At 59.8% G+C, this 47,495-nt stretch carries 46 protein-coding genes; 36 read left to right on the plus strand and 10 right to left on the minus strand.

Features of this window, described 5'->3' with window-relative positions; translation table 11 throughout:
- Positions 1-504 precede the first annotated feature (504 nt).
- From Q0J60_RS03500 to Q0J60_RS03540, 9 genes are all read left to right on the plus strand, one after another.
- On the plus strand, positions 505-1,848 hold the full coding sequence (locus Q0J60_RS03500; RefSeq protein ID WP_273121402.1) for a cytosine permease: 1,344 nt from the start codon (positions 505-507) through the stop codon (positions 1,846-1,848).
- A 241-nt stretch (positions 1,849-2,089) separates the two neighbouring features.
- The gene (locus tag Q0J60_RS03505) at positions 2,090-3,205 is read left to right on the plus strand and encodes a DUF917 domain-containing protein (RefSeq protein WP_294438854.1); all 1,116 of its coding nucleotides are present in this window, start codon (positions 2,090-2,092) and stop codon (positions 3,203-3,205) included.
- Positions 3,206-3,207: 2 nt separating this feature from the next.
- On the plus strand, positions 3,208-4,302 hold the full coding sequence (locus Q0J60_RS03510) for a DUF917 domain-containing protein (protein ID WP_294438855.1): 1,095 nt from the start codon (positions 3,208-3,210) through the stop codon (positions 4,300-4,302).
- Between the two features lie 187 nt (positions 4,303-4,489).
- A complete protein-coding gene (locus tag Q0J60_RS03515) occupies positions 4,490-6,049 on the plus strand; it encodes a hydantoinase/oxoprolinase family protein (protein ID WP_294438856.1) in 1,560 nt (519 codons plus the stop codon).
- An 84-nt stretch (positions 6,050-6,133) separates the two neighbouring features.
- Positions 6,134-6,823: an L-threonylcarbamoyladenylate synthase gene (locus Q0J60_RS03520; RefSeq protein WP_294438857.1), complete on the plus strand. Its 690-nt coding sequence runs from the start codon at positions 6,134-6,136 to the stop codon at positions 6,821-6,823.
- Positions 6,796-7,140 carry a GIY-YIG nuclease family protein gene (locus tag Q0J60_RS03525; protein ID WP_273121415.1) on the plus strand — a complete coding sequence of 115 codons (345 nt, stop codon included), beginning with the start codon at positions 6,796-6,798 and terminating at the stop codon, positions 7,138-7,140. Before Q0J60_RS03520 ends, Q0J60_RS03525 begins: the two co-directional genes overlap by 28 nt.
- Before the next feature lie 323 nt (positions 7,141-7,463).
- Positions 7,464-8,120 (plus strand): prepilin peptidase, encoded by a 657-nt coding sequence (locus Q0J60_RS03530; RefSeq protein WP_294438860.1) that lies wholly within the window; start codon positions 7,464-7,466, stop codon positions 8,118-8,120.
- Entirely contained in the window at positions 8,113-8,460 is a 348-nt protein-coding gene (locus tag Q0J60_RS03535; protein ID WP_294438861.1) for a BrnT family toxin, read from the plus strand. Before Q0J60_RS03530 ends, Q0J60_RS03535 begins: the two co-directional genes overlap by 8 nt.
- A gap of 4 nt (positions 8,461-8,464) precedes the next feature.
- Positions 8,465-8,695: a type II toxin-antitoxin system BrnA family antitoxin gene (locus tag Q0J60_RS03540; protein ID WP_273121422.1), complete on the plus strand. Its 231-nt coding sequence runs from the start codon at positions 8,465-8,467 to the stop codon at positions 8,693-8,695.
- 201 nt (positions 8,696-8,896) lie between these two features.
- Here the strand turns inward: Q0J60_RS03540 and Q0J60_RS03545 are convergent, their stop codons facing one another.
- On the minus strand, positions 8,897-10,018 hold the full coding sequence (locus Q0J60_RS03545; RefSeq protein WP_294438862.1) for an aldo/keto reductase: 1,122 nt from the start codon (positions 10,016-10,018) through the stop codon (positions 8,897-8,899).
- Positions 10,019-10,316: 298 nt separating this feature from the next.
- Here Q0J60_RS03545 and Q0J60_RS03550 point away from each other — a divergent pair, with 298 nt between their 5' ends.
- Positions 10,317-11,087 carry an SDR family NAD(P)-dependent oxidoreductase gene (locus tag Q0J60_RS03550; RefSeq protein ID WP_294438863.1) on the plus strand — a complete coding sequence of 257 codons (771 nt, stop codon included), beginning with the start codon at positions 10,317-10,319 and terminating at the stop codon, positions 11,085-11,087.
- 255 nt (positions 11,088-11,342) lie between these two features.
- On the opposite strand, the gene Q0J60_RS03555 is transcribed toward Q0J60_RS03550, so the two are convergent.
- A complete protein-coding gene (locus Q0J60_RS03555; protein ID WP_294438864.1) occupies positions 11,343-13,253 on the minus strand; it encodes an FAD-dependent oxidoreductase in 1,911 nt (636 codons plus the stop codon).
- A 319-nt stretch (positions 13,254-13,572) separates the two neighbouring features.
- Here Q0J60_RS03555 and Q0J60_RS03560 point away from each other — a divergent pair, with 319 nt between their 5' ends.
- The 3 genes from Q0J60_RS03560 (at position 13,573) to Q0J60_RS03570 (ending at position 17,472) form a co-directional block, all read left to right on the plus strand.
- Complete coding sequence (locus Q0J60_RS03560; RefSeq protein WP_294438865.1) at positions 13,573-15,249, plus strand: LuxR C-terminal-related transcriptional regulator; 1,677 nt, start codon at positions 13,573-13,575, stop codon at positions 15,247-15,249.
- A 37-nt stretch (positions 15,250-15,286) separates the two neighbouring features.
- Positions 15,287-16,279 (plus strand): alpha/beta fold hydrolase, encoded by a 993-nt coding sequence (locus Q0J60_RS03565; RefSeq protein ID WP_294438866.1) that lies wholly within the window; start codon positions 15,287-15,289, stop codon positions 16,277-16,279.
- 308 nt (positions 16,280-16,587) lie between these two features.
- Positions 16,588-17,472 (plus strand): Fic family protein, encoded by an 885-nt coding sequence (locus Q0J60_RS03570; protein WP_294438867.1) that lies wholly within the window; start codon positions 16,588-16,590, stop codon positions 17,470-17,472.
- A 102-nt stretch (positions 17,473-17,574) separates the two neighbouring features.
- Here the strand turns inward: Q0J60_RS03570 and Q0J60_RS03575 are convergent, their stop codons facing one another.
- On the minus strand, positions 17,575-18,270 hold the full coding sequence (locus Q0J60_RS03575) for a ferric reductase-like transmembrane domain-containing protein (RefSeq protein WP_294438869.1): 696 nt from the start codon (positions 18,268-18,270) through the stop codon (positions 17,575-17,577).
- Positions 18,271-18,571: 301 nt separating this feature from the next.
- Here Q0J60_RS03575 and Q0J60_RS03580 point away from each other — a divergent pair, with 301 nt between their 5' ends.
- The 22 genes from Q0J60_RS03580 (at position 18,572) to Q0J60_RS03685 (ending at position 40,858) form a co-directional block, all read left to right on the plus strand.
- Positions 18,572-21,205 (plus strand): molybdopterin-dependent oxidoreductase, encoded by a 2,634-nt coding sequence (locus tag Q0J60_RS03580; protein WP_294438870.1) that lies wholly within the window; start codon positions 18,572-18,574, stop codon positions 21,203-21,205.
- An 18-nt stretch (positions 21,206-21,223) separates the two neighbouring features.
- Complete coding sequence (locus tag Q0J60_RS03585) at positions 21,224-21,859, plus strand: DMSO/selenate family reductase complex B subunit (protein WP_367178774.1); 636 nt, start codon at positions 21,224-21,226, stop codon at positions 21,857-21,859.
- A 260-nt stretch (positions 21,860-22,119) separates the two neighbouring features.
- Positions 22,120-22,842 carry a molecular chaperone gene (locus Q0J60_RS03590; protein ID WP_294438871.1) on the plus strand — a complete coding sequence of 241 codons (723 nt, stop codon included), beginning with the start codon at positions 22,120-22,122 and terminating at the stop codon, positions 22,840-22,842.
- An 80-nt stretch (positions 22,843-22,922) separates the two neighbouring features.
- A complete protein-coding gene (nrfD, locus tag Q0J60_RS03595; protein ID WP_294438872.1) occupies positions 22,923-23,798 on the plus strand; it encodes an NrfD/PsrC family molybdoenzyme membrane anchor subunit in 876 nt (291 codons plus the stop codon).
- 199 nt (positions 23,799-23,997) lie between these two features.
- The gene (locus Q0J60_RS03600; protein WP_294438873.1) at positions 23,998-24,444 is read left to right on the plus strand and encodes a GntR family transcriptional regulator; all 447 of its coding nucleotides are present in this window, start codon (positions 23,998-24,000) and stop codon (positions 24,442-24,444) included.
- Entirely contained in the window at positions 24,413-25,381 is a 969-nt protein-coding gene (locus Q0J60_RS03605; RefSeq protein WP_294438874.1) for a slipin family protein, read from the plus strand. Before Q0J60_RS03600 ends, Q0J60_RS03605 begins: the two co-directional genes overlap by 32 nt.
- 19 nt (positions 25,382-25,400) lie before the next feature.
- Positions 25,401-25,661 carry a hypothetical protein gene (locus Q0J60_RS03610; RefSeq protein WP_294438875.1) on the plus strand — a complete coding sequence of 87 codons (261 nt, stop codon included), beginning with the start codon at positions 25,401-25,403 and terminating at the stop codon, positions 25,659-25,661.
- 67 nt (positions 25,662-25,728) lie between these two features.
- The gene (gene glpK, locus Q0J60_RS03615) at positions 25,729-27,225 is read left to right on the plus strand and encodes a glycerol kinase GlpK (RefSeq protein ID WP_294438876.1); all 1,497 of its coding nucleotides are present in this window, start codon (positions 25,729-25,731) and stop codon (positions 27,223-27,225) included.
- Positions 27,226-27,315: 90 nt separating this feature from the next.
- Positions 27,316-27,801, plus strand: a complete 486-nt coding sequence (gene rpiB, locus Q0J60_RS03620; RefSeq protein WP_294438877.1) for a ribose 5-phosphate isomerase B — start codon at positions 27,316-27,318, stop codon at positions 27,799-27,801.
- A 190-nt stretch (positions 27,802-27,991) separates the two neighbouring features.
- Positions 27,992-29,245: a serine hydroxymethyltransferase gene (glyA, locus tag Q0J60_RS03625; RefSeq protein WP_294438878.1), complete on the plus strand. Its 1,254-nt coding sequence runs from the start codon at positions 27,992-27,994 to the stop codon at positions 29,243-29,245.
- Between the two features lie 237 nt (positions 29,246-29,482).
- Positions 29,483-30,124, plus strand: coding sequence for a uracil phosphoribosyltransferase (upp, locus tag Q0J60_RS03630; protein ID WP_294438879.1), 642 nt, complete (start codon positions 29,483-29,485; stop codon positions 30,122-30,124).
- A gap of 201 nt (positions 30,125-30,325) precedes the next feature.
- Positions 30,326-30,808, plus strand: coding sequence for a cytidine/deoxycytidylate deaminase family protein (locus tag Q0J60_RS03635; protein ID WP_294438880.1), 483 nt, complete (start codon positions 30,326-30,328; stop codon positions 30,806-30,808).
- Between the two features lie 338 nt (positions 30,809-31,146).
- On the plus strand, positions 31,147-31,440 hold the full coding sequence (locus tag Q0J60_RS03640; protein ID WP_294438882.1) for a hypothetical protein: 294 nt from the start codon (positions 31,147-31,149) through the stop codon (positions 31,438-31,440).
- Positions 31,441-31,467: 27 nt separating this feature from the next.
- A complete protein-coding gene (gene atpB / locus Q0J60_RS03645) occupies positions 31,468-32,262 on the plus strand; it encodes a F0F1 ATP synthase subunit A (RefSeq protein WP_294438883.1) in 795 nt (264 codons plus the stop codon).
- A gap of 176 nt (positions 32,263-32,438) precedes the next feature.
- A complete protein-coding gene (atpE, locus tag Q0J60_RS03650; RefSeq protein WP_123207904.1) occupies positions 32,439-32,657 on the plus strand; it encodes an ATP synthase F0 subunit C in 219 nt (72 codons plus the stop codon).
- A 15-nt stretch (positions 32,658-32,672) separates the two neighbouring features.
- Positions 32,673-33,317 carry a F0F1 ATP synthase subunit B gene (atpF, locus tag Q0J60_RS03655; protein WP_294438885.1) on the plus strand — a complete coding sequence of 215 codons (645 nt, stop codon included), beginning with the start codon at positions 32,673-32,675 and terminating at the stop codon, positions 33,315-33,317.
- Positions 33,307-33,885, plus strand: a complete 579-nt coding sequence (gene atpH / locus Q0J60_RS03660; RefSeq protein WP_294438886.1) for an ATP synthase F1 subunit delta — start codon at positions 33,307-33,309, stop codon at positions 33,883-33,885. Before atpF ends, atpH begins: the two co-directional genes overlap by 11 nt.
- A complete protein-coding gene (gene atpA, locus Q0J60_RS03665; RefSeq protein WP_294438887.1) occupies positions 33,879-35,444 on the plus strand; it encodes a F0F1 ATP synthase subunit alpha in 1,566 nt (521 codons plus the stop codon). The genes atpH and atpA overlap by 7 nt, the downstream gene beginning before the upstream one ends.
- Positions 35,445-35,456: 12 nt before the next feature.
- A complete protein-coding gene (gene atpG, locus Q0J60_RS03670; RefSeq protein ID WP_294438888.1) occupies positions 35,457-36,374 on the plus strand; it encodes an ATP synthase F1 subunit gamma in 918 nt (305 codons plus the stop codon).
- A gap of 15 nt (positions 36,375-36,389) precedes the next feature.
- Positions 36,390-37,832: a F0F1 ATP synthase subunit beta gene (gene atpD, locus Q0J60_RS03675; protein ID WP_367178775.1), complete on the plus strand. Its 1,443-nt coding sequence runs from the start codon at positions 36,390-36,392 to the stop codon at positions 37,830-37,832.
- Between the two features lies 1 nt (position 37,833).
- Positions 37,834-38,106, plus strand: a complete 273-nt coding sequence (atpC, locus tag Q0J60_RS03680; RefSeq protein ID WP_294438891.1) for an ATP synthase F1 subunit epsilon — start codon at positions 37,834-37,836, stop codon at positions 38,104-38,106.
- A gap of 526 nt (positions 38,107-38,632) precedes the next feature.
- Positions 38,633-40,858: an InlB B-repeat-containing protein gene (locus Q0J60_RS03685; RefSeq protein WP_294438892.1), complete on the plus strand. Its 2,226-nt coding sequence runs from the start codon at positions 38,633-38,635 to the stop codon at positions 40,856-40,858.
- Between the two features lie 43 nt (positions 40,859-40,901).
- Here Q0J60_RS03685 and Q0J60_RS03690 read toward each other — a convergent pair whose 3' ends face one another.
- Positions 40,902-41,519 carry a LuxR C-terminal-related transcriptional regulator gene (locus Q0J60_RS03690; RefSeq protein WP_294438893.1) on the minus strand — a complete coding sequence of 206 codons (618 nt, stop codon included), beginning with the start codon at positions 41,517-41,519 and terminating at the stop codon, positions 40,902-40,904.
- 229 nt (positions 41,520-41,748) lie between these two features.
- Here Q0J60_RS03690 and Q0J60_RS03695 point away from each other — a divergent pair, with 229 nt between their 5' ends.
- The gene (locus Q0J60_RS03695; RefSeq protein ID WP_294438894.1) at positions 41,749-42,654 is read left to right on the plus strand and encodes a hypothetical protein; all 906 of its coding nucleotides are present in this window, start codon (positions 41,749-41,751) and stop codon (positions 42,652-42,654) included.
- 31 nt (positions 42,655-42,685) lie between these two features.
- Here Q0J60_RS03695 and Q0J60_RS03700 read toward each other — a convergent pair whose 3' ends face one another.
- From Q0J60_RS03700 to arcC, 6 genes are all read right to left on the minus strand, one after another.
- Positions 42,686-43,405 (minus strand): aspartate/glutamate racemase family protein, encoded by a 720-nt coding sequence (locus Q0J60_RS03700; protein ID WP_294438895.1) that lies wholly within the window; start codon positions 43,403-43,405, stop codon positions 42,686-42,688.
- Between the two features lie 139 nt (positions 43,406-43,544).
- Positions 43,545-43,760, minus strand: coding sequence for a helix-turn-helix transcriptional regulator (locus Q0J60_RS03705; protein WP_294438896.1), 216 nt, complete (start codon positions 43,758-43,760; stop codon positions 43,545-43,547).
- Positions 43,761-43,856: 96 nt separating this feature from the next.
- Positions 43,857-44,393, minus strand: coding sequence for a DUF2975 domain-containing protein (locus tag Q0J60_RS03710; protein WP_294438897.1), 537 nt, complete (start codon positions 44,391-44,393; stop codon positions 43,857-43,859).
- A gap of 60 nt (positions 44,394-44,453) precedes the next feature.
- Complete coding sequence (locus Q0J60_RS03715; RefSeq protein ID WP_294438898.1) at positions 44,454-44,999, minus strand: hypothetical protein; 546 nt, start codon at positions 44,997-44,999, stop codon at positions 44,454-44,456.
- A gap of 169 nt (positions 45,000-45,168) precedes the next feature.
- Positions 45,169-46,413 (minus strand): helix-turn-helix domain-containing protein, encoded by a 1,245-nt coding sequence (locus Q0J60_RS03720; RefSeq protein ID WP_294438899.1) that lies wholly within the window; start codon positions 46,411-46,413, stop codon positions 45,169-45,171.
- Between the two features lie 302 nt (positions 46,414-46,715).
- Positions 46,716-47,495: carbamate kinase (gene arcC / locus Q0J60_RS03725; RefSeq protein ID WP_294438900.1), on the minus strand; the 780-nt coding region annotated here is incomplete at its 5' end.

Below are 47,495 nucleotides of genomic sequence, written 5' to 3' on the forward strand. Positions count from 1 at the left end.
ACCATCCGCAGGATGCGCTGCAGTTTGCGCTGGTGTACGCCGCCGCGCTGCCGTTCGACATCGTGCACGGCGTTGCCACCGTGGTGTTCCTGTTGGCGCTTTACGCCCCGTGGCATCGCAAGCTCGAACGCGTGAAGCGCAAATACGGAATCTCTGGCTGAGTTTGGCCCCGGCAATAGAATCGGCCTTCCATACATCCCATGCATCATTTGGCGTTAACCAACTTTTAATATACGCAAACATGCATATTTGCCTGGACATACACACTGGCGCTTCGCTGTGCTAAACTGCCTGCAATCGCATGGATGCCGGAACATTTCCAGCATGTTTGGGCGTGCATGCGATGCGTCGCGGGAAAAGGCGGCCCGCGGGTGTTTCGAAGTGAGAATGCGTGGAAAAGCAGGCATAGGCGAAAATGCCGGCGAATCCAGGATGACGACTTGCGGATGCTCCGAGCGGCCCTCATCTGCGATGGGTAGTGCAATCGACAAGAAGGGGACCATCATGTCATCCGAATCTGAGGTCATGAGCTTCGACGCCGAGAGCATGCACGTGGACGAATCCGAACGCCGCGGCCTATGGCCGCTTACGGTCATCTGGATCGGCAACGCGTTCAACGTTTCCACGCTCATGACGGGCGCCGCGCTGGGTGCCGCGCTCACGCTCGCGGACAGCTTCCTTGCCGCCGTCATCGGCTTCGGCATCATTTCCGCCTACATGGCGTTCATCGCAATGGAGTCTGCCGACGTGGGACTTCCCACCTCCGCCATGTCCACCGCCGCGCTAGGCAAATCCGGCGGTCGCTACCTGATCAGTCTCGTGGTGGGCATCGCGCTCATCGGTTGGTTCGGCGTTCAGGCGGCCGTGTGCGGCTCGTCGTTCTCGGTGGCCATGCTCGAGCTCACCGGCATGGATATCCCCGTGTGGATCCCTTCGGTGGTGCTGGGCGCGCTGATGCTCGTCTCCGCCGTGTACGGCTTCGACGGCGTGAAGTGGGTTAACTACATCGCGCTGCCGCTCCTGTTCGTCATCTGCATGTACGGCTTGATCGTGTCCATCGCGGGCGTTGGCATGGACAGCGTGTTCAACTACGTGCCCGTCGAGGGCATGGGCCTGGTTGCCGGCATCAACATCTCCGTCGGCCTGTTCGCGCTGGGCGGTGCCACCATCGGCGACTTCACGCGCTATGCCAAGAGCCGTCGCGATTCCGTCATCTCTTCCGTGGGCGGCGTGTGGCCCGCCAACGTCGTCGTGATGATGATGGGCGCCATCCTCGCCATCGTCGTCCCCGAGTCCGGCGGCGACATCACGCTCATCATGAGCGGTCTGGGCCTTGCCGTCATCGGCATGGTCGCGCTTATCGCCAGCACCTGGACGGTCAACGTGTCCAACGCGTATTCCGCCGGCTTGGCCTTCGCTGTTATGGTGAACAAGGGCGAGCGCGGCTACAAGATTTCCACCATCATCTCCGGTATCGTGGGCATCGTACTGGCGGCCGCCGGCATCATGGACTACTTCACGTTCTTCCTGACGCTGCTCTCCGCCATGATTCCCGCGCTGTCCGGCTCGATGATCGCCGACTACTGGTTCATCCGCAAGGCTCGCCCCGAGAACTTCAAGCCGCTCGACGGTGTGAGCGTTCCGGGCGTGGTGAGCTTCGTGGTGGGCGCGCTTATCGCCATGATCACCGGCGGCACCTTCGTGGGCACGCCGCTTGCCTTCTTGGACTTCCCGTTCTTCCTGGGTCCCGTGAACGGCATCGTGGTGTCCATGGTGCTCTACGTGCTCATCTACAAGGCCATGAAGCTTCCTGCCTTCGACGGTAAGATCATGGTTGTGAGGAAATAACAGAGCGCATGCGTCGTTGGGCCGCTACCGCGCTCTATTCGGTCAGAGTGGCGTATGATGTCCCTATCGACGCAATATACGGAAAACCGGGTGCGCGCGCGTTCCGCTTGGGGCGCCGCGCATCCTTGTGTTTGCGCGAAGCGTCTGGCCATTGGGTACATTGCGCATCCAACATGGCTGGTCGCGTGCTCAAGCCGACGTGATGCGCGTTCGGCACGATTGAAGGAAAGTGAGGGGAAGCGTGCGAAAGATCGGAATCGAAGATATCGACGATATCGCGCTCGGCTCGTCGCTGCTCGGATCGGGCGGTGGCGGAGACCCGTACATGGGTAGGCTCGAGGCTATCGCCGCCATCAAAGAGCACGGCCCGGTGACGCTGCTCGACGTGGACGAGGTGCCCGACGAGTGGACCGTTGCCCCCATCTGTGGCGTGGGCGCTCCGAGCGTCTCGCTGGAGAAGGGAACCAACGGCATCGAATATCCCAAGGTGCGCGCCATGATGGAGCGCATGCTGGGCAAGAAGCTGGATGCGTTTCTGCTGTCCGAGGCGGGCGGCATGAATTCCATGGTGCCCATCAGCGCTGCGGCGCGCGCGGGCATGCCGCTGATTAACGCCGACGGCATGGGGCGTGCGTTCCCCGGCATCCAGCAGGACACGTTCAGCCTGAACGGCGTGTCCACCAACCCCTTCGTCATCGCTGACGAAAAGGGCAACTGCACGGTGCTCTACACCATCAACAACGACTGGACCGAGGAAATCGGCCGCGAGATCACGTCCGCTTCCGGCGGCCAGGTAACTACGCTTGCCAGCCCCATGACCGGCAAGAAGATGAAAACCAGCGTCGTGGTGGGCACCGTCGACTACGCTCAGAAGCTGGGGCGCATCATTCGCACCGCCTCCAACCAGGACAACCCCGAGGAATACTTCCTGCGCGAGAGCGGCGCGTACCGTTTCTTCAAGGGCAAGATCGCCGATGTGCTGCGCGAGACGCGCGAGGGCTTCAACTTCGGCAAGGCCGTGCTCGAGGGCATCGGCGAGGACAAGGGTAGCCAGGCGGTCGTGGAGTTCCAGAACGAGAACATCTACGCCGAGGTCGACGGCGTAATCGCCGCCACCGTGCCCGACCTCATCTGCATGGTGGATTCCGCCACGTTCGTGCCCGTGACCACTGAGAACCTCAAGTACGGCAAGCGCGTGCTGGTGGTTGCGCTGCCGTGCGACCCTGCGTGGCGCACACCCGGCGGTTTGGAGCTTGCCGGTCCGCGCTGGTTCGGGCTGGATATGGATTACCGCCCGCTCGAGGAATGCTATGCGGACCACGTGGCGCGCAAGGCCGCCCAGAAGAAGGAGGCCTAATCATGCGTAAGATTGGCGTTCAAGAGATCGAAGACATCGCCCTGGGCGCGGCGCTTCTGGGCGCAGGCGGCGGCGGAGACCCCTACATCGGCAAGCTTCTGGCCATCGGCGCCGTAAAGGAATGCGGCGAGGTGAGCCTCATCGACGTGGATGAGCTTTCCGACGATGATATCGTGGTGCCTGTGGCAAGCGTGGGCGCGCCCACCATCCTCACCGAGAAGGGCGTGGGCGAGAGCGAGTTCGATCGCCTGCTCGATATGATTTCGACCTATTACGGCAAGAAGGTCACGGCCGTTATGCCCATCGAGGCCGGCGGCGTGAACTCCATGCTGCCCATCGCCGCGGCGGCGCGCCTGGGCCTTCCCATGGTGGACGTGGACGGCATGGGCCGCGCGTTCCCCGAAATCCAGATGGTCACGTTCTCCATCGGCGACATCTCGGCCAGCCCTATGATTTTCATCGATGAAAAGGGCAACCTGGGTCTCATGGAAACTGTCACCAACAAGTGGGTGGAGAACATCTGCCGCGCCGGCTGCACCGCATGCGGCGGCAGCGTGGTGAGCGTGGAATACGTGATGACCGCTGACCAGGTGAAAGAGTACGGCGTGCGCGGCATCGTGACCTACAGCGAGGAGCTAGGTCGCACCATCCGCGCCATCAAGAACTGCCCCGAAGGCATGACGCCCGAGCAGTACTTCCTGGAGTACACCAAGGGATATCGCCTGTTCAAGGGCAAGATTGCTGATGTGCTGCGCGAGACGCGCGGCGGCTTCAACTTCGGCCGCGTGGTGCTGGAGGGCATCGGCGAGGACAAGGGCGGCGAGGCGCAGATCGAGTTCCAGAACGAGAATCTGTGCTGCACGGTGAACGGCACGATCGTTGCCACCGCGCCCGACCTGATTTGCCTGGTGGACACCGAGACGTTCACCCCCGTGCCCACCGACGCGCTCAAGTACGGCAAGCGCGTGCTGGCCGTGGGTCTGCCGTGCTACCACCTGTGGCGCACGGAGCGCGGCCTCGAGCTCGTAGGCCCGCGTTACTTCGGCATCGATACGGATTACATTCCGGTTGAGGAGCGGGTGAAGGAGTTGGTGTAACGATGCCCGAGTTCGGGACTGGCAGGGCACCCCATGCTCAAACAGTCCTGGCTCGCGCAAACACCCCACTGGGGTGTTTGGCTCGTGCGGAACTGCGCGTGGGATGTCCTGCCAGTCCCGAACGAAGCCGCAATTGGTACTATCCGACAAGCTTGAATATTCTGAAGCTTGATTGCCAGGAGGAACAATGTACAAGTTGGGAATTGACGTTGGCGGCACCAACACCGACGCGGTGCTGATCGACGAGAACTTGAACGTGGTGGCAGCTATCAAGAACCCCACCTCGGGCGACATCTACGAGGGTATCATGGGCGCCGTGGATGCGGTGCTTGCTGAGAGCGGCGTTGACCGCACCCAGATCACGCAGGCGATGCTCGGCACCACGCAGTGCACGAACGCTATCGTAGAGCGCAAGGGCTTGGCCCCTATCGCCATTCTGCGCATCGGCGCACCGGCGAGCGTGGGCATTCCGCCCATGGTCGATTGGGCGGAGGATATCGCAGCTGTGGCCGTTGACCACGCCATCATCGGCGGAGGCTTCGAGTTCGACGGCAAGCGTTTGGCCGAGTTCGACGAGGAGGCCTGCCGTTCCTTCTTTGAGGGCGTAGCGGGCAAGGTGGGCGCTGTGGCGATCAGCTGCGTGTTCTCCACCGTGCGCAACGACGACGAGCTGCGTGCCGCCGAGATCGCTCGCGAGGTCTTGGGCGACGACGTGCATGTGTCCATCTCTTCCGAAATTGGCTCGATGGGCCTGGTCGAGCGTGAGAACGCGACCATTCTGAACGCGGCGCTGCACAAGGTGGCAGAGCGTTTCACCGAGGGCTTTGCAAAGAGCTTGGAGGAGCGCGGCATCGTGAACGCCGAAGTATACCTGTCGCAAAACGACGGCACGCTCATGACCATCGAGCATGCGCGCCAGTACCCCATCCTCACCATCGCATGCGGCCCTACCAACTCCATCCGCGGTGCGAGCTACCTGTCGCGCATGGATGACGCCATCGTGATCGACGTGGGTGGCACCACCACCGACCTGGGCGTGCTCTCCAGCGGTTTTCCGCGTGAGAGCGGCGTGGCTGTGACTATCGGCGGCGTGCGCACGAACTTCCGCATGCCCGACGTGATCTCCATCGGCCTGGGCGGCGGCTCGATCGTGCGCCAGCGCGAGGACGGCACCGTAACCGTGGGCCCCGATTCGGTGGGTTATGAGATCACCAAGCGCGCGCTGGTGTTCGGCGGCGACACCATGACCGCAACCGACATCGCCGTGCGCCTGGGCATGGCCGAGGTGGGCGACGCCTCCAAGGTGGCTGACATCGACGAGGAACTTGCCACCAAGGCGCTCGCCGCGATGCGCGAGATGGTGGAAGAGGGCATCGACATGATGAAGGTGTCCAACGAAGACATCGACGCTATCCTGGTGGGCGGTGGCTGCATCATTCTGCCTACCGACCTCGCCGGCACCGCTAAGTGTGTCAAGCCCGAGCATTCCGGCTGCGCGAACGCCATCGGCTCGGCCATCTCCAAGGTGAGCGGCACCTACGAGGCGCTTGTCGACTACGACGTCACGCCGCGCGAGGAGGCCCTGGCCCATGCGCGCGCTGCCGCCATCGAGGAGGCCGTGAAGGCCGGCGCCGTGCGTGAAACGGTGGAGATCATCGATTCCGAGGACGTGCCTCTGCAGTACTATCCCGGCCACACCAACCGCGTAAAGGTGAAGGCTGCAGGCGAGCTTGTTTCGATGGCTTAACAGCCATCGAAACTACTCGGTGAGACGCTGCGACGTTGCGGCTGGCTCTCGTTGAGAGAGTGGGATTTTGAGTAAGGAGGAAGCATGGTCGCGTTTGGTTCGGTTGACGAAGCGGCCCGTGCGTTGCGTGCGGGGCAGGCGGCCGTGTTTCCTACCGATACGGTGTATGGCATCGGTGTCGCGGTGACGCGAGCCGCCTCGCCGATTGAGGTCTATGATGCCAAGCGTCGCGACCATGACAAGCCGCTGCCGTGGCTGGTGGACGGTCTGACTGCGCTCGACATGTTTGGACATGATGTGCCGGAATACGCGCGTGCGCTTGCGAGGGCTTATTGGCCTGGCCAGTTGACGCTCATCGTGCCCGCTAGTTCTGCTGTGCCGCGCGAATTCGGCGCGGAGAATCGCACGGTTGCCCTGCGCATGCCCGATGACGCCACGGCGCTCGAACTCATCGCGCGCGCGGGATGTCCCATTGCCAACTCGAGCGCGAATTTCCAGGGGCACACGCCTCCGCAGTCGTATGCCGACATCGATCCCGATTTCTTGGCGCAGCTCGCGGCATCGTGTGGCGATGATGCGCCTCGCAGCGGTGTATCGTCCACCATCGTCGATTGCACGGGAGGCGTACCGCGCGTCGTGCGTGTGGGGGTCGTCTCAGAAGAAGACATTGTGCGCGTGTGCGCAGGGGCAACCCAGGCGAACGACCATACAGCACACGTCAAGAGCACACGACAAGGAGACTGTTCGTGGATAAACAGCGACGCAAAGAGCTAATCGGGGAATATAAAACGCGCCAGCCGGAAATGGGCGTGGTTTCCTATGTTTGCACCATGACGGGCGAGATGTTTTTGAGCGCGGCGAAAGACACCAAGGCCGATGTGAACAGCACGTTGACCAAGCTCGAGAGCGGGTTTCATCCCAACAAACGTCTTTTGGAACTTTGGAAGGAATATGGCCGCGATGGATTCGTCATTTCAACGCTGGAGACACTCGAATACGAGGATGGCGTTGAAGACTACACCCAGGATTTAGAAGTTCTGCGCGATGAGCTGCTCGTTCAGAATCCGGGTGCCAAAAAGGTGTGGCGTTAGCGATCGCGACCAATTATACGATAACAAAAGAAGGGGCTCTCGGGCCCCTTCTTCGCGCGTGCGGACGAATGTGGCGCTGCTGCTCCGTGACTAATGCATCTTCTGGGCGAGTTCCATCATGTTCTTTGTCAGATTGTGAAGCGACGCCTGCGCCTGCGGTCGCGTGCGATCGATGAACGTTTTCATGCGCAATCCGATTCAAAGGTGCACAGGACCTCGGCAAGTTTTCTTTCTCCGCTAAAGGGGTATTCGGCAAGAATCCGGCAAGGTGCGGGCAAGGTTTGGGAAAGGGTTTGGCAAGGTTTGCAAGCTAGCCTATTCCCATGGATTCTTTTGCTACATATGAACTCATGACCCTCGCGATCGACGCATCGCCCTTGACGGCGATGGCCTCGATTGCCGCGTACGTTGTTCTCGCGGTGTCGCTCGTGTACGCGTCTGCCGTCGATGTCCGAACGCGCTTAGTGCCTCTTTCGGCGCTGTTAGCTTCTCTCGCCGCATGGCTGCTTGCCGTCGCAGGGGGCGCAATAGGCGGCGGCTGTCCGTTCCTTTTCGATTTCGGTAGCCCGCGGCTTTTCTCTTGGGCGATTGCCGGCGTGCTTGGCGGAGCCGTCACGTCAGGCGTTGCGGCCTTGTGCGCCGTCACCCTTGAAAGGCGCACGGGAAGTCTGGCACTTGGCGGGGGAGATGTGAAGCTGCTCTTCGTGGTGGGTCTTTATCTGGGCCCCGAGGGCGGCATTGCTTCGCTTGGTATCGCGTGCGTCCTGGCTTTGCTGCGGCAGGTCATCCTCTGCGTCGCGGATGGAATCGCGCGCATCGCAGAGAAGCGTCGCGGAACCCCGCCATGTTGCATTCCATGTCCCAAAACGTTCCCTGTGGGTTCCTTGCACGTTCTATCGAACCAACCGTTTCCCTTCGTGCCCTTTATTGCCATAGCGGTACTGGCTGTAATACTGACAGGAGGAATATGGTATGGATAAAGATGAAAATAAGAATAGTAATAGAATAAATATAGACACATTAAGGTTAATTGCGTATCCTAAAAATCAGGAATTCGAGTTCGATGAAACAAAAAGCCGTTCAAACGCCCAAAAGCACGGTATCGATTTTGTCGAAGCTCAAAGACTTTGGGATGCTCCGTATGTCAAGCTGGGTGCGCGAAAGCGCGGAGAGCGAAGATATTTGTTTATCGGGCGAATCGATGGTCGGTACTGGACGGTTGTTATAACGATGCGAGGCGAAAAGAAACGCATCATATCGGCTCGCAAATCGACGAAAGCCGAGGTGAAACTGTATGTCAAGAAAAACTACGGAAGATAATCTTATGGACAAGTTCGAAAACGGAGAAGACGTGCTCGATTACTTCGACGTGGACAATGCCGAACTAATTTACCCCGAGAGCGTCAGCGGAACGCGTCGCGTGAATGTCGATTTCCCTCTGTGGGTGGTAGATGCGCTCGACCGCGAAGCAAAGCGTATAGGTGTAGGTCGTCAAGCAGTCATCAAAACCTGGATCGTCCAACACCTCGACGAAATGGGCGAGCGCCCCGCCTAGGAAGCGCACGAGCGAAAGCGATGTGCGCCAGAGTGGGCAATAAAGCCCCGATTGGCCGGTTTCCCATGCGAGCTGGAGCAGTAAACACGCCACTGGCGTGTTTAGTCCCTGACTTCTGCGCGCGAGAGCGCGCCGGGGTTCCAAAGGGGGGAAGAGGCGAGGAAACATCCTCGCCTCCTCCCCCCTTTGCCGCCGGAGGCATTATTCGAAATGCTCCGCAGCAATCTTAAGCTGGTTAATAATATCAATCCCCTGAGGACACATATCCTCGCATGCGCCGCACTCGATGCACTCGCTCGCCGGCGCCTTCGCCTGCCAAGCGTACTGGCCCTTCACGAACTCGTTGTTCTCGGTCATGGCCTCCAGATTCAAAAGACCCAGAATGTTGGGGATGGCCACGCCTTGCGGGCAGTCCTTCACGCAATAGCGGCAGTTGGTGCAGGGGATGCTCGCCATCGAACGAAGCACTTCGGTCGCTTCGGTCATGGCTTTCTGCTCGGCCTCGTTGAAGGGCGCGTTCGCCTTCCATTCCGCCACGTTCTCCTTCATCTGCTCAAGCGTGGATGCGCCGGAGAGCACCGTGATGACGTTGGGGAGGTTGTAGCAGAAACGATACGCCCACGAGGCGAGGCTCTTGTCGGGGTCGGTCGCCTTGAACACGTTCGCCACGCGTTCCGGCAGATCGGCCAGACGGCCGCCGCGCACGGGCTCCATGATCACCACGGGTACGCCATGCTTCTGCGCCGCTTCCAGGCACTTACGGGACTGCACCACAGGGTCGTCCCAGTCCAGATAATTGGCCTGCAGCTGGACGAAGTCCATGTCGGGATGCGCGGTCAGAAGCTCATCGAGCGTTTCGGGGCCGTCATGCATGGAGAAGCCCACATGCTTAATTTTGCCCTGCTCCTTCATCTCGCGCACGAAATCCCACATACCGTATTCGTCGAATTTCGCGGTACGCGGACCGCCCACGTTGTGCAGCAGGTAAAAATCGACGTAATCCACGCCCAAACGCTCCAGCGAAATGGCCAGATTGCCCTTAGCGGTCTCGGCGTCGGGAGCCGCCCATGCGAGGCATTTAGTGGCAATGGTGTAGGCGTCGCGTGGGTAGCGCTCCACGAGCGCCTGACGCACGGCGGCCTCCGAGGTGCCCTCGTGATACACGAAGGCGGTGTCGAAATACGTGCCGCCGCCGGCGATGAACTCGTCGACCATCTGCTTGAATTGCTCGATGTCGATGCTGGTCTGGTCATTTGCGTCCAAAAGCGGCAGGCGCATGCATCCAAAGCCCAGCTTAGGCGTGTTCAGAAGGTCGTTGCTCATAATTCCCCCTCATAATTCGATTTAGTGCGGCTCATACTTTACCCATTTGAGTGCGCTCCAAGTCAAGGCAAAAGATGTGCGCGATGGTGGAGGTTCTGTGGATGCGCCGTCAAATGAGCGCCGCTCCGCAGCGACGAACGCCGTTCGCGAACGTGCGGAGCGGTTAACAGAGTTAAATGCGAGCGTCGAACTTACAATTATGCCATCGCATAGAAAATGCGCACGCTGCGCCGCAAGGCAAGGGGCTATCACCGATGGGTAGAAACCGTTTCAATTTGCCTAACGTGCGGCGCCCGACATGATTGGAGGTTCTCCGATGGATAAGCTGCTCGAAGGAAAGGTCGCCGTCGTCACGGGAGGCACGCGCGGAATCGGATTCGCCATCGTGAAGAAGTTCCTGGAAAACGGCGCCAAGGTTGCGCTGTGCGGAAGCCGCCAAGAGTCGGCCGACGCCGCGGTTGCCAAGCTCAAGGAAGAGAACCCCGACTGGGAGGTCATGGGCATTGCGCCCAGGCTGACTGACCCCGCATCGGTCGCAGAGGCGCTCACCCAGGTCAAAGAGGCATGGGGCCGCATCGACATCATGGGCAACAACGCCGGCGTCTCGGCGCGCGAGAGCATCTACGACTACGATCCCGAGGCGTTCCGCAAGACCATCGACCTCAATGTGAACGCCGTGTTCTACTGCTCACAGGCTGCTGCGCGCATCATGAAGGAGCAGGGCGGCGGCGTGATCATCAACACCAGCTCCATGGTAAGCATCTACGGCCAGCCGTCGGGCTGCGCCTATCCTGTCTCCAAGTTCGCCGTCAACGGCCTCACCAAGTCGCTGGGCCGCGAGCTGGCGCCCGACAACATTCGCGTGAACGCCGTCGCGCCGGGCATCACCCGCACTGATATGGTTTCCGCGCTGCCCGACGAGATGATCAAGCCGCTCATCGCCACCATTCCGCTTGGCCGCATGACCGAGCCCGAGGACATCGCGAATGCGTATCTGTACCTGGCGAGCGACCTGGCGTCCGACGTCACGGGCGTGGTGCTTTCCGTAGACGGCCTGGCAAGGGCGTAGTTTTTCGCCAGAGCCTGACGTATTTCGGCAATCAGATTGTGCTGTATGCCCCGCATCGCATTCCGGTGCGGGGCATTTTCGTGCAAAAAAAGCGACGCGGCCAAGGGAGGGAGGTGCCGCGTCGCTTTATGTGTGGCAGGCGTTCAAGCTGAGTTGATGTCTAGCCCAATCTCATCGGTCATCTTGCTTTTGCGCACCGATGCTTTAGAACGTCTGCTGCGAGAGTCTCGGCGAAGGATTACGTCGCTTGCGAATTTACTTGAGTTCGCTCGCCACGGTCTCGCCCATGATGTAGCCGAAGTTCATGGCCGCATCGAAGCCCATGCCGTACTGCTTGCCGTCCTTCTCCTCGATGGAGCCGCACACGTCGCCAGCGGCATACAGGCCAGGGATAATCTCTTCGTTCTCGTCCAAGACATGGGCCTTGGTGTCGATAGCCAGACCGCCCGTGGTCAGGTAGAACGTAGGCTCGACGCCGCACACCCAGATGCCGTCATGCGTGTCGATGAAGGGCAGGTTCTCGCGACCGAACTCGTCCGCCTCGCCGGCCAGCGCATGCTGGTTGTTGGTTTCGATGGTGGCGGCAAGGTTGGTCATGCCAGTTGCCTCAGCGGCCTCTTCCACGGTGGCATAGTGCACCATGTCGCCTCGCTCGAACAGCGCCTTGTAGGTGTCGAAGGCATAGGTGAGGTTGTTCATGGTGGTCACGGCGCCGGACTCGTCAGTGATCCAGTAGAACTTGCCGCCGTTGGCGTCGTCGCACAGGGCGCGGCCGATGACGAAGTGGTTGGAGCTCATCACGTTGCCGAACTGGTCGCCCGTGGCGTTCACCATGATGCCCGGGGTGGTCTGGTACATGAAGGCAATCTCCATGCGGCTGCCTGCCTGGCCGGTGGTGCTCATGAATGCGCCCAGCTCGCGACCCATGCACTCGATGGCGGCGCCCACCTTCTGGCCGAGCACGATGCCGTCGCCGGTGGAGGCGGGGCAGCAGTTGAACGAACGGCCCGCGTAATCGGGATAATACTGGTCCACCATCTCCTGGTTGGCGCCGAAGCCGCCGGATGCCAGCAGCACGGCCTTGGCGGTGGCGGTGTAGGTGGAGCCGTCCTTGCCCTCGGCAACCAGGCCGGTGGCGCGGCCGTCGGCCATGGTGATGTCGGTGACGGTAGCGCCGTAGATGATGGTTCCGCCCAGCGCACCGATGCGGTCGACCAGGTACTGCATGGCATATCCGCAGCCGCCTTCGTAGCAGCCGGGGGCCAGGTACGGGGTCACGCCGTAGGCGGCGTTCACGCCCAGGCTGTAGAAGCCCACGCCGATCTCATGCAGCCAGTCCACCATGTCGGGGGAGGCGGTGTACATCGCGTCGTCGTAGGGCATCTTCTTGTCGAAGCGGTCGAACTCGGGATTCACGTAGTTGGACAGCAGCGCCAGCATGGCGGTCTTGTCGAAGTACGGGCTGTCGTCGAAGCGGCCCAGCGAGTAGTTTTTCTGCAGCTGGCTGCCGGCACAGGCGAGGCCGGAGTAGGTCATGGACATGGAGCCACCGGGGATGTCCTGCTTCTCGAAGAGCGTCACGGTGTAGCCCTTCTCCAGCAGGCGGGTGGCAGCGGTGAGGCCCGCGGTACCAGCGCCCATGACGACCACATCGCTCTCGATTTCCTGAGCGGTGCCGCCGGTCAGCTCCTCGGGGCCAAGCAGGAATGCGGAGGAATCCACGCCGGCGTTGGCGAGGCCTTCCAGTGCAGCGTTCTTGATTGCCATGCAGGTGGTGGTGGCGCCGGAGATGGCGTCGACGTCCAGGTTCTGGGCCTCAAGAGCCTTGGCGGGCCACATGTTGCAGGCGAGGCTGCCCACACCCACGGTCTCGTCGTGCGAGAGCACGCGCAGGCCGGCAAGAGCGCCGCCGGTGACGGTGGTCTCGACGAACACCCAGTTCTCGTGCCCCATCGCCTTGGTCACATATTTGCCGTCGGTGGGTTCGGAGGCGGCAGCGTAGGTGGTCTCGACCGGGCTCTTGGGTGCAACGGCGGCTTCGGTAGCAGCGTCGGTGCCGGAATCGGCGGCCGGCGAGCAGCCAACGCCCATCGCGGCTACGGCGCCCAGGGCGGCAACCGCGCCGGTTCCCTTGAGGAAATTACGGCGAGAAAGTTCGAGATCCATAGTATGTCCCCTTCCTTGGATATGCTTTCGCTCCGGAATGGCCGAAAGTTCGAATGCCGTGCGCCCTCCTGCACGATGAGTGGCATCCGGAATGGTTCGAGAGTACGCCTGCGGGCGCGCGAAGTCCTCACCGACTATCGGTGAGATTTGCGTTTTGCCTGATAAGGAGCCAATGAATACGGTGAGGAAATAAACGGGAGCTCGGCGGAAGACGGGCGCTCTCCTGCGGCGAGGCGTTTCGGCGGGTTTGCACGTCGTCGCGCCTTGCGCCGTCGGGTACAATGGCATAAGGTCGATTGCAAGCAGGGGAGGGGGAGCGATGGCCGAATCCATAACGAAAAGAGGCGTGTGCTCCGCCCTCGGTTTCGGCATGTCCAAGGCCGCCACTTCGGTCGGCTATCTCACCGCCATGGGATCGGTAATTCACAATATCGGCTTTGTGACTGAGCTGTGGTTCATGCTCGCAAGCGAGACGGCGTCCATCGTCCTTGCCTGCGTTATCGTCGCGTGGGCGGCCAAGGCCCCGCTGTCCGAGACGGTGCCCCAGTGGCCGGCGTGGGTGACGTTTGCCGCGGGGTTCGTTCTGAGCGCATCTGGCGTGTTGGCGAACGCTCCGGCCGCTGTGGGTGCGGCCGCGCTTGGCGCGCTTTACGGCGTCTCGTCGGTGGTGCTCTCGTGCACGTGGCTCGAGGAGTTCGCGCGCCAAAGCTCGCGCGAGGCCCCGCGGCATATGGTGATAGGCCTGTTCATCCAGCTTGTTGCAGTGGCGGCATCCGCCGTGTTCTCCCAAATGGCCCTGGTGGTTTCTGCGCTGGTTTTCTTGGCCGTGTCGGCCGCTTGCTTCGCTGTGGTGAACAAGGAGCCCGCCGCTGATGCCATTGGGTTCGCGCAATCCGAGTCGCGTTCGCGCGTTGATGTGCGGGGCTTTCTGCATCGATTCGGCAATCCGTTCATGTGCCTGTTCGTGCTGGTGGGCGTTGTGGGCATCTTGCACACGTCGGTGCTCGGTTCGGCGTCTGAGCATATCGTGGGCGATGTTTCCATGGCGATTCCGTTGGGCGTTGCTACACTCATCACCGCGGTGTTTGCCGTGGTTGCCATGCGCCTGCCTGATCCGACCGCCGTCTACAAGGCATGCCTGCCGGTTATGCTGGTGCTGCTCTCCTTGCTTCCGTTCGTGGGGCAGCTCTTAGGTTCGTTGGCCGGCACGATCATGATCGCCTGCAACGACGTGTGCGGCATGCTGTTCTTGTTCTACATCGTGGGTGCCGCGCATCGCCACGGCTGGCGCAGCTACGTGCTGTCGGGCGTGTATCTGGGCGGGTCGAACCTGTTCTTGTGCATAGGGTTGGCCATCGGCCTCGGCTTGGGCGCCGCGAGCGCCGACTACGGGGTGTCGCTGCTCACGTTGCTGGCATTCGCTGCCATGTATCCGCTGGGGATAGCCTTCGTCGTGCTCATGCGAAGGGGCAAGAGGCGCGATGGCGCTGCGTCTGGGCAGGGCCTTTCGACGGAGGATGCGCAGGTGGACGAAAGCTCCCGGACCCACGGTCAAGTAGGCGAAAGCGCTTCGAGCCATGGCGCGGTTTTGATTGCCCAGCAATCCAACAGCCAAGCGGGCCAAACTTCCGGTCAGGTAGGCGAAAGCGCTCGGGTTCCCGAGCGGAAGAGCGAAAGCACCCAGGCCCACGAACGGGCGCTCGAAGGCGCCCAGACTCCCGAGCGGCCTGACTGGCCCGCCATTTTGGCAACGTTTTCGAAACGCTACGGCCTCACGCGCCGCGAGTCCGAGATTTGCTCTTATCTTGTGCGTGGGCGCTCTGCGCGCCATATCGCCGAGGAGCTGGTGATTTCCGAGAACACGGTATGGACGCACATTAAGAATGTCTACGCCAAAACCGCGACCTCCGGCAAGGACAGCCTCATCGAGCTGTTCGAAAGCCAGGCGCGCGAAGATGCGCGAAGCAGGTCGGCCGGTCTCGCGGCGCACCGCTGACGACGTTTTGGCGCTCGCGTTTACGAAGGTGAGAAGGATGAAGGCAACCGAAATAGCATTTCCCAGCGCCGATGGCGCGTCCACCGTCGCAGCACTCATGTGGCGGCCGGATGCTGCCGCCGATGCCGACGTGCGCGGTGTGGTCCAGCTCGTCCACGGCATGGCGGAGCACAAAAGCCGCTACCTGCCGTTTGCCGAGTTCTTGGTTGACCAGGGGTTTATGGTGTGCGCCCACGATCATGTGGGGCACGGCAAAACGGCATCAAGCCCAAAGGATTATGGCCATATTCCGTTCCGTTCCAAGCAGTCCGAAGAAACCACCGCGCAATCGAATAAGCGCCTCAATGGCGCCGACATCCTCATCCAAGACACGCACACGCTGCGCTGCATGATGCAGCGGCGATTTCCTAACGTGCCCTATGTGTTGTTCGGGCACTCGATGGGAAGCTACGTGGTGCGCGCGTATGCTACGCGCCACGGCGAAGGGCTGGCGGCGATCATCATGTGCGGTACGGGTCAGACGCCGCAGTGGCTGTCTCGCGTGGGTATCGCCGCGACGCACCTGCTTGCCGCGACGCATGGCGAGGGCGAGCGCTACCACAGCGGTCTGGTTGATTCGTTGGGCGTGGGCGCGTTCTCTCGACAGGTGCCCGATGCCAAGACGAACTACGATTGGATTTCGTCCGAGCGCGATGCCGTGGACGAATATGCTTCCGACCCCTCATGCGGCTTCATGTTCACCGTGGGTGGGTACGCCGCGCTGACGGGCGCCACCTTGGAGGCGGTATCGCCGAAGTGCGCCGCGCGCATTCCCAAAGACCTGCCGATGCTGTTCATTTCGGGTGCCGAGGACCCGGTGGGCGGCAAGGGCAAGGGCGTGAAGACTGCGGTGGAGGAGTACCGCGCTGCGGGTATACTCACGGTGGACGTGCACCTTTACGAGGGCATGCGCCACGAGATCGTGAACCGCGCCGAAGGCAAGCAGGTCCGCGAAGACGTAGCCTCCTGGCTCAAAAAGCAGGGGATTTAGGGTCTCGACGAGGATTTCTGCCCTGTCGAACGCTGTGACACCGCCGCAACACCGCCGAGATCGCTGTGTTTTTGCTCGTAAATTGCTTCATGCTGCAGTTTTTGCGGAAGGCGCGAAGTACACCGCCGTTCTGCCGTCGTATTTCTCCAGGTCATAGGCGAACTCCGATTCGGCCTACTCTATGGAGCCCATCAAAACTGCACCGAATCACCGTTTGTTGTGGCAATCATGGATCGGTTCAACATGCGAGCGAGTTGCGGTTTGGCTACAATACCCCCAACAAACAAAGCGAATCGGAGGGAGGCTTTATGACCGCATGCGATAAAGAAGACTATCCCTACGAGCCCATGACCTCCGACAATCTAGAAGAGTCATGGCGGTTTGCCATTGGTTTGCAAGAAGTCGATGGTTTGTGTCCTTCGAAATATCTTCGCTCTCTTGCGTCGGATACCATTGAAGGCGAGATGTCGCTTGATGCTGCCGGCAAGGCCATTCGCACGTACTACAAGCTGCGCGATGAGTCTGGTGAAGTTACGGACGCTGGTGAGCGGGAAGCCGATCTTGTAAGCCAGCGTATCACCGAGCTGCTAACTCGGCGCGCATTCATCATGGCTCCGTCAATGCTCGCCCATATTCATCGACATCTTTTCCAGGATCTTGACGATGCGGTATACGCTCCGGGTTCTTACAAGACCGTCCAGCTTGTAAAACGAGAATACGTCCTGAATGGTGATAGCGTTTTATATGGTGCACCGGAGTTCATCGACAACGCGCTCACGATGTTTTTCGCTGGCGAGGCATCGTATGTGTACGGTGCAAGTATGTCAGCTGACGACATAGGGCACCTGGCGGAATTTGTTTCTCATATTTGGCAGGTGCATCCTTTCAAAGAGGGTAATACCAGGACAATTGCCGTGTTTACGGAGTTGTATCTCGACTACTTGGGATTCGATGCCGCTAATGAGCCATTTGCTGACAATGCTCGCTACTTCCGTAACGCGCTGGTCAGGGCGAATTATCGCAACGCCAAGGCAGGCATCATGCCAGATTTGAAATACCTGATTCGGTTTTTCGAAAACATGCTGCATGGCGCGACTAACGAATTGCGTTCGCGTGACATGCTTTGTGAGGCGCTTTTTGAAGACCCATCTCTCATCAGGAATATGCCCACATCAGAGGCGATCGAGAAGTAGTACACCGACGTATCGTTGTGCCTCAAATGCTGCATGATTGCACAGTAAGAGGCAGAGACATGTTGTGGCGCTGTGATTCTAGATTGATGGGCGGCGTGATAGCTAGTCTTGCTTCTTCGTCTCGACAAGCGCTCGTCGAATGCGCAGGATGGCGTACGCCGCGAACACGACGGTGTACACGGCCATGCTTATCATGGCTGTCTCTTTGCCCGAAAGCGCGGGCGGCATCAGAATCACGGCCAGATGCACATACATCAACCCGAAAAACACATATGCCCAACGCTGCACGTTTTTCCAGGTCTTGGCGTGCATGCGACGTTTTACGGTGTTGAACGATGTGACTAGCAGCATGACGAACAGAACCAGCAGAACGCCCGATATAACGAATGACACGGCAAGGTTCATCGTGGGCACGCCGCCTGTTGCCTGGATTACTTGGAAGAAATAGGTGTACACGTAATACACGATATGGCAGAGGGCAAGAATGCAGCCGGCGATAGAAAGCTGACGACGGATGGCCATCAATTTTGTTTTAGCGGACGAGCCCTCTTTGAGCACACCGACGAACATGACCACCGTGAAGAACGCGAACGCGAGCGTGCAGCGCTGCATGAAGGGGAGGAACGCCGCCCAGAATCCGGTAGACGCGCCGGTGTTGGCGCCGCTTGCCATGCCGTAAAGGTAGAGCAGGTCAAGTGCGACCGCGATGGCGTAGAGCGCGACGGGTGCCTTTCTGATGGGTTTCGAGCACAGGAATGCAAGTGCGAGAACGATTGCGAAAGCGACGATGAATCTCATATCTTCCCCCTTGAGACATGATGGCGAAGCATCGCTCTATCTGTCACAGTATCTTAGTACAGTTTTGATGCGATTGCAGTGACAAAATGAAGAAATAAGTAAGCGGTCAGTATGATTAAACTTGCAAATAAAACCAGAAAACGCCTTTATTCTCAAATGAGATATTCATGATGCATTGACATATGGAGGAATTATGACTAGTCTGACATCAATGAAACTATCCTATGAATTTAGGACAGTAGGATAGATTAAATTCCCGAAGCATCATGGAGATGCAACCGCGACGAGGGAAGGGGGAAACGTGGATACATCGTTGACTCGTCGTAATTTCTTGAAGTGGGGCGCTGTTGCGGCAGGCGCAACCTCTCTGGCTGGTCTGACAAGCTGTGCGCCTACGACCGAAAGCGGAACCGAAGAGGGAGGCGAAGCTCAAATTCAGGAAACCGGCACGTGGCTGACGGGCGCCTGCATGAACAACTGTAGCTGCGAGCATTCTCGTTGTTTGCTCAGGGTGTATGTAGAAGATGGCGTGCCGCGCAAGATTCGCACTGACGAGGAGGACGAGGATACCATTGAGGTTCCCCAGCGTCGCGCGTGCCTCCGCGGTAGGGCCAAGGTGAGCGACATGCTTTCTCCCGCTCGCATCAAGTATCCCATGAAGAGGAAAAACTGGAGCCCGGACAACCCAAACAAAGAGCTTCGTGGCAAGGACGAATGGGAGCGCATAAGCTGGGAAGAGGCGCTCGATATCATCGCGGAACAAATGCAAAAGGCTTACGATGACTACGGTCCGCATTCCATTTTGGCGGCGGCCTATAGCGATATTGGCGATGAATACTTTGATCCCATCGTGTGCCTGCTGAATGCCAAGGGCGGAGCGGTTCACCATGAGCTTGGCACTGTTTCTCTTGGATCGTGGCCTATGCCAGAGTTCTTCATGACCGGTAGCCTGTTTGAGGCTCCCGATGCGCTCAGCCTTGCGGAAAGCCAGCTCCACTTCCACTTTGGAAATAACTGGGCTGCAAACAAAGCCGGCAATACCGCCCATCAGCTTCAATACGCAAAAGAGCAGGGAGGAAAGCTTATCATAGTTGATCCTTGGCTCAACCAAACTGCGCAAGCCATGGCGGACGAGTGGGTGCCCATTATTCCTGGAACCGATACGGCATTCTGCCTGGGAATGATGTATCACCAGGTTGATAAGAATCTGCAGAACCAAGAGTTCCTGGATAAGTATTGCATTGGTTTCGACGCCGACCATATGCCCGAAGGCGCCGACCCAAAGGATAACTTCAAGGACTATCTGTTGGGCACGTATGACGGGGAGCCCAAGACTCCCGAATGGGCAGAGGCAATCTGCGGCGTTCCGGCGGACACGATTCGCCGTCTTGCGGAAGAAATCGCTAACACCGAGAAGGTCGATTTCTTTGCCGGGCAGTCTACTACTAAAATCCCTGCGGGAGAGATGTTCGCCCAAGCGTTCTACACGCTTGCGTTCATGCACGGAGTGGGTACGCCGGGCAATTACGTGGGCTGGATCGGCATGCATGAGCATGGCTATTCGACCACACCGTATTGCTTTGCCGGCGACTCTTCTAACGGTGCCGGCAAGAACCCAGCCAATCCCTTGACCCCTCCTGCGCTGGTTGTGGTTATTGACTGGTCGAAGATCAAGGATCAGTCATCGTGGGAAAAGATCGATTACACCGAATGCTGGCAGTCGATACTCGACGGCGAATATGGCAGGGATTCATGGCCGGGAGGCAAGAAGCCGCTCGATATCCATGTTATTTATACCGGAGGATATGAAAACTCTCTCAACTCTCTTCCCAACGCCAACGCAGGTATTAAGGCTTTCCGTAAGGTTGATTTTGTTTGGGGCGTCAATCCGTTTTTCGACGCTTCGCGCCAATACTGCGACGTTGTTCTTCCCGCTGCTACATGGTGGGAGAAGGGCAATATTGCCTGGAGTGTAAACGCGGAGACCGTTTACTGGGCGGACCGTATCATGGAGCCGCTTTACGAGGCCAAGCCTGAAACGTGGATTGCCGAGGAACTGGCAACGCGTCTGGGTCTCGATCCCAAGACTGTGAACACAATGACCGATGCGGAGCGCACGTACTATTCGCTCGCCGGAGCGATTAAGATGACCGATCAGGCAACTGCGACTTACGAACCACTTATAACCATCACGCAGGATGACATTGACGAGTTGGGGGTTGAAGGTACTCCTCAAGAGGGAAGCATTACGGTTGCGGAGCTCAAAGAAAAGGGTCTTTATAAAACCCAGAGATCGTTTGACGACGCGCTTACGTATATCCCGTTTGCGGCGTTCGTTGACGATCCCGACAATTATCCTCTTGCGACCACTACGGGCAAGTTTGAAATCTACAGCGCAGCCCTCGCTTCTTCCGTGAATTCTCTCGGATATTCCACTATTTACCCCATTGCGAAGTGGCAGGTCGGAGATCCCGATCAGGGCGCTGGCCAGCAGACTGATGAATATCCTCTGCTCCTGTGGACTCCGCATAGCTTGAGGCGCGCCCATACGGTGAACGACAATACGATAAGCCTCAGGGAGGCCTTCCCTCAGGAATGCTTTATTTCCACGGTAGACGCTGAGGCGCGCGGTATCGAAAGTGGCGATATTGTCCTTATGACCAGCCCGCATGGTAAAGTTCTGCGTCCTGCCAAGGTCATACCCACGCTTGTTCCTGGGGCCGTTGCATTGCAGGATGGCGCATGGATTCGCATCGACGAGGAAACAGGCATCGATCTGGGAGGCGATCCGAATATCCTTCAGGCGCCTAAGGCTTCGGGCGAAGCATCTCAGTCCTGGACTGGCACGCTCGTGCAGGTTGAGAAGTACACCGGTGATATCGAGCTTGTTCCCGATAAAGAATGCCCCATCGTTATGCCCGTTGGTATAGAGTAAGAGGGGGAAGAGGATATCATGACATATGGATTCTATTTTGACTCCACCAAGTGCACCGGCTGCAAGACCTGCCAGGTTGCCTGCAAGGAAACGCATGGGCTTGGCGTAAACAATCTGTGGCGTCGTGTGTACAACTATCAGGGTGGCACGTGGGAGAAAAACGATGCAGGCAGCTACGTTCCCAGCGGCGTGTTCGGGTACTTTGTCTCCATTGCCTGCAATCATTGCGAAATGCCTGCTTGTATGGCGAACTGTGCAACGGGCGCCATCTCCAAAGACGACGAAACGGGCATTGTGACCATCGATCAGGAGGCTTGCATTGGGTGCAAGACGTGCATTCCTGCATGTCCCTACGGCGCTCCGACGTTTGTTGAAGAGACGGGCTTGGTCACCAAGTGCAACATGTGCGTTGATGAAATAGCGCTCGGCCGCAAGCCCGTTTGCGTGGCTGCCTGTCCCATGCGTGCTCTTGATTGGGGAGATATCGACGAGCTTCGCGAGAAGTATGGTGAAGGCAACGTGGAAATCGAGCCCCTGCCCGAGAACACCACCAATCCGAGCATCATTATCAACCCGCATCCTGCGGCCCAGGCTACCGGATCGGGCACTGGCTCGGTTGTGAGCCTCGCCGAAGAGCTTGACTTGGCTGAATAGCCTCCGTCAGTCTTCGTTTTTCGAGCGCTGCGTTTTTAATAGGCTCCGCAAGACGTAAGGCACCACTAGGCGGGCGGACCCCTCCTCTCCATTCCCTCCCTTCATCCGCCCGCTTTCGGCGCCGCGAGGCATACAGGCTTCGCGGCGCCTGCTTTATACTGGGGGTCGGCTTAGCGTCTTCGTATGGATTGCGGAAAGCGAATGAATCATGCGATTGCTTTTGGGCGTGCTGCCCGATGGAACGAGAAAGAGGTTCCCTCATGGATTTCGATAAAGAAACATTGCAGGCCGCCCAAGCGGCGTTCGGTTTCGCTGCCGGCTTGATCAGCCAGGAGCCCACTGAAGGCTGGGTGCGTTCCTGCATCGACGACGATATGTTTGCTGCCGCGCCGTTCGGCGAGGAAGACCCGGCGGTCAAAGACGGCCTCGTGCTGCTTCAGGCCTGGTGTAACGCCGCACGCAATAACGTAGTGGAAGCCACTGCCGATATCCAGCGTGAATGGCTGCGCCTGTTCGTGGGCCTCGGATCGCCCGAGGCGCCGGTTTGGGAATCGTACTACACCGAGCCCAACTCCACGATGTTCGGACGTTCCACCCTCGAAGTACGCGCTGCTTACAAGGCATGGGGCCTGGAGTTCGAGCGCAAGGCGCATGAGCCCGACGACGCACTCGGCGTCATGCTGGCGTTCTGCTCCTATCTCATGGGTCGCGAGCTGGAGGCCATGGACGCGTTCGACCCCGTTGCCACCGAGAAGGCCGCAAAAGCGCTCGAGGAATTCATGGTTGCCCACATGCTCCCATGGGCTTCGGCGTGGCGCTTCCTGGTGAAGAATCATGCCAAAACTGATTACTATCGCGGCGTGGGCGAGCTGGTGTTCGGTCTTGAGCGTGCGTACGCGAAACGATTCGGCATCGAGTGCAATGAGGAAGATGGGACGTTCTCCTACGTTTCACATGTGAAGGCGGCCCAGGACGAGGCGTAATTGCTGCGCCCGGCGTATTGCCGGGTAGGCATGCGACGCGGGGATACTATAATGCGTCACGGCGAAAGGGGGAGTGCGCCGTGTTTGGTCCGTTTGTGGTTCTCTATCTGTTTCTTGGCGGATGTAGCGCTGGCGTGCTGCTGGTGTCTTCGCTATGGAGTTTCGCGTTCCATATGAACGCTGACCGCACGCGGCCTGAAACCGACGTCTTCCGCGCGCTGCGCAATCGCTCGTTCGCGGTGGGGTTCGTGATCGCATGTCTGGCGGCGCTGTGCCTGCTTGCCGACCTCGGACGCCCCGAGCGTTTCGTGCTGTTATTTTTACGCCCCTCCTCTACGTCGGTCATTGCATTCGGAACGTTCGTCCTTGCGGGCATGATCGTGGTGTCGGGCTTTCTCGCTATCGCCAACAATTTCTACGCTCCCCATGTGTCGGCGCGCATGAAAGCGGTCGCTGAAATCGCCTGTGCGATTCTCGCGGTGGCGGTGATGACGTATACGGGCGTGTATCTGCAGTCCACCAAGGCGGTTGCGTTCTGGGACACCCCGCTTATGCCCGTGCTGTTCGTGTTCTCTGCCGTATCGTCGGGTATCGCGATTATCGTTGCCATCGCCGCCTTCATGCGCGATTCGTGGCGCATCGATTTCGGGCTTGTTCGTTTGCACGGTATCCATATAGCGGTGCTCGTGCTGGAGGTGCTTGCGCTCGCGGCGTTCATGTACGTGTCGGCAACCGGTCGTGGCGAGGCGCCCACGTCGCTTTCCCTCTTATTCGCGGAAGATTTGCGCGTATGGTTCGTGGGCGGCGTGTGCATCGCCGGCATCGTCGTGCCTCTGGTGAGCGAGGTTGTCTGCGCGCTGCTGCGCCGTACGCGCACGTTTCCCTTGCCGGACGCGTTGTGCCTGCTTGGCGGCTATGCGTTGCGATACTGCCTTGTAGCCGCCGGCCTGCATTAGCCTCGAGGGGAAGAGAGGCGCCCGCCGCCGGTGGCGCAAAGGCGCAGGAGTGCGCGAGCCGCGTTTTTCTTCCCCCGCGCCCATGCAAACCGTTACAATTGTCCGCAGCAAATAGAACGCGCCGCGCCCAGGTGCCCATAGCGGCGGCATCGCGCCCGCGCGCTCGCATATTCGGTAGAAAGCGTAGTAGGAAACCCGCATGCCAGACTTCAAACTCGATGAAACTTCCGGTCTGCCCGTGTGGGTCCAGCTGCGCAATCGGTTCATCTATCTGATTAAAACCGGCTACTATCAGCCCGGCGATCAGCTGCCCAGCGTGCGCAGCCTCGCCGCCGAAATTTCCATCAACTACAACACGGTCAGCAAGGCCTACGTCGACCTCGAGCATGCCGGCTATGTGATGTCGGTGCGCGGGCGCGGCGTGTTCGTGCGCGAGACGCCCGATTCGTCGCGCGAGGACATGCTTTCAGCAGTAGACACCGTGATCGAAGACGCCATCAAGCGCTGCATGTCTATGGGCATGTCGCTCGACGAGGTGAAGCTGCGTATGCTCGACGTTGCCCACAAGGTTCAGGAAGAGGGCGGCGCGCTGGCGCAAGAGAAGAGGATGCTCTATGAGAGAAACGAAAGACGCAAGGGCCTCTAAGCGTTTCGGCAAGGACCGCCGGACGTTCCCTATAGAGAAGTACAATTCGCGCGCCGATCGCCGCACGTCGCAAAACGGCGCCATGCTGTTCTCGGCGTTCGTATTCGTGGTGGCGTTTTGCCTGGTAACAGGTCTCGAATATGCAATTACGGGCGAGCTTTCCGTAGCGGGCTTCATCATTGCGGCGCTGGTTGCGTTGCTTGCCGTGATGTCTATCCACATCGCCCTGCAGTGGGAAAAGGTCGTGGTGCTGCGTCTGGGTAAGTACCACCGTACCAAAGGCCCCGGCATCTACTTCACCATTCCGTTCATCGAGCAAATCGCCCTCTGCGCCGACCAGCGTGTGATGCTTACGGGCTTCGCTGCCGAGGAAACGCTCACCAGCGATCTTGTGCCCATCAATGTGGATGCTGTGCTGTTCTGGATGGTGTGGGACGCCGAAAAGGCGGCGCTCGAGGTTGAAAATTATTACAACTCCGTGAGCCTGGTGGCGCAGACCGCTCTGCGTGATGCCATCGGCCGCGCCAGCGCTTCCGAGGTGGCCGTGCGTCGCAACCAGCTTGATGCCGAACTCCAGGAGGTCATCGAGGAAAAGACCAGCGAGTGGGGTATCACCATCCTTTCGGTGGAGATCCGCGACATCGTGATTCCCGAAAGCCTGCAGGAGGCCATGAGCGCCGAGGCGCAGGCCGAGCGCGAGAAGAACGCGCGTATGGTGCTCGCCGAGGTGGAGAAGGATATTTCCAGCATGCTGGTAGAGGCTGCCGAGCAGTACAAGGGCAACGACGTGGCGCTGCGCTTGCGCACCATGCACCTGTTGTACGAGAGCGTGAAGGGCTCGGGCGGCACCGTGGTCATTCCCAGCGCGTACTCCGAGGGTTTCTCGGACGGCTCGCTCGAAAAGATGATTGAATCGCTGAAGACGCAAGGCAAATAGGGCAACAAAGGAGGACTTCATGGCGCGTAGATTGACGACGAGGGCGGCAGACGGCACGGCGTCCGTCGATCCGGATATGGTGCAGGAGGCTATCCAGCGTCTTGCGGCATATGAGGATATGCATGACGATCTTGAAGCGCGCTACGAAGACCTCGAAGAGAAGGTGGAGGAGCGCAAGGCGGCCGGAACCATCAAAGGCGCCGCGGGCAATCAGCTGCTCGCGCAGAAGGTTGCGCTCAAAACCACGTTGGGCATGTTCGAAATCTACGGAATCGAATAACGGCAACCGCCGCTCGCCTGCGCGAGCGGCGGTTCGTATGAAGGGCCAGCAAAGTGAGGCAGCTATCATGACCAAGAAATACGTGCTCGCGCTCGACCAGGGGACCACCTCCTCGCGCGCTATTCTGTTCGACCATGCCGGTCTCATTCGCGGCATTGCCCAGCACCCCTTCCGCCAGATTTACCCTCAGCCGGGCTGGGTGGAGCACGACCCCCGCGAAATCGCATCGTCGCAGCTGGGCGTTGTCACCGAGGTGCTGGTTTCAAGCGGTGTCACGCCTGATGAGGTGGACAGCATCGGCATCACCAACCAGCGCGAGACCACCATCGTGTGGAATCGCGAGACCGGCGAACCCGTGTACAACGCCATCGTGTGGCAGTGCCGTCGCACCACCGACATCGTGGAGGCCGTCTGCGGCGACCCCGAGGTTTCGGCGCGCGTCACTGCCAAGACCGGCCTGGTGCCCGACGCGTATTTCTCGGCCAGCAAGATTAAATGGATCCTCGACAACGTCGAAGGCGCGCGCGAGGCGGCCGAGGCGGGCAAGCTCGCGTTCGGCACGGTGGACACGTGGCTTGTCTGGCAGCTGACGAGCGGCAAGGTGCACGCCACCGACGTGACCAACGCCAGCCGCACCATGCTGTTCGACATCCACAAGGGCGCATGGGACCAGGAGCTGCTCGACCTGTTTGGCATCCCTGCCTCCATGCTTCCCGAGGTGCGCCCCTCGTCGGGCGATTTTGGCGTCACGGCGTATCCCGGCATGCCGCAGGGCATTCCCATCCGCGGCGTCGCGGGCGACCAGCAGGCGGCGCTGTTCGGGCAGTGCTGCACGCAGGCTGGCCGCGCGAAGAACACGTACGGTACCGGATGCTTCCTGCTCATGCACACGGGCGGCACCCCGGTCGCATCGTCGCACGGCCTGGTCACCACGGTGGCGGCCAGCGCGCCGGGCGTGCAAGGGCTTGAGTACGCGCTCGAGGGCAGCGTGTTCGTGGCGGGCGCGCTCATCCAGTGGCTGCGCGATGAGCTGGGCATCATCTCCGATGCCGCCGAAAGCGAGACGCTTGCGCGCAGCGTGGAAGACACCGCTGGCGTATATGTGGTGCCTGCGTTTACCGGCCTGGGCGCTCCGTACTGGGATTCCGAGGCGCGCGGAGCCATCCTGGGCCTCACCCGCGGCGCGAACAGGGCGCACATCGCCCGCGCGGCGCTCGAGTCCATGGCGTTCCAGGTGGCCGATGTGGCACACACCATGGAGAAGGATTCCGGCATCGCCATCGCCGAGCTCAACGTGGATGGCGGCGCGTCGGGCAACGATTTCCTGCTGCAGTTCCAATCCGACATTCTGGGCGCGCGACTCAACCGGCCCAAGGTTATCGAAAGCACCGGCGCGGGTGCGGCGTTTTTGGCCGGCCTTTCCACGGGATTCTGGGAGGATATGGCCCAGATTCGCGCCCTGCGCGAGCACGACGACCACTTCACGCCCAAGATGGATGCCGCCGAGCGCGATGCCCTCATGGCCGGCTGGCACGATGCCGTGCGCCGCGTGATGACCAAGTGAGCGGGTGCTGTATTCGAATCGCGTGATGATCAAATAGGGTATGATGGCGCAGGATTAAGCAAATCGTCCTGCGATCGAAAGGATGCGCACATGAAGATCTCCATCGGAAGCGACCACGCGGGCTTCGAGCAGAAGCAGGCGCTGGTCGAATACCTGAAGGGCGAAGGCCACGAGGTTATCGACCGCGGCCCCGATAGCGACGACCGCGTCGACTATCCCGATTACGCCGCCGCTGTGGCACACGATGTGTCCAACGGCACCGCCGACCGCGGCGTGCTGGTGTGCGGCACCGGCATCGGCATGGCGCTCGCGGCCGACAAGGTGGTGGGCATCCGCGCCGCCAACGTGATTAACACCCAGTTCGCCGAGCTGTGCCGCCAGCACAACGACGCTAACGTGATTACGCTTTCCGGTCGCTTCGTGGACCTGGAAACCAACAAGCAGATCGTGGATACGTTCCTCACCACTAAGTTTGAGGGTGGTCGTCACGCCATGCGCGTGGCCAAGATCATGCGCCTCGACGCCGACAAGGGTGGCGTGAGTGTAGACGCCAACGGCAACGTGGTGCGCGGTTAATAATTGCGGCGTTCTGCCGAACGCCGGGCATTCTATGTAATCTTCGTAACGGCCACAGGGCGCTTTAGCCTTGTGGCCGTTTTCGCGCTTGGGGCGAACGCTCTCGGTGGTAGGATGGCGGGGTTCTAACGAATCGCGGGTATGCTCCGCCGTCTGGCGCGTGCCTGCTGCATGGACGAAAGGAACTGCCATGCCCTTCACCTATCTCGCCCAAGCCGATCCGGCCGTCGCTGCCGCCATCTCCTTCGAGCTCACGCGCCAGCGCGACTCCATCGAGCTTATCGCCTCGGAAAACTTCACCAGCACGGCGGTGATGGAGGCCGTGGGAAGCGTGCTCACCAATAAATACGCGGAAGGCTATCCGTCCAAGCGTTATTACGGCGGCTGCGAGAAGGTCGACATCGTGGAGGATCTCGCGCGCGACCGCGCCAAGGAGCTCTTCGGTGCTAACTTCGCCAATGTGCAGCCTCATTGCGGCGCTAACGCCAACTTGGCGGCGTACTTCGCGCTCATCCAGCCGGGCGATACGGTGCTGGGCATGAGCCTGGACAACGGCGGGCACCTCACGCATGGCTCTCCGGTCAATTTCAGCGGCCGTCTCTACGATTTCCATGGCTATGGCCTCACCGAGGACGAGACCATCGACTATGACGCCCTGGAGCGCATGGCGCACGAGCTGCGCCCCAAGCTTATCGTGGGCGGCGCAAGCGCCTACCCTCGCTTGATTGATTTCGAGCGCATGGCCGCCATCGCGCACGAGGTGGGCGCCTACTTCATGGTGGACATGGCGCATATCGCGGGCCTGGTGGCAGCCGGCGCACACCCCAGCCCCGTGCCCTATGCCGATGTGGTCACCTCCACCACGCACAAAACCCTGCGTGGCCCGCGCGGCGGCATGATCGTGTGCAACGACGAGGAAATCGCCAAGAAGATCGACAAGGCGGTGTTCCCCGGCAGCCAGGGTGGCCCGCTCATGCACGTGATCGCCGGCAAGGCGGTTGCATTCGGCGAGGCGCTGCGCCCCGAATTCAAGGACTACATCGGTCGCGTGGTGACCAACTGCGCCGCCATGGCGGAAGGCCTCACGGCAGGTGGCTTGCGTCTGGTGTCGGGCGGCACCGACAACCATCTGTGCCTGGTGGATCTCACGCCGGCGGATGTGACCGGCAAGGATGCCGAGAAGCTGCTCGAGCGCGTGGGCATCACGGTGAACAAGAACTCCATCCCCAACGAACCCCGCAGCCCGTTTGTGACCAGCGGTATCCGCGTGGGTTCGGCGGCTGCCACCACGCGCGGCCTGGATGCGCAGGAGTTCCGCCGCGTAGGCGAGCTCATCGCCGCGACCGTGTTCGCGCAGGGCGACGATGCTAAACTCGATGCCATCGCGGCTGAGGTGCGCGGCATCCTGGATGCGCATCCGCTGTATCCCAGCTACGATTTTTAGTTGCGTTTCGTCGTTCTGCCGAACGACGAAATACTCGACATTGCGGGCGAATTTGGCGGCAGGCTTGGCCCTTGTGCTTCCCTCGGCGCGTGTCCGCGGCGCCAGCGCCGCGCTCCCTCTCGGTCGCATAGACGGGGAGTGAACAGGCTACAAGCCTGTTCACTGGGGTCGCGGCAGGCCAATCCAGCTCGCCAGATTCTCCCTCATTGACCTCTTTTGATCTGCAGGAAGTTTACTATGGAACTAGAAAACAAACGTTTTACCGTCATTCAGCATCCGCTGGTGGCGCACAAGATGTCGTATCTGCGCGACGAGGCGGCCAGGCCGACGGAATTCCGCCAGCTGGTAAGCGAGCTCGCTGCCATTGAGGCGTACGAGGCGCTGCGTGACGCGCCACTGAAGGATGTGACGGTGCGCACGCCGCTCGCCGATGTGCCGTGCCAGCGCATTCCTTCAGGCGCTATCACGGTGGTGCCTATTCTGCGTGCCGGCCTGGGCATGCTCGAGGGCGTGCACCGCACGTTACCCGCCGCCTCGGTGGGCCATCTGGGCATGGATCGCGACGAGACCACGCACGAGGCGCATCCGTACTACGCCAAGTTCCCGCCCCGCATTGCCGAAAGCACGGTGTTGCTAGTTGATCCCATGCTCGCCACGGGCGGCAGCGCCATTGCGGCGCTCAAGTACCTGCGTGACGCCGGCGTGCAAGACATCCGTCTGCTCGTGCTGGTGGCGGCGCCCGAAGGCGTGCAGGCTGTGCTCGAGGCCGACCCCAACGTGCGCATCTGGACGTGCGCGCTTGACGATGGCCTGAACGAAGACGCTTACATCCTGCCCGGCCTGGGCGATGCCGGCGACCGTATTTTCGGAACGTTGTAAGGCTTCGATCCGAATTGGGTAGCTGCCCTGCGGGGAGGCGCCCCTTGCAGCACCCATTTCCTTCCTTTGAATTAAAACGGGAGAAATGGAGTGCGACGCATAGCGAGCGAAGCGAGCGGTAGGAGCACGGGTGCTGCAAGGGGCGCCTCCCCGCAGGGCAGCGCTGGGATAGATTAAACATACCAAGGAGAGGATTGCGCGATGCGCGATATTCAGCGTCCCAGTTGGGATCAGTATTTCATCCACCTCGCCTTCGAGGTGTCCAAGCGTTCCACGTGCCTGCGTCGTGCGGTAGGGGCGGTTATCGTGAAGGACCGCCGCATTCTGGCCACCGGCTACAACGGCGTGCCGTCGGGCCTGCGCCACTGCGACGAGACGGGCTGCCTGCGCGAGCAGCTGGGCGTGCCGTCGGGCCAGCGTCATGAGATTTGTCGCGGCCTGCACGCTGAGCAGAACGCTATCATCCAGGCGGCGCGCTACGGCATCGACATTGAGGGCTCCTCTATCTATATAACTACGGAGCCCTGCGTGGTGTGCGCCAAGATGCTCATCAACGCCGGCATCCGCGAGATCGTGTTTGCGGAGGGCTACCCCGACAAACTGGCGGAGGAACTCCTGGGCGAGACGGACATCAAGATTCGCGTCGTGGAGCCCGGCGAAGCAAGTGGCATGCCTGTCGATTAGGCTGAAGCCGCGGGCGGATGCGACGGAGCGTGGAGGGCTCGGAGAGTTGGGCGTGAGCGCGCGTCAAGCTGTTCGTGCCTCCATCCATACGCTCTCTCTTCGCGCTACCTCCACAATTGACGCTGCCATTTGTGAAGAAATACTCAAATGTCGGCATAATGTTGCCTGGTCGCACGTAAAGAGTGCATAAAAATCACCCCGCTTGCGCGATTTTTTCAGCTTTTCGTCGCATCGCCGCGTGCGGGGCGTAAATATTTGTTAGCATACTACCCGTTTTCGGCTAAGCCGTTGTGTGCGCATGCCCAAATGCCACGGAGAAGGAGAGTGACCAGCGCCATATGCTCATCGCACTAGGGATTCTGACCGGAGTCCTCGGATTCCTGCCTCTGTTCCTGTCGCTGAGGCTATCGCGCCGTTCTACTTCCACTCATGCCCTGACCATCGGCCTGTACGGCCTGGTGGGCGTCTGCATCTCCATGGTCATCCTCATCGTGGGCCTCATCGCGTGCGCAATGCTTGCGCGTGATTCGCTGGTGTCCTACGTCGTCGCTGAGGGCGTCGTGTTTCTGGGCTGCACCATCGCTTACGTGTTGTACAAGAACGTGCTCGCCAAGCGCAAGCGCGTGAAATAGGGAATTGTCGTCTAAGGAAGGAATCTCATGGGCGAAGCTCTCAATATGTTCGTCGAGGAGGCACAGGGCATCGCGGCTCACTTCGATCCGCAGACGGTGTTCAGCATCGGCGGCTCGAACGTCACCCAGTACGTCATCTGGCTGTTCATCGCACTGGCCGTCACGTTCATCGTGATCTTGGTCGCTGCCAAGAAGCTCAAGCTGGTCCCCACCAACAAGTTCGTCAACATGGTGGAGTATGGCTATGACTTCGTGAACAAAAACGTTGCCGAGGACGTTATCGGCAACGGCTTCAAGAAGCACGTGCCCTTCCTGGCCACGCTGTTCTTCTTCATCCTGATCTGCAACTTCTTGAGCCTCATCCCCGGCTTCAAGACGGCTACCGGCGCCATCTCTTGCACCTGGGCGCTCTCCGTCATCTCTTTCGTGTACTTCATCGTCTACGGCATCAAGGCCAACGGCCTGGGCGGTTACATCGCCAGCCTCGCCCCCTCGGGCGTGAGCGGCCCGCTGAAGCCGGTCATCTGGTTCCTGGAGCTGTTCTCCACGGTCATCCGCGTGCTCACGCTGGCCGTCCGACTTTACGGCAACATGCTGGCTGGCCACATGATGCTCGCCATCTTCGCCATCGCTACGACGTGCTTCCTGCAGGTGAGCCTGTTCAGCGGCTCCATGGACCTGATCGCCGGCCTGCCTTCGATCGCATGGTTCCTGCTGCTGGTGCTCATCTACGCGCTGGAGTGCCTGGTGGCGTTCATCCAAGCGTTCGTGTTCGCCATCCTCTCGGCTTCCTACATCGGTGGAGCCGTCCATCCTCACTAAGCGCACCGCGCTTCGAGGACGCATCGCCGGAGCGCATCCGGCAGCTCGCCAAGGCGCACTTGGCCGCCCGCCGCGGCGTCACGCGGTCTGAATTTGGTGTTGCAGCTGCACCCCTCAGCTGAACAGTATAGGCAGAAGGTTTCGCAATCCCGCGAAACCCGTCAAAGGAGGAAACAGTGGAAATCACCCTCGCGCTCGCCGCACTGAAGGTCGTCGGCTATGGCCTCGCTGCCATCGGCCCTGGCATCGGTATCGGCATCGCCACCTACGGTCTGTGCACCTCGGCTGCTCGCCAGCCCGAGATGAAGGGTCAGCTCATGGGCTACTTCTTCATCGGTGCCGCTATGTCTGAGGCACTGGCTCTGCTCGGCTTGGTTCTGTTCTTCATCGGTTAATCGACGATTCACCGTATGACTCTTACGAGAAAAGAACAGGAGGCAAGCGAGTTGAAAGCGTACAAGACCAAGGCAGCAAAGCTCACTTCCGCGGTCGCTATCGCGGGCGCTGCAGCTCTGGCCTGCCCGGCGTATGCATTCGCTTCTGAGGAGGGCGGCATCGGCGCCATTCTCCCCAAGATGAACGAATTCATCCCCATGCTCGTCGCCTTCATCATTCTGTGGATCGTCCTCGCGAAGTTCGGCTGGCCGATGTTCGACAAGATGCTCGAGAAGCGTGCCAACACCATTCGCGATGACCTGAAGAATGCGGAAGAGGCCCGCCAGGAATCCGAGCGCGTGCTTGCCGAGTACAAGCAGGAGCTCGCCGAGGCCAAGGCCCAGGCTTCCAAGATCATCGCCGACGCTAAGCAGACCGGCGAAGACGTGAAGGCCGACATCACCGCCAAGGCGCAGAAGGAAGCCGCTGACATGATCGAGAAGGCCCATGCGGCCATCGAGGCGGACAAGAAGGCGGCCAAGGCCGACCTCCAGGCGTCCGTCGCCGACATCTCGGTCGCTGTGGCTGCCAAGCTCATCGGCAACGACCTGTCCGATGAGGAGCATCGCAAGATGATCAAGCGCTACGTCGAAGAGGCAGGTAGTTTCGATGCCAACTAACCGACTGCTCGTAAAAGAAGAGGTTGCCACCTATTCCGGCATGCTGCTGGACGCCGCCTACAACGCCGGCGGTCAGGAGCGTGTGCTGGAGGTGCGTGACCAGCTGGAGCAGGTGCTCGCCATCTACCGCGGCAACGCGGATCTGCGCGACGCCCTGTCCAACCCGGCACTCTCCGCTGAGCAGCGTCACCAGTTGGCCGAAGGCGTATTCGAGGGGGTCGACCCCTTGATTCGCAGCGTTATCGCCGTTATGGCGGAACGCGAAAACCTCGGACAGCTCTCCCAGGTTGCGAACGCCTACCGCGACGCGTCCGAAGAGAAGCTGGGCGTGTGCGTCGTCGACGTGACCACCGTGGTGGAACTCGACGACGAGCTCCGCAAGGTCATCACTGAGAAGCTGTCTCAGGATCTGGGCAAGAACGTCGTTCTGCGCGAGCATATCGACAAGTCCATCCTGGGCGGCATCATCATGAGCACTCATGGAAAACGCATCGACGCGAGCGTAGCGTCCCAACTGGAGCGCACTCGCAACGTGCTTACGGAAACAAACGATGGAGGTGAATGCTAGTGACTGAAATCACCGCTCAGTCTATCGACGAAGCTCTGCGTAAGCAGCTCGAGTCGCTCGACACCAGCGTCGATGCTCGCGAGGTGGGCACGGTCGTCCAGGTGGGCGACGGTATCGCCCGCGTCGACGGCCTGAAGGGTGCCATGGCAGGCGAGCTCCTGGAGTTCCTCGGCGAAGGCGGCAAGACCGTGTACGGCTTGGCGCAGAACCTCGAGGAAGAGGAGGTCGGCGCCGTGCTCCTGGGCGATGTCACGGCAATTCGAGAGAACGACCAGGTTCGCACCACCGGCAAGATCATGGAAGTGCCTTCGGGCAAGGGTCTGCTCGGCCGCGTCGTGAACCCGCTGGGTATGCCCATCGACGGCAAGGGCCCCATCACTTCCGAGGGCACTCGCCCCGTGGAGTTCAAGGCCCCCGGCGTTATCAGCCGCAAGCCTGTGCATGAGCCCATGCAGACCGGCATCCTCGCCGTTGACACGATGATTCCGATTGGCCGTGGCCAGCGCGAGCTTATCATCGGCGACCGCCAGACCGGCAAGACCGCTATCGCGATCGACGCCATCATCAACCAGAAGGAAACCGACGTCATCTGCATCTACGTCGCCGTGGGCCAGAAGGCCTCCACGGTGGCCGGCATCATGGAGACGTTCGAGAAGTACGGCGTGATGGACAAGACCATCATCGTGGCCGCCACCGCTTCCGACTCCGCTCCTCTGCAGTACATCGCCCCCATGGCGGGCGCTGCAATGGGCGAGTACTTCGTCTACACCGGCGAAGACGGACAGCCCGCCGGCCCCGAGAACCACGGCCGTCACGTGCTCATCGTCTACGATGACCTGTCCAAGCAGGCTGTGGCGTATCGTCAGATGTCGCTGACCCTGCGTCGTCCGCCGGGACGCGAGGCGTACCCCGGCGACATCTTCTACCTGCATTCGCGCCTGCTGGAGCGTGCGGTCAAGATGTCCGACGAGTACGGCTGCGGCTCCATGACGGCTCTGCCGATCATCGAGACCCAGGCCGGCGACGTGTCCGCCTATATCCCCACCAACGTGATCTCCATCACCGACGGTCAGATTTACCTGCAGACCGACCTGTTCTTCCAGGGCCAGCGCCCGGCAGTCGACGTAGGTATCTCCGTTTCGCGCGTTGGCGGTTCCGCCCAGACCAAGGCCGTGAAGAGCGTTTCCGGTACCCTGCGTCTGGACCTCGCCGCGTACCGCGAGCTGAAGGCGTTCACCCAGTTCGGCTCCGACCTGGACAAGTCCACCATGGATCAGCTGAATCGCGGTGCCCGCATGACCGAGCTGCTGAAGCAGGGTCGCTACATGCCTCTCGCCTTCGAGGAAGAGGCTGTGGCCATCTACGCTGGTACCAAGGGTTATCTGGATGACGTGGAAGTGTCCGACGTGGTTCGCTTCCGCACCGAGCTTCTGGATTACCTGCGCGCCAGCCATGGCGAGGTGCTCAAGAAGATTCACGACGATGCGAAGTTCACGCCTGAAAGCGAAGAGGCCCTCAACGGTGCCATCGAGGCTTTCAAGAAGCAATTCGCGGCGTAAGGAAGGCCGAACATGCCTAACCTGCACGACATAGACAAGCGCATCAAGTCGATTACCTCGACCAAGCAGATTACGCGCACCATGGAGATGGTCGCAGGCGCCAAGGTGAAGCACGCCACCGAGCGTATCTTCGCCGCCACGCCCTACTCCGAGTCCATGACTGAGATGCTGCAAGGCGTCGCGGAGCGCGTGCAGGCCAGCGAGAACCCCTTGCTGGAGAAGCGTGAGAACGTGAAGCGCATTCTGGCGGTGGCCGTGGTTTCCGACCGCGGCCTCGCCGGCGGCTTCAATTCGAACGTGCTGCGTACGATCGAGAAGACGATTCGCGCGAAAAAGGCGCAGGGTGTCGAGGTTGATGTCATCGCCTGCGGCAAGAAGGCAATCGGATTTTTCAAGTACCGCAAGATCGAGCCGGTGCTTGAATTTGTGGACCTTTCTGCCGACCCTACGTTTGAAGAGGCGAAACAGATCGCCGATTACGCCGTGAAGGCGTATGAAGAGGGCAGCGTAGACGAGGTCGTTCTGGTGTACAACCACGCCAAGAACGCCGCTGAGCAGGTACTCCGCGAGGAGATTATTCTGCCCGTCGACACGCAGGCCGTCATGGCCGCTGCCGCCGGATCCTCGGATGCGGCCGACGCTGCCGATCAGTCCGCCGATACCGTTTCCGCCGCGCTCGAGTTCGAGCCCGAGCCCGCCGATGTGCTCCAGCGTCTGCTGCCGGCGTACCTGCGCACGTCGATCTACCACGCGTTGATCGACTCCGCCGCAGGCGAGCAGGCCGCACGTCGCACGGCAATGCACTCGGCAACCGAGAACGCGAACGAAATCGTGGAAACGCTGTCGCGGTTGTACAACCGTGTACGTCAAGGCGCCATTACCACCGAGATCAACGAGATCGTTGGCGGCGCCGCTGCTTTGGAGGATTAAATGGCTGACGAGAGAATGCTCACCAAAGAGGAGCTCGATGCCAGCAAGGGCGGTACGGGGCGCATCGTGCGTATCGTCGGCCCTGTCGTTGACGTTGAGTTCCCTGCGGATCAGCTGCCGGCGATTTACAACGCGCTGACGGTTGACGCAACCACTCCTGCCGGCGATATGCACGTTGTCCTGGAGGTTGAGACCATGCTTCCGGGCAACCTCGTGCGTTCCGTCGCCATGAGTTCCACCGACGGCCTGGTGCGCGGCATCGAGGTCGTCGACACGGGTCATCCCATCATGATGCCCGTTGGCCCTGAGACCCTGGGCCGCATCTGGAACGTCGTCGGCGAGCCCGTCGACGAGAAGCCGATGCCCGAGGTTTCTGGCTACATGCCCATCCATCGTCCCGCGCCTGAGTACGATACCCTGTCCACGAAGACCGAGATCTTCGAGACGGGCATCAAGGCCATCGACCTGATCGAGCCCTTCATCAAGGGCGGCAAGACCGGTCTGTTCGGCGGCGCTGGCGTTGGCAAGACCGTTATCATCCAGGAGCTCATCAACAACCTGGCCCAGGAGCACGGCGGTACCTCCGTGTTCACCGGCGTAGGCGAGCGTACCCGTGAGGGTACCGACCTCTTCCTGGAGATGAGCGAGTCCGGCGTTATCAACAAGACCTGCCTGGTCTACGGTCAGATGAACGAGCCGCCGGGAGCGCGTCTGCGCGTCGGCCTGGCTGGCCTGACCGAGGCTGAGTACTTCCGCGATCAGGGCCAGGACGTGCTTCTGTTCGTGGACAACATCTTCCGCTTCACCCAGGCCGGTTCCGAGGTGTCCGCTCTGCTGGGCCGCATGCCTTCCGCTGTAGGCTACCAGCCCACGCTGGCCACCGAGATGGGTGACCTGCAGGAGCGCATTACCTCCACGGACAAGGGTTCCATTACTTCCGTGCAGGCTGTCTACGTTCCCGCTGACGACCTGACCGACCCCGCGCCGGCCACGACGTTCACCCACCTGGACGCCAAGACCGTTCTGTCGCGTTCCATCGCCGAGCTGGGTATTTACCCCGCCGTCGACCCGCTGGAGTCCACCTCCCGCGCTCTCGAGCCCGCCATCGTGGGCGAGGAGCACTATCGCGTGGCTACCGGCATCCAGGAGCTGCTGCAGAACTACAAGGACCTGCAGGACATCATCGCCATTCTGGGCATGGACGAGCTGACTGAAGAGCAGAAGCTCACCGTGTCCCGTGCGCGTAAGGCCCAGCAGTTCTTCGGCCAGTGCTTCCACGTGGCCACCCAGTTCACCGGTCTGCCCGGCAAGTACGTTAAGATGGAGGACACCGTTCGCTCCTTCGCCGCCATCCTCGACGGCGAGTGCGACGAGATCCCCGAGCAGTGCTTCCGCCTGAAGGGTTCCATCGACGACGTGTGGGCCGAGTACGAGGCCATGAAGAAGGACGAGAACTAACATGACCAAGTTTGCCTGCGATATCGTGACGCCTGAGGCGAAGTTCTACTCCGGCGATGTCCACTTCGTCGTGGTTCCCGGCACCGAGGGCGAGATGGGCTTTCTGTACGACCATGCGCCCGTCGTGTCCACCCTGGCCGACGGCGTAGTCCGCATCCAGGAAGAAGAGGGCGGCCCGCACAAGGAGTTCGCCATCGAGGGCGGCTACGTGCAGGTCGACGGCAAGAAGGTCATCATTCTCGCCGACAAGGCTGAGGAGCGCGCCCAGGCGTAACCATACGCCCGCAAGGCTCCAAGCCCAAGCGTCATAGCTTTCGAAAGAGAGGTCTGGCATATGCCGGGCCTCTTTTTTGTTTTCAGCCCCAGCATCTACGAGCCGTCTTTTGGGGTCGCTCTTTGGTGTCGTCATGCCGATACGACCATCGTTCGTGACTCGTTATTTGTCGCCGGCGGGCTGATTCCGACAGGGCGCAAGTGCGTTGGAGGCGGTTGGTATCCTTTGGTTTCCACAAGGTGTAGTAACGGCAGAACAAGATGTTGTATAAGCCTCTGACCTCGAAAAACAGCTTGTGAAGAACCCTCGAAATTGCCTCAAAATCTTGTTTGAAACGGATGACGCGGCGACCGGAGTGTGGTTATATAGGCTCGAAATATTAGCGCATACGCACACTAATCGAACTACGCGCAACCGTGCCCCTCGGCACGCCTCGCAATGTTGCGCATGTCGCTCCGCTACGTTTTGCCTGTGCGGTGCGGCGCGTTTTCAAGCGAGGGCTGCGCAGAAGGAGGGGAGTTCCCTTATGAAACCTACGCGTCATATCATCGTGGCAGGCATGACGCTCACGCTTGCATTCGGTATGACCCCTACGGCCGCGCTCGCAGCCGAGAATCCTGATTCCGAAATCATCGGTGAGGCTAATGGAGCCGATGCCGCTGGTGCCACCAATGAGACGGTAGATGTATCCGATGTCGACGGCTCCGAAGTCGATGAAGCGGCCGCTGAAAACGAAGAGGCCTACACTGCGGAAGACGAATATGCTGAGCCCGTTGACGAATCCGACGAGGGCGAGGTTGTAGAGGCGCCGGCTTCGTACGATAAGGCCGACTTCTACGTTGAAGCTCCGACCGTCATGATGATGTCGCGCGCTTATGCCGCGCCTATGGCCGCCTCGGTTGCTCCTGTCGCCCTGTCCGATGAAATGAAGTACTTCACCGCCTATGAGAGCGGATGCAACTATGATCAGGGTCTGTCATGGGGCGATGGCTACCATGCCATGGGCTACTATCAGTTCGATAACCGTTATGGCCTGGATGACTTCCTCATCTCCTGCTATAACTACGACCCCGATACGTACTCGATGTTCAAATGGGTCCTGACTGCCGACATCACGGGTGACCTGTACAACTATTCGACGGGCAAACTGACCAGCATCGGCACCAAGCTTAATAGCTCGTGGCATGCGGCGTACAAGGCCGACCCTGCAGGCTTCTCGGCGCTGCAGGATAACTGGGCCTATAAGGAGTATTATCTGCCGGCCGAAAACTATCTAAAAAGCCTTGGTATTGACATCTCCGAGCGCGCTGACTGCGTGAAGGGCCTCGTGTGGGGCATGTCCAACCTGTATGGCACCAGCGGATGGCGTAAGTTCGTAGGCGGATATACCAGCGGCTATGACTGGAACGGCACCTGGCACGATAGCTATAAGTGGCCAGGCGCCTGGAATGGCGATTACAAGAAGGCCAACGCCATGTCCGATCGCGAGTTCGTGACCACGCTGTGCGATTACGTGGTGAACAACGTTGCCGTGTTCTATAAGGCGCAGCCCGAATACCATGCAGGCTGGCAGAACCGTTACCGCAGCGAGAAGGCGGATTGTTTGGCGTACATCGCCCAGGATGAGGCGCAGCAGGCGGACAGCCTGTCTTACAACGCCAACGGCGGCTCGGGCAAGATGAGCGCCACCAACGGCACCGTGAACAAGAGCGTCAAGGTGGCGGCCTGCGGCTTCACGCGCGACGGCTATGAGTTTATGGGTTGGAACACCAAGAAGGACGGTTCGGGCAAGAGCTATGCCGCTGGGTCCAACTACACGCTCACCGAGGGCGACGATGTGCTGTACGCCCAGTGGAAGAAGAAGCAGGTCGTTGTGCCTACTCCGCCCGCGGAATCCGACGATGCGGTTTCGGACAACGAAGGTTCGACGGGTAGCAACGGTTCGGGCAACGAGGGTTCCGCTGGCGGGAACGAGTCGAACGACTCCGGCGATAGCAACACGGATAATTCTGGCTCCAGCGACAACGGTTCGAGCGATAACGGCTCCAGTGCGGAGGGCGATTCCTCTGACGAGGGTAACGACAACGGCAACGGCAATATGTCGGGCGACTCTTCGTCCGACAATGCCGATTCTAACAGCGGCTCCGACAGCGATGAGTCGAACGATGAATCGACCGGTGATGCCAATGGCGGCAACACGGGCGAGGAATCCGATTCCGATTCGAACGAGGCACCCAAGCCCGCTCCGCTGCCTCCTTCGAATAGCATCGTAGGCGGTACGACGTCCAACGGCTCCAACTCTGGCTCCGACGAGGGAGCCAATGAGGCGCCCGAGAACGGCAATAATGCGAACGAAAACGACGGTGACGCCACCGACGGCGCCGGCGACGAATCCAAGGATGAGTCGTCAGATGGCGCCGATGGATCTAACGCCTCGGATTCGAATGCCACATCGGACGAGAAGACGGATAGCAAGGCAGATTCCGACAAATCGAACACGTCCGGCAATGATTCCTCCGAGGAGAAGGACAAGACGAACGACACCTCCAAATCTGACGAAAACGGTAACGCCGGCGGCGATCAGGGTGACACGAAGGACGCCAAGGAGTCCAAGGCGGCCGACGAGGATAAAGAGACGCTTCTCAAGACCAACGACGAAAGTGCGGGAGTCGTGGCAGCGCTCGTGGGTGGTTTCGCTCTAGCATTCGGCGTGGCAGCGGGAACCCTGCGTCGCATTCTGGGCAGGAACTAACTGCTTGTGACGCCAACATGACTCGTGGCAAAGGCCGTCGGTTTCACCCGACGGCCTTTTCTTGTGTCCTATCGAAATCTTTCTCAACAAGCTGGATCGCCTCTTGCTTTGATGACACGCCGAGCTTGCGGTAGATGTTTCGCGCATGCGTTTTAATGGTGTTCGGCGAAAGCACGAGTTGCTCGCAAATCTGAGGATAAGAAAGCCCCTTTGCTATAAGCACGAGAACATCCTCCTCTTTGCGGGTCAGGTCCGATGACCGGGCAAGGGTGGCGCAGCGTGCTTCGATGGTGTTGGTCTGGGATTGTAGTTCCGAGCATGTTTGCGTGAGCTGTTCGATTCGAGATATTGCCGCGCGGCGATTGCGATCTTGCTCGCGCCATCTAAGTGTTGCAACGAATAAGGCAGCCACCACAAGGATGTCGGTTGCCACGACGCAGAATGCCGCTATCGGTGCGCCGATAAAGGAATACGCCGTAAGGCAGATTGAGACGTTCACAAGGAAACCAACGGCAAGCAGTATGGCTTGGTTTGCGCGAATGCGCAGATTGAGTCCTGCTACTGACGCAAAAGCAAGGCGTACGAAAGCCCCGCATGACGCAAGCCAAAGGACTGCGGCTCCGAGGACGATGACGTATGTAGTGAGTGCAAACTGAAACATGCGGGCCCATTCGAATCTAAACACGATTAAGAATGAATAACTACAGTCGACGCTTCCATGCAGGCGAAGCTCTTTGACCTATCGTATCCTAATTGAACGCTTAACGTTATCGGAGCAGGTAGGACATTGGGTAATTGGAGGGGTGAAATTAATCACCGTAGGCAAAATGCGGCGGTGCCGATATGGTTCAGTTGCTCAGGCAAACAAGGAATCGGAAGGGCGGTGAACTATGGAGTGGCAAAAGCACAGGGCAATTGCGATTGTTGCCTCGGTGTGCGCCATCGCAGTGCTGACATGCGTAATGGGATGGTTCGCGGGAAGGTTCATTCCGGGGAATCCGACAGTGAAAGAGCCTGCCGAAGGGCCGGAGTCAATGGATATCTCATGGCTCATATCGGACGCTCAATATGCGTCGCATGATGTGAGCGCAGGGGATTGGCTCGACCTTTCTGATACGGCTTTCTCGGGAGAGGAGCTCGACGATGATGCGGCCATTCAGAGCAGCATTCATCAATTTCTCGGAGAGGATTCTTGGGCGGTACTGAAGAGTGACGACTCATGGGAGGCAATGATGCCTTCGAGCGAAATTCGCATAACGAATGCAAGAGCGGTATCGGCGGAATCGTTCGAGGAATGGTATCAGGATTACGATTATCTGCAGCAGGTGCTTGCGTACTACGATGAATATCAGACGAAGTTTGTTGTGGTTGACGTTGAGCTGGCCAACAAAAGTGATGAAGAACTCGGTGTGATTATTCCCTGGCTTTGGGGGGATGCGTTTGAACTCTCCAGTGCAGAGGGGGATTGCCCTTCTGAGGCAGCGTGGAATGGCGAGGGCGAAAGCTCCGGCGATGCGGCGCGACATGGACTCCCGCTCGGGGTGACTATGGGGTCTTCCCTGGTTAAAGAACTCTATGGAGAGCCATCGGATGACGCGACGTCGACGCAGCGGCATTTACAAGACGGCTGGTCATCGATACCATCAGGCGATTCGCGCACCTACACAGTGGTATATCCCGCGTATCGCTCCATGTTCGCTTCGCAGGGGGATTATGACAATATCGATTTATCGCAGATGTATCTGCAAATTCCCGATTGCGGAACTAAGACGATGCACCGATTGAGACTTGGCTAAGCTGCGCTGTTTTACATTGCCACGGGCGAGACTACTCCATGAGCCCCTCAAGCGTAAGGCCGATGTGCAGTGAATTCGTCATTCCCAGCGTCACGATGCGCTCAAGGTGCGTAACGCCGGCAGCTAGAGGTTCGACGACGGTGACGGGGCAGTGGGCGGCGGCAAGGCGCTCGCGCAGCTTGGCCACCGCTTGCTGCATGCCGGTGCAACCCAGAATCACGGTGTTGATGCGATGCTCGGTGTGCATCTGCATGCAGACTTCCGCCAGGCGCTCGTCCACGCCGTCGCCGCCGAACACTTCGCCCACCATCATGTCGGCAGGGATGATGGTGGCAATCTTGCCATCGAATCCTTCGGTGCGCGCTTTGCGCTCTTCATTGGCGATGCCGTCGTAGTCAGTAGTGATGATGCCGATGCGCCCGCCCAGCGCCAGCGCCGTGAGCACCGATGGCACATATCCGCCAAACACGGGCACTTCGATCATTTCGCGCAGCGCTTGCACACCGGGGTCGTCGAAGCAGTTCACGAAAATGCCGTCTGCGCCGCGCTGGACTGCGGCAAGGGCCTCACGCACGATTTCGGCGCCGTTGAACATGCCCTGCATGTCGGATTCCACCGAGGGAAAGCCGCGCTTGAGCGTTACGTATTCGATTTCGGTATCGGGGCGGGTGAGCGAGGCCAGATACGGCTTCATCGCGTCGGATACGTTCTGCGGCAGGTTGGCGACGGGATTGATGACGGCAAGCTTCATGGCGCGCTCCTTCGATGACGTTGCATTATCGCAAGTATAACGCCTGGCTAATCGAAGGATGACAAGAGGGGCTGTGGCGGTAGGCTGGAATTGGACGAATGCGAGGTTGGGGGGGCGTCAGCGAGAAGCTAGTCGGTGACTATTCGTCTTCCGGATCGGGGATGTATTCCAAGATGTCGCCTGGCTGGCAGTCGAGTGCCTTGCAAATGGCGGAAAGCGTGGAGAACCGCACGCCGCTCACCTTGCCGGTCTTGATGCGCGACAGGTTCACATTGGACACGCCTACGTGCTCCGAAAGCTCGTTGAGCGACATCTTGCGGTCGGCAAGCATGCGATCAAGTCGAAGAACAATCATGCTTGCCTCCTTTGCACGACGTCGGTGGTGGTTGTTGGGGCTTCCGACAGGGATATTGCATCAAGAGCAGGCTTTTCGCAAGCAGCCGATTCGCCGCTACAGCAATTCATCGTCTTGCTCCTGTAGGGCACAGCCGTATTCGAACACTCGGGCGAGGAAAAGCACAACAACGCCGGCCCACACCCAAAGAATTGCGCTCAGATTGCCTATGGGAGCGTGAAACGCAAGCTCGAGGGCATATGTCCCCAGTCCCCACACGAGGGCGGCTGCGATGGTGAAATACGCGATGCGCTCGAGCGCTTTTACATTCTCAAGGTAGAACGGAGTTCTTCGCTGCTCGATGGAACTGCAAAGCTGAAACAACGCTCGGAGCATAAGCGCAAGGCAGAACGCGGTTGCGGCAATGATGATGCAGTAAAGGGGGCCGACGATGCCGGAAACCTCGTAGTCGTTGATGAATACTGGTGCCCCATGTGCACCCATGGGGCTAAATGCTACTATGAACGCACCCGCAACACTGCACAGGCCTGCACAGCCAAATGCGATAGCGCATGCCCGTGCACCTATGCCAATGGCTCGACTCATGTTGATGGCTCTGTTTTTCGCATCTTCGCGATCTTCGTGATTCATCATGATTCAGCCTCCTGTCCTGCGGTTATCGTGTGTCTTTCACGGGTGAAAAGGCTCGCTTTGCTACAGCAATTCATCGTCTTGCTCCTGCAAGATGCATCCGTAGTCGAAGATGTAGGCGAACGCCAGAAGGATGAAAGCGTTGATGAGCGTGTCGTAGTCGATGCTGAAGTCTTCGGGCACATACACCGTGCCGAACCCGATGGTGGAGACGGCCGCTGCGAGCAGTGCAGGAAGTATGGCGCAGGCGGCATTCACCCAGGCAACGCCCTTGAGTTCGCGGGCACGTGCGCGGTCGAATGGACGCTTCGTCTTGGCGATGGAATAAAACATCTTAGCCGCAATGACATAGGAAGTTACCGCAAGCCCTCCAAAGAGCGCGAATGTGGCGCCCTCGGTGACAAGCTCGCATTGCGAGAAGCCGGGTTCGGTCGGGTTCCACGAGCCTATTGCGATGAAGAAGTCATAGCCGAATGCCCCGCACACAAACAGGATGACGCCTATGAGAAACGCCAAAGCGGCGAATGCGGCAATGGCGATGAGCACGACGAAGGCGATGCGGCAGAGAATCGAAATGCGGTTGAGGGTTTTCTCGCGGAATGCTGGCATGGGTGCTTCTTTCTCGAATGCCCGAGTCTGCCCGGGCATGCTGCCTTTTCTAGAGAGCTCTCATGGCTGCACTATACAAGCAGCATTAATAAAAAGCAATAACTATTTAATGTTTTACGATAAATAGTTATTGCTTAAGATGAAATTGAACTAATTTGGGATAGCGGCGCTATGCGTTGGTTTCCGTCCAATGCGCGGAGATGCCATAGTCGTCGTCGCGGAGGGCGAGAAGTGCCTGGTAGCGCGGGTCGTCGGCGCAGTCATCCCAGGTGGCCTTGGAAAGAATCTGCGCGATCATGCTGTTGAGAAGAATGCCGGCATTCATGTCGTTGAGCTTTTGAGCGGCTTCGGCGGCAGAGAAGTCCTCTGTAATGAGGTCGAACAGCACCGCATCGTGAACGTGGGGCGTGGCATAGGGGTTGTCTTTCGCGGATTCGAATACGCGCTGAAACGCCGAGAGCTCGTTCAGCGCTTCTTCGCTCATGCCCGCGTTTTTATATGCGGTGGCAAGCTGCACATGCGATGAAAGCGCAAACAAAGGTGTGACGGCGTCGAGGCACAGCGTTTCGACGACGGAGGCTGCGGCGTGGGCGAGGGCCGTAAGATGCGCCGGGTCGTCCTGGTAGTGCGAGAGCTGGTTGAGGCATTCGTTCGCGACGTTTGCGCCCGACACGCACACGATGCGTTGGCGCAGGGCGAGGGCATCATCGGTACGCCCTGCCTGGTCGTATGCGGCAGCAAGCAGCGAGGGCACACCCGAAGTGTTGTCGCGTTCGAGCGATTCGAACAGCGCTATGCCCTCATCGACGCGCGGCTTTTCCTGCGGAAGCAGCATGAGAGAGGCGCGCATCATGCGAGCCGCACGGCAGCGCGAAAGGTCGGGGCATTCGTCCTCCAGGCGTATCAGCAGCTGCTCAATATAGGCCAGGGTTTCTTCCATACGGTCGGGCGCATACAGTGCACGGTTCATCAAGATTGAGGCCATGAGGGCAAGCAGCGGCCAATCGCGCCAGTGGGCTCGTTCGGTGCGTTTGCATGCTTCGAAACCGGCGTCAAAATCGGCTTTCAGCAAATCAAGCAGTTCATCAAGGATGCGATCGCGTTCGTTTTTGTCCACCTCCTCGGCGTAGCCCAGCAGCTCGTCACAGGAGATGCCGAAGTATCCGGCGATGCGGGGAATAAGCGCGATGTCGGGTGCGTTTTGCCCCAGTTCCCACTTCGACACAGCCGCCTTGGTCACGTCCAAGTGGTTTGCGAGCGTGTCCTGCGTGATGCCGGCGGCTCGTCGTTCGCGCGCGATGACGGCGCCGATGCGCGCGGCGGGAGAGGCGTGCATTGCGCCTTGCGCTTGCGGGGTGCCCGTTTCATTTTTGGTTTGCGAAGAGGTGGGATGGATGCGTGCGGAATCGGTCATGAGGGCTCCTTCGTATGGGGTCGTCAGATGCCGCAGAAAGTGCGCCTCTCTTTGCTAAATATAGGCGGCGTACTTTTCTTTTGCGCAGGGGGTCCGGCTCCCTGTGATTCCAGTATCGCGTCATCTAGCAGTTGAGTAAATGGAGCGTTAGATGATTTTGGGGGCGTAGAATCTCCCGTAAGGAAACAGGAGGCGCAAAAAAGAGGCTCCCGAAGGAGCCTCCTTGCATTGTCCGGCAAAGACAAGTATGGGCGAAAGCCTTCGTCAAAGTGAAGGCATTGTGCGCCGGCGCTTCGATCGACTTATGCCTTGATGATGGTGCCCGTCTCGCCGCGAAGGCCGGCGGCCGCCTTCTCCAGGCTGGTGATCAGCGCGCGGCCCTGCGGGTAGGCCTCGACGTACTCCAGGCAGGCCTCGACCTTGGGCAGCATGCTTCCGGGGGCGAACTGGCCCTCCTCGATGTACTGGCGCGCCTGGGCCACGTCCATCTCGTCGATGTCCTTCTGGTCGGGCTTGCCGAAGTTCACGGCCACCTTGTCGACCGCGGTGAGGATCACCAGCATGTCGGCCTTGAACGTGGCGGCCATCATCGCGGCGGAGCGGTCCTTGTCGATGACGGCGGGCACGCCCTCGTAGGTGTCGTCGTGCTCGAACACCGGCACGCCGCCGCCGCCCGTGCACACCACGATGTATCCGGCCTCGAACAGGTCGCGGATCGCGTCGGACTCCACGATGCGGCGGGGCTTGGGGCTCGCGACCACCTGGCGCCAGCCGCGGCCCGCGTCCTCCTTGTAGGTCCAGCCGGTCTCGGCGGCCTTCCTCCTGGCCTCCTCCTCGGTGAGGAAGGCGCCCACGGGCTTGGTGGGGTTCTGGAAGGCGGGGTCGTCGGGGTAGACCACGGTCTGCGTGACCACGTTGGCGGTGGAGCGCATGATGCCGCGCCTCTTCATCTCCGAGAGCACGGCCTGCGAGAGGTGGTAGCCGATGTAGCCCTGGGACATGGCGCCCGCCTCGGGGAAGGGCATCTCGGGGGTCTTGCCGTCGTGGGCGCTCGCGTAGGCGAAGGCGTTGTTGATCATGCC

The organism is uncultured Slackia sp. (genome assembly GCF_944321625.1).
Lineage (GTDB): Bacteria > Actinomycetota > Coriobacteriia > Coriobacteriales > Eggerthellaceae > Slackia.

Bases quoted from the DNA above. Each gene is read 5' to 3' on its own strand.
- atpD (WP_367178775.1), top strand. From the start codon at position 36,390: ATGCTCACCAAAGAGGAGCTCGATGCCAGCAAGGGCGGTACGGGGCGC.
- Q0J60_RS03700 (WP_294438895.1), bottom strand. From the start codon at position 43,405: ATGAAGCTTGCCGTCATCAATCCCGTCGCCAACCTGCCGCAGAACGTA.
- Q0J60_RS03695 (WP_294438894.1), top strand. From the start codon at position 41,749: ATGGAGTGGCAAAAGCACAGGGCAATTGCGATTGTTGCCTCGGTGTGC.
- Q0J60_RS03530 (WP_294438860.1), top strand. From the start codon at position 7,464: ATGGATTCTTTTGCTACATATGAACTCATGACCCTCGCGATCGACGCA.
- Q0J60_RS03705 (WP_294438896.1), bottom strand. From the start codon at position 43,760: ATGATTGTTCTTCGACTTGATCGCATGCTTGCCGACCGCAAGATGTCG.
- Q0J60_RS03575 (WP_294438869.1), bottom strand. From the start codon at position 18,270: ATGAGATTCATCGTCGCTTTCGCAATCGTTCTCGCACTTGCATTCCTG.
- atpB (WP_294438883.1), top strand. From the start codon at position 31,468: ATGGGCGAAGCTCTCAATATGTTCGTCGAGGAGGCACAGGGCATCGCG.
- Q0J60_RS03550 (WP_294438863.1), top strand. From the start codon at position 10,317: ATGATTGGAGGTTCTCCGATGGATAAGCTGCTCGAAGGAAAGGTCGCC.
- atpA (WP_294438887.1), top strand. From the start codon at position 33,879: ATGCTAGTGACTGAAATCACCGCTCAGTCTATCGACGAAGCTCTGCGT.
- Q0J60_RS03640 (WP_294438882.1), top strand. From the start codon at position 31,147: ATGCTCATCGCACTAGGGATTCTGACCGGAGTCCTCGGATTCCTGCCT.
- Q0J60_RS03715 (WP_294438898.1), bottom strand. From the start codon at position 44,999: ATGCCAGCATTCCGCGAGAAAACCCTCAACCGCATTTCGATTCTCTGC.
- Q0J60_RS03570 (WP_294438867.1), top strand. From the start codon at position 16,588: ATGACCGCATGCGATAAAGAAGACTATCCCTACGAGCCCATGACCTCC.
- Q0J60_RS03720 (WP_294438899.1), bottom strand. From the start codon at position 46,413: ATGACCGATTCCGCACGCATCCATCCCACCTCTTCGCAAACCAAAAAT.
- Q0J60_RS03610 (WP_294438875.1), top strand. From the start codon at position 25,401: ATGGCGCGTAGATTGACGACGAGGGCGGCAGACGGCACGGCGTCCGTC.
- Q0J60_RS03635 (WP_294438880.1), top strand. From the start codon at position 30,326: ATGCGCGATATTCAGCGTCCCAGTTGGGATCAGTATTTCATCCACCTC.
- Q0J60_RS03605 (WP_294438874.1), top strand. From the start codon at position 24,413: ATGAGAGAAACGAAAGACGCAAGGGCCTCTAAGCGTTTCGGCAAGGAC.
- glpK (WP_294438876.1), top strand. From the start codon at position 25,729: ATGACCAAGAAATACGTGCTCGCGCTCGACCAGGGGACCACCTCCTCG.
- Q0J60_RS03565 (WP_294438866.1), top strand. From the start codon at position 15,287: ATGAAGGCAACCGAAATAGCATTTCCCAGCGCCGATGGCGCGTCCACC.
- Q0J60_RS03710 (WP_294438897.1), bottom strand. From the start codon at position 44,393: ATGATGAATCACGAAGATCGCGAAGATGCGAAAAACAGAGCCATCAAC.
- Q0J60_RS03560 (WP_294438865.1), top strand. From the start codon at position 13,573: ATGGCCGAATCCATAACGAAAAGAGGCGTGTGCTCCGCCCTCGGTTTC.
- Q0J60_RS03690 (WP_294438893.1), bottom strand. From the start codon at position 41,519: ATGTTTCAGTTTGCACTCACTACATACGTCATCGTCCTCGGAGCCGCA.
- atpH (WP_294438886.1), top strand. From the start codon at position 33,307: ATGCCAACTAACCGACTGCTCGTAAAAGAAGAGGTTGCCACCTATTCC.
- Q0J60_RS03520 (WP_294438857.1), top strand. From the start codon at position 6,134: ATGGTCGCGTTTGGTTCGGTTGACGAAGCGGCCCGTGCGTTGCGTGCG.
- Q0J60_RS03600 (WP_294438873.1), top strand. From the start codon at position 23,998: ATGCCAGACTTCAAACTCGATGAAACTTCCGGTCTGCCCGTGTGGGTC.
- glyA (WP_294438878.1), top strand. From the start codon at position 27,992: ATGCCCTTCACCTATCTCGCCCAAGCCGATCCGGCCGTCGCTGCCGCC.
- Q0J60_RS03510 (WP_294438855.1), top strand. From the start codon at position 3,208: ATGCGTAAGATTGGCGTTCAAGAGATCGAAGACATCGCCCTGGGCGCG.
- atpG (WP_294438888.1), top strand. From the start codon at position 35,457: ATGCCTAACCTGCACGACATAGACAAGCGCATCAAGTCGATTACCTCG.
- Q0J60_RS03540 (WP_273121422.1), top strand. From the start codon at position 8,465: ATGGACAAGTTCGAAAACGGAGAAGACGTGCTCGATTACTTCGACGTG.
- atpC (WP_294438891.1), top strand. From the start codon at position 37,834: ATGACCAAGTTTGCCTGCGATATCGTGACGCCTGAGGCGAAGTTCTAC.
- Q0J60_RS03555 (WP_294438864.1), bottom strand. From the start codon at position 13,253: ATGGATCTCGAACTTTCTCGCCGTAATTTCCTCAAGGGAACCGGCGCG.
- upp (WP_294438879.1), top strand. From the start codon at position 29,483: ATGGAACTAGAAAACAAACGTTTTACCGTCATTCAGCATCCGCTGGTG.
- atpF (WP_294438885.1), top strand. From the start codon at position 32,673: ATGACTCTTACGAGAAAAGAACAGGAGGCAAGCGAGTTGAAAGCGTAC.
- Q0J60_RS03585 (WP_367178774.1), top strand. From the start codon at position 21,224: ATGACATATGGATTCTATTTTGACTCCACCAAGTGCACCGGCTGCAAG.
- Q0J60_RS03500 (WP_273121402.1), top strand. From the start codon at position 505: ATGTCATCCGAATCTGAGGTCATGAGCTTCGACGCCGAGAGCATGCAC.
- Q0J60_RS03590 (WP_294438871.1), top strand. From the start codon at position 22,120: ATGGATTTCGATAAAGAAACATTGCAGGCCGCCCAAGCGGCGTTCGGT.
- Q0J60_RS03515 (WP_294438856.1), top strand. From the start codon at position 4,490: ATGTACAAGTTGGGAATTGACGTTGGCGGCACCAACACCGACGCGGTG.
- Q0J60_RS03535 (WP_294438861.1), top strand. From the start codon at position 8,113: ATGGATAAAGATGAAAATAAGAATAGTAATAGAATAAATATAGACACA.
- Q0J60_RS03685 (WP_294438892.1), top strand. From the start codon at position 38,633: ATGAAACCTACGCGTCATATCATCGTGGCAGGCATGACGCTCACGCTT.
- rpiB (WP_294438877.1), top strand. From the start codon at position 27,316: ATGAAGATCTCCATCGGAAGCGACCACGCGGGCTTCGAGCAGAAGCAG.
- Q0J60_RS03545 (WP_294438862.1), bottom strand. From the start codon at position 10,018: ATGAGCAACGACCTTCTGAACACGCCTAAGCTGGGCTTTGGATGCATG.